At 70.0% G+C, this 57,671-nt stretch carries 52 protein-coding genes and 2 pseudogenes (1 of these 54 only partly in view); 30 read left to right on the forward strand and 24 right to left on the reverse strand.

From position 1 onward, the window contains the following. The first annotated feature begins 285 nt into the window (after positions 1–285). Positions 286–804, forward strand: coding sequence for a flavodoxin domain-containing protein (locus QRX60_RS44545; protein ID WP_285997496.1), 519 nt, complete (start codon positions 286–288; stop codon positions 802–804). 96 nt (positions 805–900) lie between these two features. Next, a pseudogene (locus QRX60_RS44550) lies at positions 901–1,321 on the forward strand (integrase core domain-containing protein); the annotation flags it as partial. Between the two features lie 304 nt (positions 1,322–1,625). On the opposite strand, the gene QRX60_RS44555 reads toward QRX60_RS44550, so the two are convergent. The 9 genes from QRX60_RS44555 to QRX60_RS44595 all read right to left on the reverse strand — a co-directional run bounded on the left by QRX60_RS44555 (position 1,626) and on the right by QRX60_RS44595 (position 12,447). Then, on the reverse strand, positions 1,626–3,575 hold the full coding sequence (locus tag QRX60_RS44555; protein ID WP_285997497.1) for a right-handed parallel beta-helix repeat-containing protein: 1,950 nt from the start codon (positions 3,573–3,575) through the stop codon (positions 1,626–1,628). Positions 3,576–3,621: 46 nt separating this feature from the next. After that, complete coding sequence (locus QRX60_RS44560; protein WP_285997498.1) at positions 3,622–4,392, reverse strand: SDR family oxidoreductase; 771 nt, start codon at positions 4,390–4,392, stop codon at positions 3,622–3,624. Then, positions 4,389–5,450, reverse strand: a complete 1,062-nt coding sequence (locus QRX60_RS44565; RefSeq protein ID WP_285997499.1) for a zinc-dependent alcohol dehydrogenase — start codon at positions 5,448–5,450, stop codon at positions 4,389–4,391. The genes QRX60_RS44560 and QRX60_RS44565 overlap by 4 nt, the downstream gene beginning before the upstream one ends. Further along, entirely contained in the window at positions 5,447–6,286 is an 840-nt protein-coding gene (locus tag QRX60_RS44570) for an amidohydrolase family protein (RefSeq protein ID WP_285997500.1), read from the reverse strand. Before QRX60_RS44570 ends, QRX60_RS44565 begins: the two co-directional genes overlap by 4 nt. Further along, entirely contained in the window at positions 6,283–7,227 is a 945-nt protein-coding gene (locus QRX60_RS44575; protein WP_285997501.1) for an aldo/keto reductase, read from the reverse strand. Before QRX60_RS44575 ends, QRX60_RS44570 begins: the two co-directional genes overlap by 4 nt. Then, complete coding sequence (locus tag QRX60_RS44580) at positions 7,224–9,143, reverse strand: hypothetical protein (RefSeq protein WP_285997502.1); 1,920 nt, start codon at positions 9,141–9,143, stop codon at positions 7,224–7,226. The genes QRX60_RS44575 and QRX60_RS44580 overlap by 4 nt, the downstream gene beginning before the upstream one ends. A 97-nt stretch (positions 9,144–9,240) precedes the next feature. After that, positions 9,241–10,176, reverse strand: coding sequence for a carbohydrate ABC transporter permease (locus QRX60_RS44585; RefSeq protein ID WP_285997503.1), 936 nt, complete (start codon positions 10,174–10,176; stop codon positions 9,241–9,243). After that, positions 10,166–11,083 (reverse strand): carbohydrate ABC transporter permease, encoded by a 918-nt coding sequence (locus QRX60_RS44590; protein ID WP_285997504.1) that lies wholly within the window; start codon positions 11,081–11,083, stop codon positions 10,166–10,168. Before QRX60_RS44590 ends, QRX60_RS44585 begins: the two co-directional genes overlap by 11 nt. Next, positions 11,080–12,447 carry an ABC transporter substrate-binding protein gene (locus QRX60_RS44595; protein ID WP_285997505.1) on the reverse strand — a complete coding sequence of 456 codons (1,368 nt, stop codon included), beginning with the start codon at positions 12,445–12,447 and terminating at the stop codon, positions 11,080–11,082. The genes QRX60_RS44590 and QRX60_RS44595 overlap by 4 nt, the downstream gene beginning before the upstream one ends. Before the next feature lie 230 nt (positions 12,448–12,677). Between QRX60_RS44595 and QRX60_RS44600 the strand changes: the two genes are divergently transcribed. Next, entirely contained in the window at positions 12,678–13,433 is a 756-nt protein-coding gene (locus tag QRX60_RS44600; RefSeq protein ID WP_285997506.1) for a FadR/GntR family transcriptional regulator, read from the forward strand. A 41-nt stretch (positions 13,434–13,474) separates the two neighbouring features. Here the strand turns inward: QRX60_RS44600 and QRX60_RS44605 are convergent, their stop codons facing one another. Further along, on the reverse strand, positions 13,475–14,128 hold the full coding sequence (locus tag QRX60_RS44605; RefSeq protein WP_285997507.1) for a 7-carboxy-7-deazaguanine synthase QueE: 654 nt from the start codon (positions 14,126–14,128) through the stop codon (positions 13,475–13,477). A gap of 167 nt (positions 14,129–14,295) precedes the next feature. On the opposite strand from QRX60_RS44605, the gene QRX60_RS44610 reads away from it, so the two are divergent. After that, positions 14,296–14,625 carry a hypothetical protein gene (locus QRX60_RS44610; protein ID WP_285997508.1) on the forward strand — a complete coding sequence of 110 codons (330 nt, stop codon included), beginning with the start codon at positions 14,296–14,298 and terminating at the stop codon, positions 14,623–14,625. A gap of 117 nt (positions 14,626–14,742) precedes the next feature. Here the strand turns inward: QRX60_RS44610 and QRX60_RS44615 are convergent, their stop codons facing one another. Next, positions 14,743–16,278, reverse strand: coding sequence for a hypothetical protein (locus QRX60_RS44615; RefSeq protein WP_285997509.1), 1,536 nt, complete (start codon positions 16,276–16,278; stop codon positions 14,743–14,745). Here QRX60_RS44615 and QRX60_RS51720 point away from each other — a divergent pair. From QRX60_RS51720 to QRX60_RS44665, 12 genes and pseudogenes are all read left to right on the forward strand, one after another. After that, positions 16,235–16,771, forward strand: coding sequence for a zinc ribbon domain-containing protein (locus tag QRX60_RS51720; protein ID WP_408630180.1), 537 nt, complete (start codon positions 16,235–16,237; stop codon positions 16,769–16,771). The two genes, QRX60_RS44615 and QRX60_RS51720, sit on opposite strands and share 44 nt — an antisense overlap. Positions 16,772–16,842: 71 nt before the next feature. After that, a complete protein-coding gene (locus QRX60_RS44620) occupies positions 16,843–17,163 on the forward strand; it encodes a hypothetical protein (protein ID WP_285997510.1) in 321 nt (106 codons plus the stop codon). Positions 17,164–17,201: 38 nt separating this feature from the next. Then, positions 17,202–18,776, forward strand: a complete 1,575-nt coding sequence (locus QRX60_RS44625) for an alpha/beta hydrolase (RefSeq protein ID WP_332845806.1) — start codon at positions 17,202–17,204, stop codon at positions 18,774–18,776. Then, positions 18,773–19,411 (forward strand): hypothetical protein, encoded by a 639-nt coding sequence (locus QRX60_RS44630; RefSeq protein ID WP_285997512.1) that lies wholly within the window; start codon positions 18,773–18,775, stop codon positions 19,409–19,411. Before QRX60_RS44625 ends, QRX60_RS44630 begins: the two co-directional genes overlap by 4 nt. 131 nt (positions 19,412–19,542) lie before the next feature. Next, positions 19,543–19,829, forward strand: a pseudogene (locus QRX60_RS44635) (IS481 family transposase); the annotation flags it as partial. Positions 19,830–19,851: 22 nt separating this feature from the next. Continuing rightward, positions 19,852–20,001: a recombinase family protein gene (locus tag QRX60_RS51725; RefSeq protein WP_408630294.1), complete on the forward strand. Its 150-nt coding sequence runs from the start codon at positions 19,852–19,854 to the stop codon at positions 19,999–20,001. A gap of 113 nt (positions 20,002–20,114) precedes the next feature. After that, the gene (locus tag QRX60_RS44640) at positions 20,115–20,540 is read left to right on the forward strand and encodes a hypothetical protein (RefSeq protein WP_286003889.1); all 426 of its coding nucleotides are present in this window, start codon (positions 20,115–20,117) and stop codon (positions 20,538–20,540) included. Between the two features lie 965 nt (positions 20,541–21,505). Next, a complete protein-coding gene (locus QRX60_RS44645; RefSeq protein WP_285997513.1) occupies positions 21,506–22,081 on the forward strand; it encodes an Ltp family lipoprotein in 576 nt (191 codons plus the stop codon). 412 nt (positions 22,082–22,493) lie between these two features. After that, positions 22,494–24,641, forward strand: coding sequence for an FUSC family protein (locus QRX60_RS44650; protein WP_285997514.1), 2,148 nt, complete (start codon positions 22,494–22,496; stop codon positions 24,639–24,641). Positions 24,642–24,812: 171 nt separating this feature from the next. Continuing rightward, positions 24,813–25,517 carry a nitrilase-related carbon-nitrogen hydrolase gene (locus QRX60_RS44655; protein WP_285997515.1) on the forward strand — a complete coding sequence of 235 codons (705 nt, stop codon included), beginning with the start codon at positions 24,813–24,815 and terminating at the stop codon, positions 25,515–25,517. An 86-nt stretch (positions 25,518–25,603) separates the two neighbouring features. Continuing rightward, positions 25,604–25,888 carry a hypothetical protein gene (locus tag QRX60_RS44660; protein WP_285997516.1) on the forward strand — a complete coding sequence of 95 codons (285 nt, stop codon included), beginning with the start codon at positions 25,604–25,606 and terminating at the stop codon, positions 25,886–25,888. Positions 25,889–26,200: 312 nt separating this feature from the next. Beyond that, positions 26,201–26,344 carry a hypothetical protein gene (locus QRX60_RS44665; RefSeq protein ID WP_285997517.1) on the forward strand — a complete coding sequence of 48 codons (144 nt, stop codon included), beginning with the start codon at positions 26,201–26,203 and terminating at the stop codon, positions 26,342–26,344. A 158-nt stretch (positions 26,345–26,502) separates the two neighbouring features. Here the strand turns inward: QRX60_RS44665 and QRX60_RS44670 are convergent, their stop codons facing one another. After that, positions 26,503–27,117: a hypothetical protein gene (locus QRX60_RS44670; protein ID WP_285997518.1), complete on the reverse strand. Its 615-nt coding sequence runs from the start codon at positions 27,115–27,117 to the stop codon at positions 26,503–26,505. Positions 27,118–27,189: 72 nt separating this feature from the next. Here QRX60_RS44670 and QRX60_RS44675 point away from each other — a divergent pair, with 72 nt between their 5' ends. Continuing rightward, positions 27,190–28,011: a terpene synthase family protein gene (locus QRX60_RS44675; RefSeq protein WP_285997519.1), complete on the forward strand. Its 822-nt coding sequence runs from the start codon at positions 27,190–27,192 to the stop codon at positions 28,009–28,011. Positions 28,012–28,159: 148 nt separating this feature from the next. On the opposite strand, the gene QRX60_RS44680 is transcribed toward QRX60_RS44675, so the two are convergent. Both QRX60_RS44680 and QRX60_RS51730 read right to left on the reverse strand, forming a co-directional pair. After that, entirely contained in the window at positions 28,160–33,574 is a 5,415-nt protein-coding gene (locus QRX60_RS44680) for a DUF6531 domain-containing protein (protein ID WP_285997520.1), read from the reverse strand. A 9-nt stretch (positions 33,575–33,583) separates the two neighbouring features. Then, complete coding sequence (locus tag QRX60_RS51730; RefSeq protein WP_408630181.1) at positions 33,584–33,940, reverse strand: hypothetical protein; 357 nt, start codon at positions 33,938–33,940, stop codon at positions 33,584–33,586. Between the two features lie 202 nt (positions 33,941–34,142). Between QRX60_RS51730 and QRX60_RS44690 the strand changes: the two genes are divergently transcribed. After that, a complete protein-coding gene (locus tag QRX60_RS44690; RefSeq protein ID WP_285997521.1) occupies positions 34,143–35,330 on the forward strand; it encodes a recombinase family protein in 1,188 nt (395 codons plus the stop codon). Positions 35,331–36,139: 809 nt separating this feature from the next. Here the strand turns inward: QRX60_RS44690 and QRX60_RS44695 are convergent. Both QRX60_RS44695 and QRX60_RS44700 read right to left on the reverse strand, forming a co-directional pair. Beyond that, positions 36,140–36,460, reverse strand: a complete 321-nt coding sequence (locus tag QRX60_RS44695; protein ID WP_285997522.1) for a hypothetical protein — start codon at positions 36,458–36,460, stop codon at positions 36,140–36,142. A 302-nt stretch (positions 36,461–36,762) separates the two neighbouring features. Beyond that, on the reverse strand, positions 36,763–37,878 hold the full coding sequence (locus QRX60_RS44700; protein ID WP_285997523.1) for an oxidoreductase: 1,116 nt from the start codon (positions 37,876–37,878) through the stop codon (positions 36,763–36,765). A 101-nt stretch (positions 37,879–37,979) separates the two neighbouring features. Here QRX60_RS44700 and QRX60_RS44705 point away from each other — a divergent pair, with 101 nt between their 5' ends. After that, complete coding sequence (locus tag QRX60_RS44705) at positions 37,980–38,807, forward strand: alpha/beta fold hydrolase (RefSeq protein WP_285997524.1); 828 nt, start codon at positions 37,980–37,982, stop codon at positions 38,805–38,807. Here the strand turns inward: QRX60_RS44705 and QRX60_RS44710 are convergent. Beyond that, positions 38,782–39,585: an IclR family transcriptional regulator gene (locus QRX60_RS44710; RefSeq protein ID WP_285997525.1), complete on the reverse strand. Its 804-nt coding sequence runs from the start codon at positions 39,583–39,585 to the stop codon at positions 38,782–38,784. The genes QRX60_RS44705 and QRX60_RS44710 overlap by 26 nt on opposite strands. A 124-nt stretch (positions 39,586–39,709) precedes the next feature. Between QRX60_RS44710 and QRX60_RS44715 the strand changes: the two genes are divergently transcribed. Genes QRX60_RS44715 through QRX60_RS44730 form a run of 4 tightly spaced genes read left to right on the forward strand, consistent with a single transcriptional unit; the run spans position 39,710 to position 44,519 of the window. After that, positions 39,710–40,840: a CapA family protein gene (locus tag QRX60_RS44715; protein ID WP_285997526.1), complete on the forward strand. Its 1,131-nt coding sequence runs from the start codon at positions 39,710–39,712 to the stop codon at positions 40,838–40,840. A gap of 29 nt (positions 40,841–40,869) precedes the next feature. Beyond that, entirely contained in the window at positions 40,870–42,078 is a 1,209-nt protein-coding gene (locus QRX60_RS44720) for a dipeptidase (RefSeq protein ID WP_285997527.1), read from the forward strand. Beyond that, positions 42,075–43,217 (forward strand): M20 family metallopeptidase, encoded by a 1,143-nt coding sequence (locus tag QRX60_RS44725; protein ID WP_285997528.1) that lies wholly within the window; start codon positions 42,075–42,077, stop codon positions 43,215–43,217. The genes QRX60_RS44720 and QRX60_RS44725 overlap by 4 nt, the downstream gene beginning before the upstream one ends. Positions 43,218–43,229: 12 nt before the next feature. Continuing rightward, on the forward strand, positions 43,230–44,519 hold the full coding sequence (locus tag QRX60_RS44730) for an MFS transporter (RefSeq protein WP_285997529.1): 1,290 nt from the start codon (positions 43,230–43,232) through the stop codon (positions 44,517–44,519). 13 nt (positions 44,520–44,532) lie between these two features. Here the strand turns inward: QRX60_RS44730 and QRX60_RS44735 are convergent, their stop codons facing one another. Genes QRX60_RS44735 through QRX60_RS44755 form a run of 5 tightly spaced genes read right to left on the reverse strand, consistent with a single transcriptional unit; the run spans position 44,533 to position 49,500 of the window. Further along, a complete protein-coding gene (locus QRX60_RS44735) occupies positions 44,533–45,558 on the reverse strand; it encodes an alcohol dehydrogenase catalytic domain-containing protein (RefSeq protein WP_285997530.1) in 1,026 nt (341 codons plus the stop codon). Next, entirely contained in the window at positions 45,555–46,373 is an 819-nt protein-coding gene (locus tag QRX60_RS44740; RefSeq protein WP_285997531.1) for an FAS1-like dehydratase domain-containing protein, read from the reverse strand. The genes QRX60_RS44735 and QRX60_RS44740 overlap by 4 nt, the downstream gene beginning before the upstream one ends. Then, positions 46,370–47,527 carry a CaiB/BaiF CoA transferase family protein gene (locus QRX60_RS44745; protein WP_285997532.1) on the reverse strand — a complete coding sequence of 386 codons (1,158 nt, stop codon included), beginning with the start codon at positions 47,525–47,527 and terminating at the stop codon, positions 46,370–46,372. Before QRX60_RS44745 ends, QRX60_RS44740 begins: the two co-directional genes overlap by 4 nt. 24 nt (positions 47,528–47,551) lie before the next feature. After that, positions 47,552–48,349 carry an HpcH/HpaI aldolase/citrate lyase family protein gene (locus tag QRX60_RS44750; RefSeq protein WP_285997533.1) on the reverse strand — a complete coding sequence of 266 codons (798 nt, stop codon included), beginning with the start codon at positions 48,347–48,349 and terminating at the stop codon, positions 47,552–47,554. Then, positions 48,346–49,500, reverse strand: a complete 1,155-nt coding sequence (locus QRX60_RS44755; protein WP_285997534.1) for an acyl-CoA dehydrogenase family protein — start codon at positions 49,498–49,500, stop codon at positions 48,346–48,348. Before QRX60_RS44755 ends, QRX60_RS44750 begins: the two co-directional genes overlap by 4 nt. Before the next feature lie 90 nt (positions 49,501–49,590). Between QRX60_RS44755 and QRX60_RS44760 the strand changes: the two genes are divergently transcribed. From QRX60_RS44760 to QRX60_RS44770, 3 genes are all read left to right on the forward strand, one after another. Continuing rightward, positions 49,591–50,523, forward strand: coding sequence for a LysR family transcriptional regulator (locus QRX60_RS44760; protein ID WP_285997535.1), 933 nt, complete (start codon positions 49,591–49,593; stop codon positions 50,521–50,523). Between the two features lie 329 nt (positions 50,524–50,852). After that, complete coding sequence (locus tag QRX60_RS44765; protein WP_285997536.1) at positions 50,853–50,978, forward strand: hypothetical protein; 126 nt, start codon at positions 50,853–50,855, stop codon at positions 50,976–50,978. Positions 50,979–51,263: 285 nt separating this feature from the next. Further along, a complete protein-coding gene (locus QRX60_RS44770) occupies positions 51,264–52,745 on the forward strand; it encodes an ROK family transcriptional regulator (RefSeq protein WP_285997537.1) in 1,482 nt (493 codons plus the stop codon). Positions 52,746–52,970: 225 nt separating this feature from the next. On the opposite strand, the gene QRX60_RS44775 is transcribed toward QRX60_RS44770, so the two are convergent. Further along, positions 52,971–53,773 (reverse strand): IS5 family transposase gene (locus QRX60_RS44775; protein WP_285997057.1). Its coding sequence is split into 2 segments (ribosomal slippage): positions 52,971–53,437 and positions 53,437–53,773, totalling 804 coding nucleotides; the frame shifts between segments, so codons are not numbered across the junction. 357 nt (positions 53,774–54,130) lie between these two features. Between QRX60_RS44775 and QRX60_RS44780 the strand changes: the two genes are divergently transcribed. After that, positions 54,131–54,307 (forward strand): hypothetical protein, encoded by a 177-nt coding sequence (locus tag QRX60_RS44780; protein ID WP_285997538.1) that lies wholly within the window; start codon positions 54,131–54,133, stop codon positions 54,305–54,307. 27 nt (positions 54,308–54,334) lie between these two features. Beyond that, positions 54,335–54,766, forward strand: a complete 432-nt coding sequence (locus tag QRX60_RS44785) for a hypothetical protein (RefSeq protein WP_285997539.1) — start codon at positions 54,335–54,337, stop codon at positions 54,764–54,766. A gap of 529 nt (positions 54,767–55,295) precedes the next feature. Here the strand turns inward: QRX60_RS44785 and QRX60_RS44790 are convergent. Then, positions 55,296–56,570 carry an SDR family NAD(P)-dependent oxidoreductase gene (locus tag QRX60_RS44790; protein WP_285997540.1) on the reverse strand — a complete coding sequence of 425 codons (1,275 nt, stop codon included), beginning with the start codon at positions 56,568–56,570 and terminating at the stop codon, positions 55,296–55,298. Positions 56,571–56,684: 114 nt separating this feature from the next. Between QRX60_RS44790 and QRX60_RS44795 the strand changes: the two genes are divergently transcribed. Continuing rightward, positions 56,685–56,882, forward strand: coding sequence for a ferredoxin (locus QRX60_RS44795; protein WP_285997541.1), 198 nt, complete (start codon positions 56,685–56,687; stop codon positions 56,880–56,882). 3 nt (positions 56,883–56,885) lie between these two features. After that, positions 56,886–57,671, forward strand: partial view of an NAD(P)/FAD-dependent oxidoreductase gene (locus QRX60_RS44800; protein WP_285997542.1) — the 5' portion only. It continues 450 nt past the right edge of the window; 786 of the gene's 1,236 nt are visible here — the first part of the coding sequence; it begins with the start codon at positions 56,886–56,888; its stop codon lies beyond the right edge, outside the window.

Here is a 57,671-nt window from a genome sequence, read left to right on the forward strand (position 1 = left end):
TGATCACATTGCCGGGGAGGGGTGTGCGCTGGCGGTGCCAGATCCTGGCTTGGTGTTGGCGTCGCCCCGGGTGAACCGGTCGACGACGTCGACGACGGTGCGAACGAGCTGGATCACGAGCGTGGCAGCAGCGGGCGCATCCACCGGGGGGGTGCATGCAGCGGCATGCCGACCGGGCGGCAACCACCTTCGAAGCTGCACCTGAGACCCACAACGAGATGACGGACCTTGGACCCTTACCGCAGCGACTACCTCCCAGCGAAGATGAGCGACAGGAGGTGTGTCATGGACATCTTGGTGGCCTACGCGACCAAGAACGGCTCGACACAACAGGTCGCCGAGGCGATCGCTGCGGCACTGCGCGAGCACGCCGGCGACACCGAACTGCACGCGGCAAGGCAGGTCCGCGAATCGCTGGCCGGCCGCGACCTCGTCGTGCTGGGCGGTGCGCTGTACTCCGGACGCTGGCACCGCGACGCTCACCGGTTTCTCAAGCAGCACCGCCCGGAACTCACCGCCGGCGTACCGATCGCGGTGTTCGGCATGGGACCGCGCTCCGACGACAAAGACGCCTGGCGACACGCTCGCGCGCAACTCGACCGGGCGCTGGCCAAACGGAATTGGCTGACCCCGGTCGCCGTCACCGTGTTCGGCGGCGTCGACCCGCCGGGGCGGAGGAAGCGGCACCGACGGGACATGCGCGACTGGGATGCGATCCGGAACTGGGCTCAACTGGTGCTGAATCAAGCACATGGACGACCGGAGCCGAACAGCCTCCAGCGTGCGCAGCCCACGGATGGGTAGCCGGCAGCATGACGACGGTCGGTCCGCCGAAGCCCCACCGACTCACCCTGGACCACCGGGCGCGCTCAAGACCGACGCCGAGGCCTACCCACGTTCGCCGTCGACGACCACTCCCGCCCGGCCTACACCGAGATCCTCCCGGATGAGACCAAGGAGACCCGCGGCCGCGTTCTGGACCCGCGCGCAGGCGTTCTTCGCCGATGCCGGGATCACCGTCGCACGGGTGCTGACCGACAACGGCTCCTGCTACCGCTCCCGGCTCTGGCGCGACACGCTGCGCGACGCGGGCATCGCCCACAAACGCACCCGGCCTTACCGGCCACAAACCAACGGCAAAGTGGAGCGGTTCAACCGCACCCTGCTCGACGAATGGGCCTACGCCCGGCCCTACCGCACCGAGACCCAGCGCCGCGAAGCGTTACCGGGCTGGTTGCACACTTACGATCACCATCGCGGCCACACCGCACTCGCCGGCAAACCACCCGCCGGCCGCGTCCCCAACCTCACGGGGCGATACAACCAGCGGAGTCACGCCATGCCCGGAAACACGGGAAGGCACCGCATCTTTCGACGCAACAAGATAGCGACCGGCGCCCTCGCACTCGTTGACCGACACCCCGATGCAGCCCGCCGCGGACCGGTCCGTCGGCGAGCACGAACTGCTGGTCGACAAGATGACCAACAAGGTGCACGCCGGGGCTCGCCTGTACCCGGTGACAGCCTGTACCCGGCTCTCGCGGCGAAGTAGGCAGGCCGCCGCCCGGGCGCGGCCGCCCCGGGACGCGGGATTCGTTCCCGCGTCCCGGAGCCTCGGCCGGAGGCTAGTGCCCCGTCGGCGAGATGCCCGCGTCGCGCATCACGTCCTGCGCGGCCGGTGGCCAGCTGCCGTCGGTGATCTTGACGTTGCCGTCGAGGACGTTGTTGTGCGGGGCGCCGGTCGCGACCTGGGTGGCGCCCGTGTTGTACCAGTTGCTGGTGAGCGTGTTGTCGTTGGTGTTGTTGGTGCTGCTCGCGTTCGTGAACGCCCAGACCCCGGCGTCCTGGATCACGTTGTCCGACAAGCTCACGTACCGCGATCCCTCATCCAGGTACAGGCCCACCGTGTTGTGGTTGTCGTAGATGTAGTTGCGGTCGATGACCGCACCGGGGTTGGCGGAGAGGTTGTAGATGCTGCCCCCGTCGTGGAAGACCTTCTTCGTGCCGTGCACCAGGTTGTAGCGGACCACGGTGTCCTTCAGCGTGGTCGGCGTCGTGTACACGGGCTGGTAGGCGTACAAGCCGCGGTTGCGGTAGTCCTGGCTGCCACCGGGGTCGTTGGCGCCCCAGCCCCAGCCGACGTCGATGCCGTCGTAGGCGAGGTCGGACACCTCGTTGTGCTCGATGACCGCGTGGGTGACGTAGGTGCTCAGGATCCCGGCCATGTCCTTGTAGTCCCGCGCCACGTTCGTGACGAGGTTGTCGGTGATGGTGACGTTCTTGGTGGTCATCGCCGAGTTGCTCGGGTGGTGCGCGTCGGGCTGCACGCCGCCGACCACGATGCCGGAGCCGGCGTCGTCGGTGAAGGTGTTGCGCCGCACGGTGATGCCGGACGCGCCGAGGCCGACCCCGCTGGCGTGGGCGTTGGCGTCGTTGCCGATGCCGAGGCCGACCTGGCCCAGGTGGGCGAACGTGTTGCCCTCGAACGAGATGGTGTCCGCGGCCGAAACCTGGACGGCGGCGGGGACCTGGTGCCAGCTGTTGCGGGCCGCTTCGAACTGCGGGCAGCCGATCTGGCAGGACGTCAGGAAGTCGGCGGGCTGGGGGAACGCCGAAGCGAGGAACGCACCGCTTTGCTGGTCGGCGTAACCGATCGACGTGCCGGGCTCGAGCCAGGTCGTGTGCTCGAAGCTCAGGCCGCGGAACGCGAGGTTGCGGACCGGACGGTCGTAGGTTCCGCTCACCTGGAGCAACGAAGTCAGGCGGGGCAGCTCCACGTCCTTACCCGCCGGGGACTGTCCCGGCGCGGCTTTGTAGTACAGCTTCCCCGCGGCCGGGTCGAGGTACCACTGCCCGGTCTGCAGGAAGGCGTACGAGTTCTCCAGCAGCAGCGTCCCGCCCGCGAAGGGCCGGGCGAGGGTGTCGTAGCCCCAGTTGTTGTTGTTCCAGGCCGGTTGCTGCATGGTGATGGTGGTGCCGGAGATGCTCTGCACCGGCGCGTACCGGTCGGTGAAGGAGTTCTGGCTCTCCACCTCGATCCGGTTCTGGGCGGGCAGGGAGGCCAGGTAGTTCAACGCCGGGTTGACGATCGTCAGGCCGGTGCCGGTGACCTGGACATCGGTGCGCGCGATGGTGATCGCGGCCCGGGGAGCCGACGCGCCGTCGATGTAGAGCTGGCGCGAATCGGCTCCCTTCGGCACGTCCGCGACGAAGATGTTCGCCGACGGGTCGTGCAGCTGCCAGCCCGTCACCGCCTGGCCCCCGGACAGGACCGGCTGCTGGCCGGCGCGGGCCTCCCAGGTGATGGTGTGGCCATTGCGGCCGGAGTCCTCGCCGTCGAACTTCAGCGGGGCGCTCAGCCGGTACGTGCCGCCCGCGAGTTCGACGTGGACGTCCGCGCGCGCGGACAGCGTGCGAGCGAGCTTCTGGGCGTGCTGCAAGGTATCGCCGCCGTGGGGAGCCACGACGATCGTGAAGCCGGGGATCCCGGCTGCCTGTGCCGGGACGGCGGTCAGTGCCGCGGCGGCGGTGGTGACGGCCAGCGCCGCCAGCACCTTCTTGACGGGGTGACGCATGATCATCCTCCTTGAGGATCCTGCGGTGGGAAAACTTGGAGCGGCCTCAGCGGCCCAGCCAGCCGCCGTCGACGGGGACCAGCGCGCCGTGCACGTAGTCCGACGCCGCCGACGCCAGGAAGACGGCGATGCCGCCGAAGTCCTCGGGCCGCGCCCAGCGGCCGGCCGGGATGCGGTCGAGGATCGCGGCGAAGCGGCCGGGGTCGGCTCGCAGCGCTTGGGTGTTGTCGGTTTCGACGTAGCCGGGGACGATCGCGTTGACGTTCACGCCGCGCCCGGCCCATTCGTTGGCCAGGGCCCGGGTGAGCCCGGCGATGCCCGATTTCGCCGCGGCGTACCCGGGGACGTTGATGCCGCCTTGAAAACTCAACAGCGAAGCGGTGAACACGATCTTGCCCCGGCCGCGCTCGAGCATGCGCCGGCCGACCTCGCGGGTGAGGGTGAACTGGCTGGTGAGGTCGACGGTGATGACGCGGTCCCAGTCGGCGTCGGGGTGTTCGGCGGCCGGGGCCCGGGCGATGGTGCCCGCGTTGTTGACGAGGATGTCCACCGGGCGCCCGAGACCGGCGAGGGCGTCCGCCAGCTCCGCGACGGCGGCCCGGTCGGCGAAGTCGGCGCTCAGCGCGGTGCAGGTGCGGCCGAGCGCGGTGACGCGCTTTTCGACCTCGCTGCCCGAAGCCTCCTGCTGAGCACTGACGGCCACGATGTCCGCGCCGGCCGCGGCCAGCGCTTCGGCGATGCCGAGGCCGATCCCCCGGCGGGCGCCGGTGACCACCGCCAACCGGCCGGTGAGGTCGAACGGGGAAGGCGGGGTCATCGTGCCTCCCCGGAAGCGCGGCAGTCGATGAGGACCTTCATCACGCCCGCGCCGGATTCGAGTGCCGCGAAGGCCTCGCCGGCCCGGTCGAGGGGTTCGGTCCGTGAAATCAGGGCGTCGGCCGGGATCGCGCCCTCGCCGAGGAGCCCGACCGCAGCGGTGAAGTCGTCGCGGTCGTACAGGCGGGCGCCGACCAGCGTCAGTTCACGCCAGAAGAACCGGTGGAGGTCCACTTGCCGGGGCGCCGGGTGGATGGCGACCTGGACCAGCCGGCCTCGCGTGGCCAGTGCGCCGATCGCCGTCGCCACGCCCGCTTCGGCGCCGGACACCTCGAAAGCCACCGCGGCGCCGGCCCCGCCGGCCCACCGGTCGACGGTTTCGGAGAAGTGTTCGGCACGCGGGTCGAGCGCGGTCAGGCCCAGACCTTCCGCGACCGACCGTCGGAACGAGTCCGGCTCGGCCAGCAGGACGACCGCGCCGGACCGGCGTGCGACGAGGGCGATGAGCAGTCCGATCGGCCCGCCGCCGACCACCAAGGCCCGCTCGCCCGACTGCAGGCCAGCGCGCCGGACGTCGTGCACGGCCACCGCGACGGGCTCGACCAGCGCGGCGTGGTCGAGCCGGAGGTCGTACGGCAGCCGCACCAGGGTTTCGGCGGGTACGGTCCAGCTGCTCTGCATCGCCCCCGGCGCGTCGATGCCGAGGAACACCAGGCGGTGGCAGATGTGGGTGTGGCCGGCCTGGCAGGCCGGGCACTCGCCGCACCACCGCAACGGCATGACCGTCACGGGATCGCCGGGTCGCCAGCCTTCGACCCCGGCGCCGACCTCCGCGACCCGCCCGGACATTTCGTGGCCGAGCACACCGGGCGGGTGGACGCGGCTGTCCATGTCTCCGTGGTAGATGTGCAGGTCGGTGCCGCAGATCCCGGTGTAGGCCACGTCGATCCGGACGTGGCCGGGTGGCGGGGCCACGGGATCCGCCGCCTCGACGACCAGGCTCCGGCGGCCGGAGTAGGCGACCCGCCGGGTGGGCGGGCTCTGCGGTGGGGCACTCATTCCGGGTCCTTTCGTCCTGCTTGCCCGAGGGCAGCGCGTGCGAGGTAGGTCTTCTCGGCGTTGTGGCGGAGAACGGCTTCGGCGGGGTGACCGTCGAGTGCGGTGTGGACGGCGTCCAGCCACGCCTCGTGGTCGGTGGCCAGGGTCATCACGGGCCAGTCGCTGCCGTACAGGCATCGGCCGGGCCCGAACGCGTCGAGGGCTTCCTTCAGGGCGTCGACCACCTGCGAGCGGGCGGTGCCCGGAACGGTCTCCGTGGCCAGGCCGGACAGCTTGCACCGCACGTTGCCGTGCCGGGCGAGCCGCCGCAGGTCCTGGCACCACCGGCTGTACCCGGGGCCGCCGGGCGAGGGTTTGCCGAGGTGATCCAAGACGATCGTGGTCCGCGGGCAGGCTTCGGCCAGTGCGGTCAGTTCGGGCAGCTGGTGCGCGCGGACGCAGGCGTCGAACGGAAGCCCCGTCTCCCCCAGCAGCCGGACGCCCGCGCGGAAATCCTTGCCCTCGAGGAAGCCGGGAGCTTCGTCCTGCACGTTGCGCCGGACGCCGACCACGAACGGGTCACCGGCGAACCGGCTCGCCTCCTCGGGGTGCTCCAGGTCGGCGTGCGCGACGATTCCGCGGATCCACGGGTGCCGCTGCGCTTCGCGCCGGATCCACGCGATCTCGGCGGCAGCATCCCCGGGGACCCGCCCCGCCTCGACCACGATGACGTCGTGCCGGGCGGGAAAGTCGTCCGGGGTGAACGGCCGGTTCAGCCGGTCGACGTCGTCGAGCCACGGGTAGCGCAGCTGCCGCGGGTCCCAGAAGTGCACGTGGGAGTCGAGGACCGCGGTCACGCCGTTCCTCCCGGCTCCTGGTTTTCCGGGCGGCCGCTGGGCCACGAGCGGTCGCGGACCGGCTCGAGGCACTCCTCGACGGCGCGCAGCAGGTCGTCGTCGACCGGCTCGGTGATCCAGCGGACGTCCCGGCGCACCTCCTCCGGGTCGGCGGCACCGACCAGCGTCGAGGCGAAACCACCGGTGTTCACCGCGAACTGGAGAGCGACCCGCGCGAGTTCTTCGCCTCGGTCCCGGCACAACGCGGCCGCCTCCGCGCACCGCCGGAGGATGTCCTCCGGCGCGGGGTGCCAGGACGGCGCCCCGCGGTTGGTGAGGGCCCCCATCGACAGCGGGGACGCGGTGATCACGGCGGTGCCGTGGCGCGCGAACCGGTCCCGCCACGCGGCGAGCCGCCGGTTCTGCAGCGTGTACTGGCAATAGGAGATGATCGTGTCGACCTGGGTGCGTTCGACGACGTAAGCGAGAGCGGGCAAGGGAAAGCCGGTCACGCCGACGGCGCCGATCAGGCCCGTCTCCTGCAAGGCACGCAGGGCGGGAATCGTTTCGTGCACGACCTGGCCGAGGTCGCCGAACTCGACGTCGTGGCACTGGACGAGGTCGAGGTGGTCGGTGCCCAGCCGGTCGAGGCTTTCCCGCACGCTGCGGGTCACCCGGCCGGCACTGAAGTCGAAGTCGGCCTCGCCGTACCGGCCGACTTTGGTGGCGAGCACGTATTCCGAGCGCTCGACACCGCGCAACGCCTTGCCGAGGACGGTTTCCGCGACGGTGCCGCCGTAGAACGGGGAGACGTCGAAGAAGGTGATGCCGAGTTCGAGTGCGGTGTGGACGGCGTCGATGCCGCGTCGTTCGCCGCCGCGCGGCAACCGGCCCAGCGGGGCGGCGCCGAAGCCGAGTTCGGAGACCTCCAGCCCGGTGTCGCCGAGTGGTCCTCGTTTCATGCGTCACGCTCGTCGAACGGGGTCGCGTAGGACGGCGTGCGGGCCCGCAGAGCGAGCCGCAGGGTCAGGCGGATCCGGCTGGACCGGGGCAGGTCCACCCGCAGCCACGGCCCGTCGAGGTCGATCGACGCGGTCGTCACGGCCGGTTCGCGGTGGCCGTAGTCGTAGAGGCCGCCGATCCAGGAGGGGTCGTCGCAGACGGTGTAGGTCACGCCGCGGATGTGGTGCTCGGCGAACGCCCCGGCCTGGACGATCACCGACCGCGGTGCCTCCGGGTCGAGGTTGACCAGCTCGACCACGGTCGCCTCGGGGTCGATGCCGGAAACCAGCGCCGCCACCGACGGGGGGAGGCCGGGGCGCCGCGCGTCCGCGTCGTGGTACCGGACGCGGGCCTGCTGCAGCCCGCCGTTGTAGACCACCTGCGGACCACCCCAGGTGAGCTGGACCAGCGCCTCGGTGACCACGGGGTTGGACTGCTGCCACAGGTGGATGTCGGCTTCGGGCACGGCCCGGCCGCGGTAGCGCTCCATCCGGGTCAGCCGGTGCCGCACCTGGGCCTGGGCGGCGGCCAGGATGCGCTCGGGGTAGTCCGGGTTGTCGCCCGCGAGGTAGGCGAGCCACGGCTCTTCGTGCCCGGCTTCCTCCTTGCTGCGGAACGGCCGCACGGTTCGCCAGTCGTGGCCACCGGCCGCGCGCAGCCGTTCGAGGCGTTCGCGGTCTTCCGGCGCGGCCGTGTGGTGCCACAGCGCGGCCGGGACGCCCATCAGCATCGGGTTGTAGTCGAACCAGCCCCGGTCGTCGTAGCGGAAGGGGACGTGCAGCGTCGGGGTGTCGACGTCTTCTCGCAGCTGCACCGACCACTTGGACTCGAGGCTGGAGTCCGCCTCGGTGAAGGCCATCACCTTGCCGTGGCTGATGATTTCGTCCAGCGCCGGACGCACCAGGTCGGTGAAGCTCTCGTCCCCGGTGGCGAGCGCGGCCGACAACGCGGCGACGACGGCGGCGTGCCCGACGCTGTACCAGCCGTGCGGCCACGACCAGCCGTAGTGCCCGCCGTACCAGCGGCCCTCCAGCAGGCCGCCCACGGTGCCGTCGGGAGCGACGTTGTCGGGGAGGATGCCGTCGTTGGCCGCGGCGCGGTCCCGCCAGGCACCCACGTACTCGGCGAGCCAGTCTCGGTAGCGCGGGTCGCCGGACAGCAGCAAGGCGTTGAAGACGAGCCCGGAGGCGGCCAGGTTGACCGCGGTGTCGCCGGTTCCCGTCCGGCGCCGCATCTGCTCGCCGAGCCGGGGGTCGCGCTCCCGCGGGGGTTCCTCGGCGTCCGGGGGCAGCAGCCACTCCAGCGGGAAGCCGTACGTCACGGCTTCTCGGGGCAGCCAGGGGTACGAACCGCCGTCGAAGAGCCCCTCGCGCGCCGGATCGCTGCCGTTGTGCGGCCGGCGGATGATGCGGTGCGCGGGGTCGTAGTTGCCGTGGGCCGGGTCGACGTAGAGCTCCGCGAACCGCAGCGCGCGCTCCCGCCACCGCTCGGGCGCCGCCATGCACAGGAAGTACAGCAGCAGCAGGCTTTCGCCCTGGTGGAACCAGTCGTAGCCGCGTTCGTACTCGTCGTGCAGCATGCCCAGCTCGGTCAGTTGCCGGGTGACGCCCTCCCAGTGCCGCTCGGACTCGGCGAGCAGGTCGTCGGCGCCGCCGAGCAGGTAGAGCTGCGGCCAGTTGAAGAAGGTCTCGTAGAAGTCGTCGACGCCGTCGCGGGTGGTGAGCTCGCCGTCGTAGGCCAGCCGTCCGTCCGGGCCGGTGAAGTCGCGGACGAACCGGCGCCACGCCCGGTCGAGCAGGGCGAACAGCTCGCGCTCGGCGATGGCCCAGCCCGGTGGTTCGAGCAGGGGTACCGAGGCCGTGATGACGGGATACATCAGAAGGTGCTCCATTCCAGGGCAGCGGTCACCGGCAGCGGCACCCGGGGTGCCGCTGCGCAACGACCGGTGACAGCGCCGCGTCGGGCTGCCGCGGTTACTCCTTGGTCGCGCCGGCCAGCATCCCGGCGACCAGGAAACGCTGGGAGAACAGGAAGACGACGAGGACCGGCGTGATCGCCAGCAAGGTGGCCAGTGCCAGTTCCGGCCGCTCCACGGCCGTCGTGCCGACCGTCGGGTTGAACTGGGGCACCGAGTTCAGCAGCGTGCCCAGGCCGACCTGGACCGGGAACTGGTCGCTTTCCGGCAGGAGGACGTAGGGCAGGAAGTAGTTGGTCCAGTTGGCCACGAAGCTGAAGAAGCCGACGAGCGCGACGATCGGCGTGGCCAGCGGCAGGGCGACGTGGCGGAACACGCCGAACGACGAGCAGCCGTCGAGCTTCGCCGCCGCGATGAGGTCCCGGGGTACCGCGGTGCTGAAGTAGATGTAGGTCAGGTACACGCCGAACGGGTAGAACGAGTACGGCAGGATGATCGACCACATCGAGCCGATCAGGTGCACGGCGTTCACCTCGAGGAACAACGGCACGACGAGGGTCGCGTTCGGCATCAGCATCACGACCAGCGTCGCGACGAGCAGCGTGCGCCGGCCGCGGAACTCGGTCATCGCGAGGGCGTAGCCGGCCGGGATCGCCACGCACAGCGTGATCGCCAGCGCGACGAACGAATACAGCGCGGAGTTGCCCAGCCACCGGAAGATCGCGTTGTCCTGGAAGGAGGTGAGCGCGGTCCAGTTGTCCGCCAGCGCGTGCCACGAGCCGAAGGACAGCGGGTTGCCGTGCACGAGCTGGTCGTCGGTCTTCGTGGCCGCCAGCAGGAGCCACCCCACCGGGAGCACGAAGAACACCAGGAACAGCGCGAGCACCAGGGCCGCGAGCGGGTTCGGCAGCTTCCGGGTTGCGCGCCGCCGCGGCGAGGCCGGGCGGCGCAGCGACTCGCTCGCCTGCGCGGGAAGGCGGGTGTCAGTCGGCATCGAAGAACCCCGATCGCGCGACGAACACGCCGGCGACGACGAGCCCGACCACCAGCAGCTCCACCGAGATCGCCGCGGCGGTGTTCACATTGTTGTTCTGGAAGGCGAAGTCGTAGGAAAGCTGGTTCAGCGAGTAGTCGCGTCCCGCCACGCCGACACTCGCCTGCGACAGCAGCTGCGGTTCGACGAACAGCTGGGTCCCGCCGGCGAACGCCAGGATGACCATGTAGACGATCCACTTGCGCAGCAACGGGATCTGGATGCGCCACGCCGTCTGCCACACCCCCGCGCCGTCGATCCGGGCCGCCTCCAGCAGATCGGGCGAGATGTTGTTCAGGGCGCCGTACATCACCACGATCCAGCCGCCCGCCCCGGTCCAGAACGCGATCAGCGTGAACAGGACCGGGAGGTGATCCGGCGCGACGACCTCGCCGAAGGTGTCGAACCCGGCCGCGCGCAGCAGCGCGCTCACCGGGCTCACCGACGGGTCCAGCATGAACAACCACACCATCACGCTCGCGGCGCCGGCCAGCGCGCCCGGGATGTAGTACAGGAAGCGCAACGCCTTGCTCGTCCCGCTCGAGGTCAGGCGGTGCAGCAGCAGCGCGAGCCCGACCACGAACACGACCAGGGAAACCAGCCAGAACACCAGGTAGAGCGCCACGTGCCCGACCGCGGAGAAGTACCGGAAGTCGTTGGCGGCTTCGGCGAAGTTCGAGAAGCCGGCGAAGTTGTCCCCCGCGTCGGTGAAGGCGAAGTACACCGCGTACACCGTGGGAACGACCCCGAACGCGATCAGCAGGACGACGTAGGCGGCGACGAACAGGTGACCGGCCCGGCCCGGCCAGAACACCCGCCGTCGCGACGGGGTCCTGGCCGGCCGGGTGGCCGGGGTGGCGGTGGTCACTGGCTGACCTCGTACCCGTTGGACCGCGCGTAGTTCGTGATCGCGGTCTGCCATTCGGGCAGCATCGAGACGATCGTCTTGCCCGCGGTCAGCCCCGGTGTCACGGTCGACGCCCAGATCGCCTCCTGGCTGAACTGGCCGTAGCCCCACCCCGGCCACACCTGCGGGGCGGCCGCTTGCAGCGGGGCCGCGATGTCGTTGGCGTAGTACTTGCTCGAGGACTGCTTCGCCAGCCAGGTCTTCGCCGCCGCCGCGTAGGCGGGGTACCCCGGCGAGACCTTGCCCTGGTACTCGTCCGAAGTGGTGACCCAGGTGAGGAAGTCGGTGGCGTCCTTGAGGTTGGCGCTGTGGGCGGACAGCAGCCAGGTGCCGCCGCCGACGTTGCCGACCGACGGGGACGGGTCCCCGGCCCACTGCGGCAGCGGGGCCGCGGCGACCTGCCCGGCCGGGGTCTTGAACGACTCCTGGAACACCGACCCGCCGAACCACGACGGCCCGGGCATCATGAGGATCTTGTCCGCGGCGTTCTTGGCGAAGTCGGAGCTGAACACGCTGCTGGTGGACATCGTGCGGTTCTTGACGAGGGTGTCGAGCAGCGACGCCATCCGGGTGCAGTTCGGGCTGGTCGTGGTGACCTTGACCGACTTCGGGCCGGTGATCTCGTTGGCTCCGCACTTGGAGGCCCAGAGGTAGATCTCCGGGGTGAAGTTGTCGCCGGCCGTGCCCACGAGGTAGCCGGGGTGCTCGGTGGCGACGCGCTGGCCCAGCGCCTGGTACTCCTCCCAGGTCTTGGGCACCTGGTAACCCCACGACTGCATCAGCGGCGCGTTGTACCAGAGGACGGTCTGGGCGAGGTCGTTGCGCAGGCAGTACAGCGTGCCCTCGACCGTGCACGGGTCGTTGGCCCCGGCGGTCCAGCCGCTCAGAGTGGCCTCGGGGATCTGGCCCTTGTTCAGCGGCGCCGTGAACCCGGCCTGCACCGCCCAGGTGGCCTCGTTGTTCTGCGAGCTGAACACCACGTCCGGCCAGCCGCTGCGCGTGCGGTTGAACAGGCTCACCTTGGTCTGCAGGTAGTTCGAGCCGTTGGCGTCCCCGTCGTAGGTGACGATGTCCATCTGCACGGACGGGTGCTGCTTCTGGTAGAGCTGGGCCGCGGGCAGCCGCGTCGAATCGACCCAGACGGTGATCTTCCCGCCCGTCTGCTGCACCGGCTGGAACCCGCCCTGGGCTCCGCTGCCACTCCCGCCGTTGCCGCAGGCCGTGACCGCGGCGAGGACGGCCGCGACGCCTACGACCAGGCCCGCATACCGCCGGCGGCGCCCGGACGATCCTCTGGCTCCGGGGGCGCGCACCTGAACTGTCATGAAGTACTCCACTTCATCGTGGGACCCGCAGGTCACACCTGACGCGGTAGCAAACACGTCATATGTGTCGTACACATTGCTGCGGGCGGTCTCTACAGCGACCTATCACAGCTGTTGAAAGCAGCTTCGTCAAGGCCTCAAGCGGGAGAAAATAAGTCATACACATTGCTGCGAGCGTCGGGCAGATGTAGGGTTCATGGCACTGAGCCGCCGATGAAGGAGACAACTGGGTGGACGAGTCGCGCGCAGCAGGCGAGCCCGGGCCGCCCCCGGAGGCCGCCTACCGGCCCGGGTACGAACGCGTCGCCGAGCAGATCCTCCAGCTCATCGCCGAGTCGCAGCTGCAGGCCGGTGACCGGATGCCGACGGAGAACGAACTCGCCACCCGGCTGGGTGCCTCCCGAACCGTGGTGCGCGAGGCGATCAAGATCCTCTCCGCCATCGGGCGGGTGCGCGCGCAGAAGGGGCGCGGCCTCTACGTGGCCGACGACGAGGGGATGCTCGGGTCGGCCCGCTGGTCGGGCCTCTTCCTGCCGACCGACCTGGACCACGTGTACATGCTGTTCGAGTTCCGCCGGGTCCAGGAGATGACCGCCAGCAGGCTGGCTGCCACCCGGGCCACCCCGGTCGAACTCCGGTCGATCGAAGCGGCCGCGGAGACCTGCCGCCAGGGACATTTGACCGGCGAAGCGGCGCTGTTCGACCGCGGAGACGAAGACTTCCACCTCGGGATCGCGGCCGCGTCCCACAACCAGTTCCTCCTGGCCGCCGTCCGCGAAGTCCGGCGGCTGCAGCACCAGTCCAGCACCATTGGCCTCCACGGCACGGTGGGCGGGCACGCCGCGGAGGCGGTCGAAGAGCACGCGGCGATCTACGAAGCCATCCGGGACGGCGACCCGGAGGCGGCCGCCCAAGCCGCCGCGGTGCACCTCGACAACACGTTGGAGGACTACCGTCGCGAGATCCAGCGACGCGTCTTCGGTTGAGGCCCTGCTCCCCTGCCCTCACCCCGCGCTGCTGATCACCGTCACCGTCGACGCGTGGGGTTTCCGGTCAGGGCTTTCGGGCGACCGCCCCGGCGATGAGGCGCACCTCGTTGGAGATGTACGACTTCTCCATCTACGGAACGGCTGCGGCGCTCGTGTTCGGCCAGGTCTTCTTCAAGACCGGCAACGCCTGGTTCGGGACCTTCATGAGCTTCGCGACCTTCGCCATCGGTTTCCTGACGGCTCCACTGGGCGCGGCCGTCTTCGGCTGGATCGGTGATCGGCGTGGCCGGCGCACCGCTCTGTTCGCAGCGTTCGCGCTGATGGGCGTCGCAACCTTGGGCATGGGCATCCTGCCCTCCTACGCCGTGCTCGGGATAGCGGCACCCCTGCTGCTCGTCGGACTGCGGTCTCGATCTCGACCCGGCCGCGCACAGCATCACCAGCAGTGCCGTCCACGCGGGCCGGGCCTGGTGCAGCAGCGGTTCACCGCCGGAGATCACCACCAGCTCGGGGTCCCCGGCGAGCGCGCGGTCCGCCAGCTGCTGCACCGGTGTGCGTGCCAGCTCGGCACGCAGGTTGAACCGGCGCCCCTCCCAGCTGTAGGGGGTGTCGCACCAGCCGCAGGACAGGTTGCAGCCGCCAAGGCAGACGAAGCTGGCGCAGCGGCCGGCGGAAGGGCCTTCGTCCTGCACTGTCGGGCCGAACACCTCACTTGCAACCAGGCTCCCAACCGTCGGATTCACCGCTCTGGTCGGCCACTGCTCCGTTCGCGCGAACCCCACAGATCCTCCCGGTCGCTGTCCTCCGGGGCTGGCTGGTCACCGCCCTCACCCCACCGCCACCGCCGCATCGCCCCGCGGTGATCCCAGAACTGCCGGCGACCAGCCGCCGGGTCACCGCCCACGTCCAAGCCGCCGTCGCCGCCGAGTGCCGCAACGTCGCCACCGCCACCGCCACCGAGGGCCACCGTCACATCGCCGTCTACGCCGCCGCAGCAGCGCTCGGCGAGCTGCTGGGCAACGGCTGGATCAGCGCCGCCGCGATCACCCACCACCTCACCGACGCTGCCCGCCGCCACCTCGGCGTCGCCGGCTTCGACTCGCACGAACTGGCCACGACCATCCGCGACGGCATCGCTGCCGGCCGCGAACATCCCCGCGTCCTCACCGACCGACCCGGCCATCGATAAGCGCCCTCGCTCTCCGTGCAACCGGAGTCCACGCGGAGAGTTTTTGAGCGTGCGATCACGCCAGCTGGCACTACTTCATCGCCGTGCCGATCCCGGTTTTCTGAAGAAATCGAAGTTTCAAGATGTTCGACGTTCGATGGACTTTCCCAGGCCTTGCACTGCTTCTCGAGCCGAGCGCTCGTCAGCGAACCCGCCGCGTTCCCACCGATTCTCGTCGCCGAGGTGCCTGACGTTGCTGTTGACAACCTTGCGTGGTTTTTCGCCGACCTTGGGCAGGACGACGCGGGCGGCTCCTTCGCCGACCTTGCCGGCCTCGCGAATGATCTTGGCACCGCGTCCGGCGGCGCCGGCGGCCATGGCGGTGCAGGCTTTCGCGTCAAGCAGTGCACAGGCCTTGATGTCGGACAGGAAGACGTCGTAGATGAAGCCGGCGGAACCGCCGAGTGGCCCGTCCGGGCGACACTGGTCGGCGGTGCCGCCGAGGGCGTAGCACACTTCGGCCTGGGGCCAGGGGCCGCGGGAGGCGAAATCGAGCGCTTCTTGCCAGGTGAAGTGGCGGGATCCGGTGTAGCCGATACCGCGCAGAGCTTCGTAGCGTTCGTCGGACAGGTCGTGGCCGAGTGCGGGCTGACCGAGGTCCTCCGCCGTACTGCCGCCGGTCTCGGTGCTGGTGCGTTCCTCGGGATTGGCCCGGTTGAGGCGGGCTTCGGCTGCGAGTTTGGCGTAGTGGATGCCGTAGGCGGCATCGCGGGCGTCACGGGCTGCCGCGGCGTCGCCGGCGGCGTTTGCAGCGGCGGTGGCCGCGCGGGCAGCAGAACCGGCAGCCTGCTGCGCCGATATGCGAGCTGTAGCTGCCCATCGGTACGCACGCTGAGCCGCGATGGTGGCGGTGTTCTGGGAGTTGCCGGCCTGGTCGTCGGCGGCGCGGGCTTTCTGCGATGAGGCGGCCGCGCGGGCTGCGGAGTCTGCGGCGCGTTGGGCGGCGTCACGAGCTTGGACGGTATAACCGGCCGCTTGATTGGCATAGCCGCGCGCCCGTGCCGCCTGCTCCGCGGCCTTGTTCGCGGCGGCCAACGCAACCGGGACGGCGTCCCAGGCGTCGGCGGCGTCGCGAGCGGCGAGCGCGGCGGCTTCGCGAGCGAGGGTGAGGAAGTGCTCGACGCTCGAGATGTGCGCAGCGGTCACCTGATCCTTGGCGACGACGAGGTACTGGCCGCGGTCGAGGAAGTCACGGATTCCGGTGGCGGGTCCGGCGAGGGCTTCTTCGGCGGCGTTGGCCAAGTTCTGCTGCTTGTTCGTGCGGGCGTCGTTTTGGACACGGGCGATGGCCAGCACGTCGTCACGCTGCTGGCGGAAGGCTTGGGTTCGGGCCAGCAAGGATCGGATGTCGGCAGCGGTTCCGGCCAGCGCGGTGGTTGCGGTGGCGACGAGGGTCTCTTGCCCGGCAGTGCGGGCGGTGTCCAGCACCGTCTGGGCGGCGCCGCGGTCGTCGATGTCGCGACCGGGATAGGTGGGGTCGGAGAGGAATCCGCGGAGCTGATCGAGCGTCCCGGCTGCTGCGGCCGCGGCCGCGGCTCGGAGTTTCGCGGGGTCACCGGAGTCGGGGACGATGGTGCCCGGGTCGGCCAGCGCGACGATCCGGTCCCGGTTCACCCAGGTACAGCTGCTCCGGCGCGCGAAGACCCTCGCCGGCCGCAGCAGAGCCGAACGTCACGGGCGCCGCACCCGCCACAAGTACCTGTTCCAGGGACTCATCCGATGCGCCACCTGCGACCGCAAGATGGAAGGCTCAACGACTGGCCCGCCCCACTACTACCGCTGCGTACCGCGCAACCCGTCCAAACCAGCGACGCATCTCCACTCGATCTCAGTCAGGGAAGATCACGTGTACCGAACAGTCAGCACCTGGCTCGCAGAACTCGACGCCGCGAGGTCACCGCACGACGCGGAATCTGACCATATCGCCGGCGCACCGTCGCCCGGGCTGGCAGGGACTTGCCGCGACCTGCAGCTTGTAGTTGCAGTACGATCACTGCAACGCGACCTTGGCGATGTCCCTCCAGCCGCCCGGCGCCGGCCCACGGCTGCACAACATCGGCCCCTCGCAGATGGCCGCGGCTGCGTAGAACTACTCAATTCGCGGTGATCTGGGAGCGGCATCGGCCCGGTTGGCGTCATAGTGTGGTCTGGTGGTGACGCTACGGGGAGGAGCACGGGTTGAGCAGCGGTTTTGAGATCACGCTCGAGGCATTGCGAACGGCGTCCGGTGCAGCTCGTCGTGCGTCGAACGCAGTCGCCCAGGTGGATCTGGGCGACGCCCTGGCCCAAGTCGGTCCTGGCTTACCAGGTGGTGTCTCGGGCGAGGCCGCGCGACTGCTGGCCGACAAGTGGGGGCGGGTCGTTCCCGGCTGGGTTCACAACACGACCGGCTACGCCGATCAGCTGGATGCCTCCGTTCGCCTCTACCAGGCTGATGACGCAGCGGCCGGCCAAGATCTGCGGGCCACGGCCCGGCACGGCGGGCGGAAGCCGGTCTGATGGTGTCCTGGGCGGACGTGCGTCGGTGGAACCCCGGCATGATCGGGCTGGTCGCCGACGCGCTCAACAGCCGCTGCACCCAGCTGGTCGCAGCAAACGACGACGTCGAGGCGATGGCCAAGCTCGACGGCTGGACCGGGGACGCCTCAATCGCCGCGACCTCGCGGGGCAATTCGCTGATCTCGACGCTGGAGCAGACCGTGGCCGAGGTGTCGGCGGTACGGCGAGCCGCCGACGAGGTACAGATCGCCGCCGAACGCCTGACCGCCTTCACCTTCGAGACCGACGCGCTGGCCCGCGCCCATGGTCTGGCCGTGAGTGACGACGGTGCGGTGTCGCCGCTGCCGGCGATGGGGCCGCCACCGCCGCCGGACGTGGCCGCGATCCGGGCTCGGGTGCAGGTCGAGGTCGCCGACCGGGTGGGGCAGATCCTGCGCCGGGCCGGCGACGTCGATGCCGACTTCGCCGCGGTGATGACCCGAGCGCTGCGCGGGGAGATCACCGAGCAGGGCGTCGGCACACTGGCGCAGGCCGCGCAGGTGGGGGCGGCGCAGAGCGGGTTGTCGATCATCGGGCCACCAGAGGGCGGTACTCCGGATCAGGCGAAGGCGTGGTGGGACAGCCTGTCCGACACCGCCAAGGGCGCGATCCTGCGGGACAACCCAGACCTGGTCCGCAACCTCGACGGTATCCCGGTGGCCGATCGTGATGCCGCGAACCGGACGGTGTTGGCGCACGAGATCGCCCGGCTGCGCGGCGACACTTCCGAGCAGGGCCGGCTGGAGTTGCAGGGACTGCTCGACATCGACAAGCGTCTCAACCACGCCGAGCCGGGGCAGCCGCAGGCGTTCCTGGTCGGTCTGGACACCAGCGGGCAGGGCAAGGCGATCGTCGCCTCCGGCAACCCCGACACCGCGGCGAACGTCGCCACCTACGTGCCCGGCACCGGCAGTGAGCTCGGCAAAATCGGAGGCGACATCGACAGGTCGGACAAGATGTGGCACGCCGCCGACCGTTCTGGGTCGCCATCGACGGCCGTGGTGACCTGGGTCGGGTACGACGCGCCCGACGACATCGCCGCAGCCGGCAGCGAAAGCTACGCCGACAACGGCAAAGACGCGCTCGGCGGATTCCAAGACGGCCTGCGCGCCACCCACCAGGGCGATGCGCTGTCGCATAACACCGTCCTGGGTCACAGCTACGGCACCACCGTCGTCGGTCACGCGGCGCGCGACGGCGGGCTCAACGCCGACGAGCTGGTGTTCGTCGCCAGCCCCGGCGTCGGCGTCGACACCGCCGACCAGCTGCACCTCGACGGGGTGAACCCGGGCGACATCGGGCACCATGTCCACTCCACCGTGGCTGACCACGACATGATCAAAGTCACCAACCTCGAGGTCGGTGACGACTCCGGCGCCTCCCACGACATCGCGCTGGGCCCGGACCCCACGGCACCGCAATTCGGCGGGCAAACCTTCACTTCCGCACCCGGCACAGCCGGACCGTGGTACACCGGCGGCCTCAGCTCCGACGCGCACAGTCAGTACTGGGAGGATCGAAGCCCGTCGTTGCGCAACTTCGGCCTGATCATCGCTGGGAAGCCGACATCATGAAACACCTGAAGACGGCGACCGCCGCAGCCATGTTGACCGTGATCGCAGCGTGTTCCGCCAAAGGAGGAAGCGACGTGAAGCCGACCTTGACCGAGCAGCAGGCCGCGGAGCGGGTCGAGTCCTACATCCAGTCGGTCCTCACCGTGTTTCCGCCGGCGACCGAGCGGAAGCCGGACTCTCACAGCCGTTCCGAGTGCACCGACCCCACTGACAATGGTCCACGCGGCCGGTTCGAAATATCGTCCGGATATCAACTCCTCGGCCTTGACCCCGCGACTTTCGACGACCATTTTGACGCGGTTGTCGGCTGGTGGAAAGCTCACGGATTCGACATTGTCACAGACCACAGGCCGAAAGATCAGTACGTCTTCGCTCGCAACAAAACCGACTCCTTCGACATGTCAATTGAGGCCAACGACCTCGGCAAGGTCTACATCGGAGCCACGTCACCGTGCGTGTGGCCCAACGGCACGCCACCTGCACAAGCAGCCGCCGGCAGCGAACGCGACATCCCCGCAGCGGTACCGACGACGCCACCACCGGCCAAGTCGACTCGCGCACCACGCCGGCCCCGACCGGACGTCGAAGAGGAAGACTACGACCACATCGATTGGACCGACGCCGGTCCCATGTGAACGATCACCCACTAGCTGTTGCGGGTCATGACATTGGTGTCGGCTGACGGGGCCTGAGACTGAGGGACGGGTATTTCGGCAGCAGGATGGGAAGTGCGACCGACACATCCGCCGACCAGAAAGACCCGTCCGTGTCCCACCGTAATGCCCCGTTGTCCATCGAAGGCCGCCGCCGGCTCGTGACCCGTTGCCAAACGAGCGTCCCACACCACCAGCCCACCGCCACCCCGCCGAGGTCGTGGCCCGGATCGAGCAACTCCGCCGGGTTCGGAAGTACTCCGCCCGCCGCATCGCCACCGAACTCGCCGCCGACGGCATCACGATCTCCGCCCGCACCGTCAGCCGCCATCTGCTCCACCTCGGCCTGAACCGGCGCCGCTTCATCGACCCCACAGGCGCCACCAACCGACAACCGAGAACAACGAGCCACCGGACGCAGTGTGGCCGGGATCGCGCGGGAGCTGAACGACCGCGGCGTCCCGTGCCCGTCAGGCGTCGACCGGGACCGCAACCGACACCGGACGAGGCACGAGTGGATCGTCCGGACGGTGGTCGGGATCCTCGAGAACCCGCGCTACACCGGACGGTAGGCGTGGAGCCGGCACGGTGCCAGAACAACGGCTTCCGCCCATCACCGAGTTTCCACTCGACCGCCGGCGGCACGAGGTTGGGCCGAGTCGGAGAAGTGACACATCCGGCGCTCGTGGACGAAGCGACCTTCCTGGCGATCCAGGGCATGCGCGCGGCCCGGCCCACCAAATACGGCGGCACCAGGACGTACGTGCTGGCGGGACTCGTGCAATATCAGCTGTGCGGACGCCGACTGGACTCGCACGGGGTGAACGGCCGCCCCGGCTACCGCTGCCGGCACGGCCACACCAGCGCCCGCAACCGCCCACCAGAACTCGCCAAGAACGTCTACGTCCGCGAAGACCACCTACTCGACGATCTCCGCACCCGGTTCCCCGAGACGACCGATGAGGATGGTTCCACGATCGCGGAGTATCTGAGAACGAACTGTCTGACGATCAGCTGCGGCGGTCCCACGCAAGAAGTCAAACCCTACGATCCGCAACTCATACGAACCGCTGCAGCCGAAGCCACCGGAGGGCAGCTGTTGCTACTCTGACCTGGCCGCGACGCGCGGCTCTATGGGGTAATTGAGTGTCCGATATAACCCCACCCTGAAGTTCGCCACCGACCTGCAGCTTGAGTGAGCCGCCTCGGCACGGGAAATCTCCCACGTCTGCGTGTTCAAAGGGGGACTTGAACCCCCACGCGTGGGATATCTCCCGTGTATGGGGAGATCATGCGTTAATGGTAACGCAGAGTCACAACTCTCGCACCTACCCACCGGACGAGGGCCGACTCGCCGACAGCGCCCTCATACGCCGGGTGCCGCATGCCCGGAACCGAAATCAAGCGATCCTCGTGACCCGCGCGCGGGGATGATCGACCGCTGCGCCCTCGGCACAGGCGCCGACTTTGACTCCCCGTGCAGTGGCACCCAACCGGCACCACCCCGAAATCCCGGGTCGCCGCGGCATCTGCGGACGGCTAGCCTGGCGCCATACACGCCCGGTCCTCGTAGGCCGGGTTACTTTCCCGAACCTGCTACGCCTGGTCGTCGGCGACGCGGACGAGGTGCCCCTCGTCGATCATCCGGGCCAGCCGGCTCTGGACGTTGTGCGTCGGATGCATGTGGGCCTCGCGGGCGGCGAACATGCTGGACCGCCCTCACAGCGAGCCACTCCGGGCACCTGGCACGCCTGACCTCCATCCGAAGGCTTGGCTGTGTAGCCGGGGCGCCGTCGGGAAGACCAGGCCATAAATGGGCGCGAACTCAGACGTCGGACCAAGGTATCAAGCTCGACCCTGGCGACCCTCGACACCGGCCGTGGCTCCGTCATCAGGCGAAAGCTGAACCGAACAAACTGGACGATGGGCTGTAACCGAACTGCTGTCATGAACGACTTCTTCTTAGCTGAGCCGAAACGTTCCGCGCCGGGAGGCGTAGGCGTCTCCGGCAATTGTGACCAGGCTGAGGAAGGCTTCCTCGTCGGAACACCCTCTTTTGCGTGAAGGAAGATCCACATGGCCATGCCCGTTTACCCCCAGCCGCAGCCGCCGAAGCGCCGCTGGCGCGGCCGGACGGTCGTCTTGGCTCTACTCGGCGTGTTCGCGGTGCTGGTGATCGCCGCGATCGTGGCGGCGCCGAAGAAGGCTGACACCCCGACCGGCAGTGTCGCCCCGTTCAGCGCGAACACGGAGGCGGCGGCCGTCGCGCCGACGACCACCGCCACGGAGCCGCCTGCGTCGGTATCGGTCGCCTCGCCGACCACGACGGAGCAGAAGTTCCCACCGCAGGTCACGCTGGCCCGCACCTCCGCCCAGAACTATCTCAGCTTCGCCGCGTTCTCGCGCAACGGCCTGATCCGGCAGCTGTCCTCGTCGGCCGGTGACGGATACCCGAAGGACGTCGCAACTCAAGCGGTGGACAGCTTGGGCGTCGACTGGAACGAGCAGGCGGTCAAGTCGGCGGAAAACTACCTGTCCTTCACGTCGTTCTCGTGCTCGGGGTTGAAGCAGCAGCTGTCGTCGAGTGCCGGCGAAGGCTTCACGAAGGCGGAGGCCGCGTACGGGGCGAGCCGGACCGACGCCTGCAAGTGACCGACTGGCCGCGTTCTGCCCACCTCCTACGACCTATCGGCCTGCTGCCGACGCGAAGATCAACACTCTTCCAGCGGAGCTGAAACTACTTCGTAGGAGCTTGGGCGTCCAGGCGAAGAACCTGCTTGCAGCAGGAGATCCTGAGATTGCGGATCACCGTCGGTTTCTCGGCCAGCGAGACTGCAGAACCGTGGGGATCTCTCCCGGCAGCGTCCGGATCACCCGCTAACGCCGGTGGGCCGCGCCTCGGCCGATGACCGGCCCGCCGCCGCGCTCCTCTACGAAGCGCATGCGCCGATGAACAACCGAGGTGCCGGCCCCACCGCAGCCGGCACCCCACCACCAACGTCCGGATCTCCGACCTGCAGAGAACGAGCAGCTCCGCGGTACCGGCCCGGTCTATGCTCTGCCGGTGGCGATCGACTCCCCCGCGCTGAAGACCCGCCTGGCACGGCCCAGGGACTGGGTTCCACAGTGGTCCACGCCCGCCGCTCTGCGCGCAGTCCGCGCCACCCTCGTGGTGCCCGCGCTGTTCGCGTTCAGCATCAAGGTGCTCGGCGACCTGCAGGTGGCCACGTTCGCCGCGTTCGGCGGGTTTGCCACGCTGGTCCTGGCATCGTTCGGCGGCGACCGGGCGGATAAGCTGCGAGCCCACTTCGGGCTCGCCGTCACCGGCAGCGTCCTGCTCGTCGTCGGTACCGCCGCCAGCGCGTCGCTGCCACTGGCGGCCGTGGTGACGCTGATCGTCACCTTCCTGGTGCTCTTCGGCGGCGTCGCGGGACCGAACGCGGCCTCGGGCGGCACCGCCGCCCTGCTCGCCTACGTTCTCCCGGCCGCCTCACCCGGCACCATGAGCATGGTGCCCGCCCGCCTCGGCGGCTGGTGGCTGGCGTCGGTGGTGGGCACGGCCGCCGTCCTGCTGCTGTCGCCGCGGTCCCCCGCGACGGCCCTGCGCGACGCGACGGCCCGCGCCGCCGGCACCATGGCCGATTACCTCGACGCTGCCCTGCGCGGCGACCCCGGTGTGAGCACCGCGCGTGAGGCGGCCATCGAAGCCAAACACCGCCTGATCGACGAGTTCACCGCGACGCCGTACCGCCCCACCGGCCTGGCCGCCGCCGACCAGGCCCTCAACAGCCTGGTCGGGTTGCTCGAGTGGTGCGGTTCGGTCATCGCCGACGCCTTGCACGAGTACCCGGACCTCAGCGGGGCACCCGAGGTCGAGCGCAAGCTGCTCGCCGACGCCACCGCCGGCCTGCGAACGATCGACCGGTTGCTCTCCGGTGAACCGGCCACGCCCGATCCGGAGGAACTCGAACGGAGCGTCCAGCGGAGCGTGGAATGGCTCCGCGACCTGAGCTCCGACGACCCGCGCTACGCCGACGCGGTGCACCTGTCCTTTCACGCCCGCACGACGGCCTTCGCCGTCGGCACTGCGATCGTGGAGGCGCTCGCCGCGACTCCCGGCCGGGCGCGCCTCATCCGGCCCGGCGGCCTCTCCTTGGCCGCACTGACCCGGGTCGCGTCCCCCCAGGCCAGCATCCGGTCCGTCTGGTTCGTCAACAGCCTCCGCGGCGCCGCGGCGCTGACCGCGGCCGTGGTCGTCGCCGGGGTGAGCGGCGTCGAGCACGGGTTCTGGGTCGTGCTCGGGACGTTGTCGGTACTGCGCGGCAACGCGGCGGCGACCGGGTCGACCGCCCTGCGCGCCTTGGCGGGGACCGCACTGGGTGTCGTCATCGGCGCACTGCTGTTGCTGGTCATCGGCACCAGCGCACCCGCGCTGTGGATCGCTCTCCCGGTCGCGGTGCTGGTCGCCGCCTACGCACCGGGTGCCCTGCCCTTCACAGCCGGCCAGGCAGCCTTCACCTTGACGGTGTCGGTGCTGTTCAACCTGCTCGCCCCGGCCGGGTGGCAGATCGGGGTCGTGCGGATCGAAGACGTCGCGATCGGCTGTGCGGTGAGCCTCGTAGTAGGCGCGCTGTTCTGGCCCCGCGGCGCCGGAGCCGTGGTCGCCGACGACCTCGCCGACGCGTTCCGCACAGGTGGCGCGTACCTGGCCGCAGCCGCGAACTGGGCGCTGGGCCTGCGCCACGAACCGCCCGCGCCGGCTGCGGCGAGCGCGGCCGGCGCCCGGCTCGACGACGCCCTGCGCGGATTCCTCAGCGAACAGGGCACCAAGCACGTGCCCAAGCCCGACCTGTGGCGGCTGGTCATGGGGACGATCCGGGCCCGGCTGACCGCGCACTCCCTGGCCGGCCTGCCCAACCCCCACGCCGACCCGGACCCGTTCCGCCGGATGCTCGGCGAACAGGCGGGCCAGCTCGCCGCCTGGTACGACCACCTGGCCTCCCGCCTGGACCGCACCGACCACGGCGACGTGCCCATGCTCGCCCCACCCGAGTTCGCCGACCCCCTCCAGACCCACGGCACCTCGGTCCGCGACCTCGCCTGCGCACTCTGGGTCCACGAGCACATCAAGCACATCACGCCCCGGCTCGCCGAACTCGTCGAGCCGGCCGGCGTGGTGGCGGCCCAACGCCACCGGCCCTGGTGGCGATAGCTCACCGCGATCGGGATCAGTCGCGGGCAGCCTCGTCGAGTGCGCCGTGCAACCCGCCGCCCGGGCGCACGCCAGGAGACCCTCCGCCGTGCCGCGTCGGCTCGGCCAAGGGCCGGGTGGCCGAGCTGCGGACTACACGACTGCTCTCCAGCACTTCCGGCAGGAAACCTCATGGCGGAGCCGGAACAGCTGCGACTGGCCGTGGCACAGACCGTTCTGCGCGAAGATCCCCGCGACAGCGCAGGGCTGCGGGACAGTGGGCGCGACATACGCCGGCTGATGCGCAAGGCCCACGAGGCGGGCGCCGCACTCGTGCACTTTCCCGAAGGCGTGACCTGTTCTCCCCACAAGCGGGTCATGTCCGTCGAGGGCCCCGACAAGGTCGGGCCGGCGGACTGGAACCGGTTCGAGTGGAATGTGCTGCGACAGGAGTTGGCCGCGATTGCAGAAGCGGCCCGAGCGCTCAGGCTCTGGACTGTTCTGGGGTCGGTGCATCGCCTGACACCGCCGCACCGCCCGCACAACAGCTTGTACGTGATCTCCGACCGGGGCGAGGTGGTCACGCGTTACGTCAGGCACTGCTGTGCGGTGGAATCCACTCGTCGGCCTGGATCGTGTAGTCCCCGGCGGCGATCGTCCCCGGTCTGGGAACAGGTCGTCGTGGCCGCCTCGGCGACCGGCGCGGCGATCCCGAGGGCCGTCGTGACGGCGGCGACCGCCAGTGCCGCCACGAATCCGCGAAAGTTTCGGGACATTCGAGTGCCGTCCTTGGGGAAGTCCACCGGGCCGACCCGGCCTGAAAGTTACATCCGGAAAGCACAGCCCGGCGACCGGGCGGAGCCGAAACCCTTGCCTCGAAACGGGATCGGCTGCTAACGATGGTAATCGACCAGGCCGGGGATTTCGCCGAAACCCAGCGGGCACCAAGGTGATCCCCACCGACACTCTGTGACGGAGATCCGATGTCCTTGCTCCTCCCCGGCCGGCGAAGGGCACGGCTCACCGCCGTTTCCCTGCTCGCCGCCACCATGACCGCAGCCACGTTCGTCCCGTCCGCGTGGGCCGGCCCGCAGCCGGCCGCGGCCGCGCTGCCGGTCTACCGCGACACCCACTACAGCTTCGCCGAACGGGCCGCCGACCTCGTCTCCCGGATGACGCTGCCCGAGAAGGTGCTGCAGCTGCAGGCTGAGGTTCACCCCGAACGGTGGATAGGGGCTTACGAGGGATCAGGCAGCCGTGCGAAGTGACTGCTGGCCCGACTTCGCTTAGCCAGAAATATCGGACGTGAGCGCCGCTGCCGCCGAATCAAAGCAACGGGACACCTAACGCCAAAGCGGACATACGTGGCCGAATCCCTACGAACTGGCGCTGTTCACCAACGGTCCTACCTCCGGTATACCGTGCAACGCTCCATCGTTCGGAGCGACGACGAACGATTACAACTCAATGGAGTAGAAGGCCGGCACGCGGGAGCTCGTCTCCAGGACATATCTGTCCGCGCGGAAGACCCCTGGTTCGCGACGACGATCTGCACAGGCCATCGGCGCGGAGGCAGACGCATGGTGTCAGCAGTTGGGTTCGCCTCGATGCCACGACGTACGCCGTCATCCACCTTCGTCATGGTGAATTCCCTGCACGACACCGAGGCGGCCAAGCACACGCTGCTGCCGGCCACCGCGGCCCTGCGCACCGCCTTCGCCTGAACCATCTGACCGACCTCACCGTCGTCACCTACCCGGACGCCCGCCACGAGATCCTCAACGAAACCACCCGCGCCGAGATCACCACCGCCATGCTCGACTGGCTCCGCACCCACCACCTCACCACCACCTGATCCCGGGCCCGTCCCGGTCGTGCGGGATTACGCCGGGTTCTCCGCGACGGCGAGGTAGTCCGTGTAGATCTGCGGTGAGCCAGAGAACGAGGCCAGCTGCTTCCACTCCTCGTACATCTGCTTGGTGTCGCGGTGGGCGGACGCGAACTCCGCGGCCTCGCCGGTGGCGATGTCGGGCTCGGGGTAGAAGACGTCCAACGCGTCCAGGCTCGCGATCTCCATCATCATCACGTACTGGTCGAGGCGGTTGCCCCGCTCGCCCTTGAGCACGTGGAACCGCCAGTCCGGGTAGTCGTCGATCCGGTGGTGGTTCTCGGCGATGAAGCGATCGAACACCTCCTCGGTCACACCGGCGCGCAACGCCAGGTTGTGGATCCCGACGACCCGGGCGACGGGCTCCTCCCCCGGGCGGTCACGGTAGCGGGGGCCGGGCGTGACCGTGCTCCGCGGGTTGTCGGCCAGCAGCCGGTAGTCGGTGAACAACGTCGGCAGCTCACCGAACGTGCCCAGCCGCCGCCACCGCGCCAGCACCACCTCCGCCTCCGGGTGCCGCGCCCAGAACAGCCGGGCCAGCTCGGTCTGCTCACCCCGGGCCGTGACGTAGCGGTCGCGCTGCTCGGCGCTCTCGATCTCGTACAACATCAGGTACTGCCCGGTCCGCTCTCCGCGCAACCCGCGCAGCAGAGTCCACCGCCACCCCGGGTACAAGGGCAGGTGAACGCCTTCACCACGCACGAAGGTCTCGAACTCTTCCGGCGTAACACCAGCCTCCGTGTCGATAGCGATGTACTGGAAGGTGAACACCGACGAGCGTCCCATTGCGCGTCCAATCCTCGGGCCGGGAAAGGGATCGCGCGTCCGACAAGCACGACTCCCCGCACCACATCCTGCCCGCTCCAAAGCAACGGTGCCCGCGAACCCTCCCCGCTGAACGCGATCCGACGTGCCCCACCGTCTGCGAAGATCACCTTCGCCGCCACCGTCACCGAGCGTCTGTTCGACGCGGCGAAGCGACCGCCGTCTGCGGAGGCCCATGCCGGCGTGCGGGAGCAGGCGTCCGGCATAGCGGCGCTGTCGGCCGTGGTCGAGTTCGCGACGGGCATGGACATTCCCGAGCACGAGTACCACAGCGCCTCTGCCCGGTCGTTCTTCCAAGCCGCGCACCTGGCGATCGCATGGATCAACGACATCGGCGCCTTCGCGAAGGACGCGAAGGACGCGAAGGAGGGTCACCACAATCTGGTGGCCGTCCACTACGCGATGAGCGAGTTGGCGTGCCTGCTGCTGCGCGAGGGAAGCTCTGCACTGCGTGCATCCATGGAATCCATGATCCGGTTGCACGGTGCTTTCGTTCCCTGGCTGCTGCGCTCTCCGCGCTACTCGGACCTGCTGGCCGATGAGCCGCTGATCACTACCGGCAACGCACCCGACGGTGTCGAGGCGGCCCCGGACATCGCGGCGATCGCCTGGTGGTGGAAGCATCTGGCCCGCGCGGACCGTGGCCTGAGCGCACCGACGGACGGTCGGCGTCGATGACCGGGAGGCGGCGCGCCGCGCGATGGTGCTCGGTGCCGTCGAGGCGCTGCGCCGATCCCTCGGGGGCGACCGGGGATTGCCGAAGACCAGCGGGCCCTGCATGCCTGGCTCGCGCAACCGCCGTACGCCACTCTCGTCCGCACGCCGGTCAGCCGTCCACCTCCATGGCGTCCGGGTCGGCGGCCCAGCCCGGTTCGCGGCCGGCGCGCTGCTGGCCGACCATCTGCTGCATGCGTTCCTGCTGCGCCTGGATCCGGTCCCGCACCGCCTGGTCCGACATGTCGACGTCCTTGACGTCGTCGTCCCAGTACTTCTGCTTGTCCGCGTCGGTCGGCTGCCCGAGGCGGTGGCCCATCTCCTTGTCGTGGATGAACATCGGCATGTCCTCTTTGGACACGTTGGCGCCGTCCCGCACGACGTCGCGCGCCGTGTGCATCTCGATGACGTCGTCGTGCGAGACCGGCGGGGTGTGGGTGGTGCCGCCCGGCACACCGACACCGCCGGTGCCGTCGCTGTACTCGATCGACTTGCCCTCCATCTTGTCCACCATGTGGTGGTAGGAGTCGTCGGCGACCTTGCCCTGCACCGTCCCGGCGGTGGGACGGAAGGAGTCCCGTGCGGGGGCGGGTTGCTCCGCGTGGGTCATCTTCGGCTCGTTGGGAGTCTCGATGTCGTTCTTGTAGTGCGGGTTCGGCTCCCAGTTCTGGATTCGCTCGGGCACACCGGGGGTCTTCTTGTCGCTGATGTAGGCGGGGTTGTCGATCATGCCCCCGTCCTTGTGCTGGTGGGCGTAGGTGAGCTGGTTGAGCTGGACACCGTCGCTCGGCCGGCCTTCCCGCAACGTGTTGCCGAGGGATTCGCGGTAGGTGTCGGCGTTGAACCCCGAGCCGTCCTTCTCGCCGCGCACGCCGGTGCCGATGTTGTCGCGGTGCGCCTGCGCCGACTCCTGGTAAGCGGGCGCGTCGTCTTCCATGCGCCGGGCGTCCTTGATGTTGGCGGCCTCGTCCGCGGTTTTCGGCCCGCGACCGCCGGCGTTGACACCGTCACGGATCTGCTTCTCGTGGGCGTTCGCCCGCTGGAACTCGTCGCCGCCGATGGCCTTGTACCCGATCGGGTGTTCGGACTCGTGCGTCTTGCCGCTGACGAGCTTGTTCGGGTCCTTCCAGGTCGAGTCGTTCTTGATCTCGTTCTGGTACTTCTCCCAGGTGCGCGCCTGCTCGTGTTTCGTCGTGCCGTACGAGCCGTCGGACTTCGCGGGGTTGCCGTCCGGCTTGGTCTTCACCTTGGGGGCCTTCTTGCTCGGCCCCGCGCCGCCGCTACCGACCAACTGCTGCTTCGCCTTGCTCACCTTGGACTTCGAGGAACCGGAGGCCGCCGCCTGCTGCTTCTTCTTCGCCGCGCACGGGGTGACGGTCGGAGCGAGGCCGAGCGGGTCGGCCAGCGCGGTCGGGTTGTGGACGTAGGCCTGCGAGTCCGGGCCCGGGTCGAGGCCCAGCGGGTCGTGGCTCAGGTAACGCCCGACCTCGGGGTCGTAGTAGCGGTTGAGGTTGTAGTGCAGCCCGGTTTCGGCGTCGTGGTACTGACCGGGGAACCGCAACGGCGTGGTGGTGCGGCCCGGTCCGTCGAGGACCTTGCCCCAGAGCGTGGCCTGGCGGTGCCACGCGACCTCACCGGATTCCTCCAGCAGCTCGCTCGGCGTGCCGGCGAGGTCGGTGACGATCGTGTGGAACCGCTGGTCCGGCGCGCCGAGGACGCGTTCGGTCTGGGTGAGGGCGCGGCCGGTACCCGGTTCCCACTCCCACACGGTGGCGACCGGGGGCTGACCGGGTCCGGTGCGCACCTGTTCGGCGAGGACGTCCCCGTCCCAGGCGAACTGGACCTGCTCGGCCACCCGGCCGTCCGGCGTGAGGCGCTGCTTGGCGACACGGCGGCCCAAGGCGTCGTAGCGGTAGCGCCAGTGCTCGCGCTGGGGCGTGAGCACCGAGGTCAGGCGGCTCTCGGCGTTCCACCGGAACTGCCACTGCGGGCCCGCCGGCCCGGCACCGCGCACGGTGGTGCGGCCTTCGGGGTCGTGGGCGTAGCGGACCGCGCCCGCGGCGGTGAGCAGGGTGCCGCGGTACTCGCGTGGCCCGGCCGTCGGCGCTCCCGGCGTCTGCGCCCGGGCGATGACACCGGTCTGGTGGTAGACGTAGCTCTCCTGCCAGCCGCGGCCCACGACGGCCTGGACGCGGCCCGAGCGGTCCACCTCGAGGGTGCGGGGGCCGGTGATCGCGTCGGTCACCGAAGCCAGGTAACCGTCGGCGAGGTAGCCGTACTCGCGGTGCTGGGTCGTGCGCGTGCCCGCGACGACCGTCTGGGCCACCAGCCGGTCGCCCGGGGCCCAGCTCTGGCGCAATTCCGCGGCACCGAAGCGGCGGACCCGCTCGTGGCCGGCGAGGTCGTGCTCGAAGCGCAGCGAGCGGTTCCCGACGTGCAGCGCGGCGAGCGTGCCGGCCGGTCCGTACTCGAAGCGCGACACCGCGCCCGACGGCGTGTGGCGCGCGCGGCGCCGGCCGAGCTCGTCGTACTCCGAGCGCACCACGCGCCCGTCCACCGTGTCGGCGACCACGCGGCCCAGCGCGTCGTAGGCGAAGGTGACCTCGGCGTCGGCGTTGCGCGCGGAGACCATGCGGCCGGCCCCGTCGTAGGCGAAGGTCGCGACGTCTTCACCGGTGACGCGGCGGACCACCTGGCCCATCACGTCGCGCTCCAGCGTCGTGGTCTCCCCCGCACCGTTCGTACGGCCGATCAGCTGCCCGGCGGCGTCGTAGCGGTAGTGCAGGGTGCGGCCGTTGAAATCGGTCTCGCTGATGAGGTTCCCGGCGGGGTCGTAGCGGTAGCGCCAGACCAGGCCTTGCTCGTTGGTCACCGACACCAGCCGCAGCTCGGTATCGTACGCGTAGGCGAGCCGCGCGCCGTCCGGGCCGGTTTCGGCCACCGGCAGGTCGAACTGCGCGTACTCGGTGCGGGTGGTGTTGCCGCGCGCGTCGGTGCTCTCGTCGGTGTTTCCGACGGCGGAGTCCTTCCACCGCCACGTCGCGCCGTCCGGCTCGATCCGTTCGGCGAGCTGGTCGCCCGCCGCCCATGCGAACCGGGTGACGGCGCCCAGCTCGTCGGTCACCGACGTGGTGCGGCCGAGCAGGTCGTAGGTGTAGCGGGTGACGGCGCCGTCCTCGTCCTCGACGGTCAGCGCCCGGCCCGCCGCGTCGGACTGGATCCGGGTGGTGCCACCGAGCGCGTCGGTGACCACGGCGACGTTGCCGCGCTCGTCGTAGGCGTAGGAGGTCCGGGCACCGAGCGGGTCGACGACACCGGTGACCTTGCCGCGCGCGTCGTACTCGTAGCGCCACGTGGCGCCGTCGGGGCCGATCGCGGCGACCGGGCGGCCCTGCTCGTTGTACTCGGTCAGCGACCGCGTGCCGTCCGGCGCGGTGATCGCGACGACCCGGCCGGCCCGGTCCCGCTCGTAGCGGACCTGGCGGCCCAGCGGATCGGTCCGGGTGAGCAGCCTGCCGTGCTCGTCGTAGGCGAGGCTGGTGGTGTGGCCCAGCGCGTCGGTCTCGGCGATCACGCTGAGCCGGTCGTCGAGGTGGAAGCGGCGCACCGCGCCGAGCGAGTCGGTGACGCTGGTGACGAGGTTCTCGCGGTCGTAGTCGATCGTGCAGTCGAGGTAGCCGTCGGTGCCGCGGGCCCGCACGACCCGGCCCGCGGCGTCGAAGCCGTAGCCGTACCAGCGGCCGTTGACGTCTTCCCAGCGCACGATCCGGCCGTCGGCGTCGTAGGTGAAACGGGTGGGTGTGCCGGCGGCGTCGACGACCTCGGCCAGCCGGCCGCGCGCGTCGTAGGAGTAGCTCGCGACGACCGTGCCGTCGGCAGCCCGCAGCGCGGTGATCCGGCCGCCCGCGCTGTCGAACAGCACCCGGTCGCCGGAGGAGTGGACCAGCTCCGCCGGCACCCCGTTCGCACCGGGCACCACGTCGATGCGGTTGCCGTCGCCGTCGAAGATCGTCCGCAGCGGGAACACGCCGTCGGCGGACTCCTCGAAGAGCAGCGTGTGCTGCTGCTGCGGATCCTCGACCAGGTAGCCGCCCTCGACACGTCGTAGCGGCCGTGCCGGGCCCGCCACCGGCAGCACCGGGGAGTTCACCGGCACGGGGTAGCTCTGGAGGCTTCCGTCGGCGAGCGCGACGTGCACGCCGTCGTCCTCGACCTCGAGCCGCTGGTCCACGGTGGAGCCCCACGACGGGCCGAACCAGCGGCCCGCGCGGTAGGACGAGATGTGCGTGCGCGACACCTCCAGCGGCAACGCCCCGGGGATCTCCAAGTCCGTCTGCGTCAGCAGCATCCACCCGGTCGCCACGTCGATCGGGTCGCCGCACACCGACCGGTCCGGCGGTGGGGTGCCGTTCTCGTGCGGGTTCGCGTTGCTGTCCTTGATGCTCTTGCCGCCGCCGGAGCCGCCGGAACCACCGGAGCTCGAGGTGACTGTCTTGTCGTCCCCCGGCCCCTTCGGGGTCTGCGCCGGAGGCGGTTCGGGGTCGGTCTTGAGCGGCGCCTCGTCGGTCTTCGGCGGTGGCGGGGCGCTGCCACCGCCGGTGGAGCCGCCGTCGCCGGTGCTGGAGGTGTGGGTGGTGTCGTCGCCGCCCTTGGACGCCGGTGGCGGTGTGTGGTCCTTGGGGGTGCCTCCGCCATCGCCGCCGGGGGTCTTCACTGGTGGCGCCTTCGGGGTTCCGCTGATGTCGCCGACCTTGGGCGGCGGGGTGGCCTTGCCGACCTTGAGGTTCTTGAGCGCCTTGCCCGCGTCCTCGAAGAGCGTTCCTGCCCTCTTCAGCAGCGGCACCAGGGCCTTCAGCGCCTTGACGAGCTTGGTGACCAGATCGGTGATCTTCGAGGCGGTTTTCGCGACGGCGGTGACGACCTGGGGGACGACCCAGGTGAGGCCGATGCCGAGGGTGAAGATGACCTGCAGCGCCCAGCTGATCAGGTGGCCGACGAGTTCGGAGATGATGTCGCGCACCAGCGTGCGGACCGCGGCCACGACCTCGCCGGCGGTCTTGACGCCGCTGGAGGCACCTTCGCAGCCCTTCTGCGCCGCTTGCAGGGTCGTGGACACGTCCTGTCCGCGCTGCCGGTAGGCGTCCGAGGCTGGTCCGGACCACGACTGCAGATCGGCTTTGACGGCGTCGGTCAGGTCCGAGGAGACGCTGCCGAGTTCCTTGGCGACGTTGGCCCAGGTCTCGGACTGGGCCTGGATCTCGTCGGCGTTGCCGGTGAGCGCGTTGAGGGCGTCCTTGAGCGGGCCTACGTGCTCCATCAACCAGCTGACACCGGCGGCGAGGATCGCGCCGAACGGGTCCATGGCCATCGACAGGGCGTCGAGCGCCGTGCCGACCGCGCCCATCGCCACCGAGGCCCAGTCGCCGCTCTCGATGGCGGTCGAGAGGTCGTTGGCGGATTCCAGGAGCGAGATGCCGGAGTACGCCTTCGTCGAGTCCTGGGTCTGCGCGATCAACGGGTTGCTCACACCAGCACGCTAGCAGCGGAGGGAGCACAGCGATCTTGGCCGCCGCGCTCCCCCCGCGCCCGGCAACTCGGCTCCGGACAAGTCGGGCGGCTGATCGCCGACTACCGATCCGGCCCGACGGTGCACGAGCTCGGTGACCGGTTCGGCGTCAAACAGCGAACGGTCAGCCGCATCCTCCACCGGCACGGCATACCGATGCGGCGCCGCGGCCTCTCGCCCGCGCAGGTCGACGACGCCGCGTCGTTCATGCGCTGATCGCGTCAGCCCCGTCGTATAGATCGTTATACGGCCTGCGAGCACCCGATCCGCTGCGCCGAACGGGCGAACGAACTCGAACACGTCGTCATAAGTCGCCAGCCTCGCCATCGGTCCAACGTGCATCCGCGCCAACCACACCCGGCCCAGTTCCCTCCTGCGAACGACGCTGCGGACCTACTCGCGCAGAAAGAACCAGACCAGCCCAGCATCCACAAACGTTCAGGTCAACGGCCTGCGATTCGCCTTCTACGGCCACACCTCGACCACCCGCCATCAAGACCGCGTGTCCTCACAGGGCTGGCAACGCGACATGGCCGACGAGTTGGTCGCGGGCCACGGCCAGGTCGTCGCCGCCTACTTCGACGCCGGCACCTCACGCCGCGTCCCATGGCGGCAACGCACCCAGACCGCCCGGCTCATGACCGCGGCCTCGAGTTCAGAATCCGCGATCGATGCGATTGTGATCGGCGAATACGAACGCGCCTTCACCGGCATCCAGTTCGCCACCCTCTACACCTGGCGCACTCGGCACGGCCTCCAGCTGTGGCTGCCCGAGACAGGAGGCCCGGTCGACCTCGCCAATCGCGACCACCGGGCACTGTTGGCGCTGCTGGCCACCCAATCGCAGCGCGAAGTGCTCCGCGCCCGCCACCGCGTCCTGGCCGCAATGCACAACCAGGCCACCCAGCAAGGCCGCTACCTCGGCGGCCGGCCGCCCTACGGCTATCAGCTCGTCGACGCCGGCCCCCACCCCAACCCCGCCGACGCCCGCTGGGGCCGGCGGCTGCAACGCCTTGCTCCCGACCCGCGAACGGCGCCGCACGTGAGCTGGATGTTCCGGCAACGCCTGGCCGGGCACAGCGTCGCCAGCATCGCCCGGCACCTCAACGAGCGCGGTGTCCCGTGCCCGTCCAGCGCCGACCCGGACCGTAATCGCCACCGAACTCGAGGCGCTTGGACCTTGCGCACGGTCGCCGTGATCCTGGCGAACCCGCGCTACACCGGCCGCCAGACCTGGAACCGCCGCGCCACCGACACCAGCGGCCCAGCGTCCATACCTGCACTGTCTGTGAAGGCCGCACATCCGGCACTCGTCACCGAACAGGACTTCCTCGCCGCGCAGCAGATCCGGGCGGCCCGACCAGCTCGCGACGGCCGGACCCGCCGGTTCGCGCTCGCCGGTTTGATCCGCTGCGGCGTGTGCGACCGGCGGCTGGACTCGCACTGGAACCACGGACGCCCGACCTACCGCTGCCGTCACGGCTACACCAGCACCCAGCTGGCGAGCCAAGAGCGAGCGAAGACGCTCTACATCCGCGAAGACCAGCTCGTCGACCAGATCAACATGAGACTTGAAGACCAGGTCAACGACGGCTGCACCAGGCTCGAGCCTGACCGAACGCGAAGCAGTCACGTCGCCACGATGTTACGAGGCTCGAGACAGTTCATCATCTGCGACAACGCCGGATGGCGACTACAGGAGATCGATTCAAGCTGAGCTACGATCGAACCAGTTCCAAGATCGCGTTTCGCGATCCGTGGGGTAATACTGTGTCCGAGACTTGAACCCCCATACGTGGGATATCTCCCGTGTTCGGGGAGATCATGCGACCATAGTAGCGCAGAGTAGCGACTCTCGCACGGACCATCTCCCCATCCTGGTGTGCGTCTTCACGACGCTGCCCGCCCTCGGCCAAGCCGCGCCCAGCGCTCATGCCGCGGCTCAGGGGGCACCTGCTCGTCCCTCCCCCGGTCCGTCCCCGGACCCCGCCCTTCCCGTTCACACCCTCGCGCGCGCTGGCTCCCCGCTGGACAATCCCCTCAAGGATTCGCTCGCTTCGAACAACCCGGGAACAACCAGAACACCGGCTACCCGCATTCGCTGACCTGGAGCTACTTCGGTCTATCCGAGGTGATGAAAGACGCTTCGGACTGCGGGCACTACGACTGGTCCATCCTGGACAACGCGCTCAACGAAACCGCGTCTTACGGCAACCAGGCCGCGATCCGGTTCTACATGGAGTACGCCGGTGGCAGCGGCACGCACCCCGCCAATGCCATCCCACCCTGTTTCGACGGACACGTCACGATCGGTAATCCATCGGACTGGGCGCCTGACATCGACAGCATCACTTGCGCCTCGCCGACTCCGCTACCCCTGGGAATCCTGCCTTCCTTCACGAAGCTGCAGGCGACGGTGGGGCGGAGGACGACCAGATCGAACCCGTCGATCAACGCCGAGAGCACCGCGGCGACCTCGATTCCGAGGCCGGGGATAGGGGCGAGCCGCTCCGGCCCGACGCCAGTTCAGCGGCAGTTGTCACACCGATGTCGGGTATGCCGGTGATCATTGCCCACGATCCTTCCCGAGTCGCCTCGGCGAGCCAACGCCAGCGCCAGCGCGGTCGAATCGGAGACCGGCACCGCTGTGCTATGCCGCAAGCCGTCTGACACCAGCTTGGCGAGCGCCGACGTCAACGGCAGGAAGCCTGCGAAAGATAAGGGGTCCGGCTCGCCGAGCCAAGTGGCTTCCCGGACGCCGAGGAGCGCCGCGAGCCCGGCCACCGCTGCCGGCACCGCCGCCAGGCTGCCGAAACCCGCGGCTTCGCCCTCCGGGTCAGTTCTCACAGGTCACGGTCTGAGACGGGCTTGGCAAGCGGAATGAGCGCACCTCAAGGTCGACGGCCACCGCGCCTGCATGCAGATCGCCCCGGCCAGCACCACCGTGCTCACCAGCCGCAACGACATCGACTTCACCCACGAGTTCGCCGAACTCGCCAGCGCACCTTCGCGAACCGGATCGCTGTCGCAGACAAGGGATGCTTGCCCGTGGCGCAGCCGGAGTTGCCGACCGCGGGCGAGCCGCGGGTGCGCTGTTTTGCGGTCGAGCAGGCTCAGCGCCGTCCGGCTGTTCGACGACCGAGGGCAGCTCACCCCCCGGTGGACGGCACGAATCCCGGGAAGCTCTGCTCCCGTTTGCCGAGCCAGTGCGAAATGCGCGCCGGGGCGCGGACGTAGGGATCGGGCACGCCCAGTTTGCGCGCGGCGTCCAGCGGCCAGTTCGGGTTGTAGAGCAGCTCTCGGCCGAGCGCGACCAGGTCCGCCCGGCCGTCCTCGATGACGGATTGCGCTTGTACCGCGTGGACTATGTGCCCGACGGCCATCGTCCTGCTCCCCGTCCGATCGCGGATCTGATGCGCGTAGGGCACCTGGTAGCCGTAGCCGGTTTTCAGGCCGGGGAACGGCAGCCCGGTGATCCCTCCGGCGCTGCAGTCGATGACGTCGACGCCGTGGGCCCGCAACTCCCCGACCAGCTCGACGGTCTGGTCGATCGTCCACTCGACGTCGACGCACGAAAGGCGGACGAACAGCGCCTTGGCGTCCGGCCAGACCGTCCGGATGCGGTCGACGATCTCCACGAGGAACCGGAACCGGTTCTCCGCCGACCCGCCGTAGCGGTCGGTTCGCCGGTTCGCCAGCGGCGAGAGGAAGCTGTGGATCAGGTAGCCGTGGGCCGCCTGCAGTTCGAGCACCTCGTACCCGGCTTCATCCGCCCGTCGAGCGGCGTCCGCGAAAGCCGCCACGGTGTCTTCGATGTCGCGCAGCGTCATTTCGACCGGGGTCTCGGCCCCCTCGAGTCCCATGGGGACCGCGCTGGGCGCGAGTAGCGGCCAGTCCGCGGACGGCGGTGGTGTGCCGGGGAGCCACGGCGGGTTGCGGCGCCCTTTGCGGCCGGCGTGGATGAGCTGGATGCCCGGCACGGCGCCGCCGGCTTTGACGACCTCCACTAGCTGCGCGTAGAGCGGGACCACGCGGTCCTCCCAAAGACCGAGGTCCCCCACGGTGCCCCGGCCACGCCGGTCCACCGTCGTGCCTTCCTGGATGACCAGCCCCGCGCCGCCTTCGGCCAGCCGTCCGTAGTGGACGGTGTGCGTCGGCGTCGGCCGGCCGCCCACTCCGGAGTACTGCCACATCGGGGACACGACCACGCGGTTCGGCAGGCGCACCCCGCGGATCTCGATCGGGCTGAAGAGGGTCGGCGGCATCCCGCTGCTCCTTCACTCGGCGATTGACATGCCCCCACGGCGGACTTACCGTCATGCTACTCATCGATACGTCGTATCGCATAGTGGCACGAGGAGCAGGCATGGCGACGACCCGGATGACGGACAGCCGCGAAGTCCACCGACCGGACGAGACGTCCATCCGGTATTCGATCAGCGGACCGGTTGAGGGACCCACGGTCGTCCTCGTCCACGGCTGGGCGTGCAACCGGACGGACTTCGACGCGCTGACCGGGTTCCTGCCGGACGAATACCGCGTGCTCGCGGTGGACCTCGCCGAGCACGGCGAATCGCGGTCGGCGCGCGACGCCTGGACGATCGAGGAGTTCGCGCGCGACGTCGCCGCGGTCCTCGACGCCGAGGAGGTGACCGAGTGCGTCGTCGTCGGGCATTCCCTCGGCGGGGCGGTGGCGGTCGAGACCGGCCGGCTGCGTCCCGGGCGGGTCCGGCACATCATCGCGCTCGACGCCCTGCACTACCTCTTCCTCTTCGGCGCCATGGGCGAAGAGGAAGCCCGGGGATTGCTGCAACCGCTGCGGGACGACTTCGCCGGGCTGGTCCGCGCGATGGTCGAGGCCGGCTCGCCCCCGGGCACCGACCCGGCGCTCAAGGACGCGCACTTCGCCAAGATGGCCGCGGTGCGGCAGCCGGCCGGGACCCGGGCGTTCGAGGGTCTCGTCGCCTGGGACATGGACGAGGCGCTCGCCGGAGTGGAGCAGCCGATCACTGTGTTCGGCGTGCGCGAACTGGTCACCCGGGAAGCCCTCGACCGGCTGGCGGGCCGGGTCGACGTGGTGCTCGTCGACCTCGGCAGTCACCACTTCCCGGTGGAGTCACCGGAGGGGACGGCCGAGCTCATCGCCGGCGTCGTGAGCGCGCAGGCTGTCAGGGGGACGAGAGCAGGCGGCTGATCTCGTCCGCGGCCGCGACGACCTTCTTGGCCAGCTGCTCTTCCTGCGCGGACTGGTACCGCATCTCCGGGATGCTCAAGGTGACCGCCGCGATGGGTCGTCCGGCCGCGTTGGTGATCGCCGCGCCGAGGGAAGCGACGTGCGGGCGGTACCACGAGGACATGTTCATGGCGTAGCCACGCTCGGTGGTCCGGGCGATCTCCTTCCGCAGGTCGTCGGGAGCGAGCAGCGGCGCGCCTTCGAACTCCCGGGGCTCGGCCCGCAGGAGCTCGTCGACCTCCTGGGGTTCGAGGCGGGCGAGAATCGCGACGCCCCCCGAACTCCCCCCGAGCGGCACCCGCGTGCCGATCTCCATGAAAACGCGGACGAGCTGTGAGCTGTCCTCGCGCGCGACGATCAGGTAGTCGTCGCCGTCGCGCAGGCCGAGGAGCACCGTTTCGCCGGTTTCGGCGGCCAGTCCCTTGATGACCGGCGTCGCCACTTCGCGCAGGTCCTGCTCGCCCGCGCTGCGCAGGCCCAGCACGAGCGCCTTCATCGTGACGCCCCACCGCGCGTGCTCGCGGTCCACGATCCGGAGCCAGCGGGCCTGTTCGAGGGTGACCAGGCAGCGCTGGACGGAGCTCTTCGGGATGCCCGTCACGCGGGCCAGTTCCGAGACGCCGATCGGCTGGCGCACCGCGACTTCTTCGAAGACGCGAAGCGTGCTCAGCACGCTGTTCATCGACCGGATGCTGCTGTTCGGCTTGTCCGGTTCGCCGCCGTCGCCTGCTGTGCCCATGAGGCCACGACCGTACCACTGGACGCACTGCCGTACCTCATCCCGGCACAGCGGCTTCTTTACAACGTCGACCGCGTCGGTCTACTCTGCGGCACAGCGTGCCGCATTATGGAACGGAGTTGCCGTGGATCTGACTGTTGTGGGCGATGTCGTCGTCTCGGGGTGGCCGCGCCGTCGCGGCGGCTCCGACCCCGGCGCTTCGGCGTTCGGGCTCCTGCGCGGCGGCGACCTGACCATCGGCAACCTCGAAGTCCCGCTCACCGGACGGGGGCAGCGCGCGGAAAAGCTGGTCGCCATGCGGGCCCCGACGTCGGGCGCCGCGGAGCTGGCCGCCCTCGGGTTCGACCTGGTGTCCCTGGCGATGAACCACGCGCTGGACTACGGCGCCGACGGAATGCGCGACACCGTCCGCGCGCTCGACGCCGCCGGAGTCGGCCACGCCGGCTTCGGGGAAACGCGCGCCGAAGCGACGCGCGCCCGAGTCGTCTCGGCCGGCGGGGAAAGCCTGGCGTTCTTCAGCTTCTGCTGCGCGCTACCGCGGGGCTTCGACGCGACCGCGGACCGCGCGGGCATCGGCGCCATCCGGGTGCGTCAGTCCTTCGAGTACGACAGCGGCTTCCTGGACGAGACGCCGGGCACGCCGCCGTTCGTCCATTCCGGCGCCCACGAGCCCGACGTGCGGGCGGTCGAAGCCCTGGTCCGGGAGGCGAAGCGGCACAACGGCTTCGTCGTCGTCGCACTGCACTGGGGCGTTCCGCACTGCTACCTGCCCGCGGCGCAGGGGCCGCTGGCCCAGTACCAACAGCCCTTGGCCCGGCGGCTGATCGACGCGGGCGTCGACCTCGTCATCGGGCACCACCCCCACTGCCTGCACCCCGTGGAGTTCTACCGGAACGGGATGATCCTGTACTCGACCGGCAACTTCGTCTTCGACTGGTGCGACGGCTGGAACGCCGAAGCGATGGTGCCGAAGGAAGACGCCCACCCGGCGGCCCCCTACCAGCCCGCCCTGGTGCGCGGCCCCTGGTTCGAAAGCGCCGTGTTCCGCGTCGGGCTGGGCGGCGCCGACGGCCCCACCCTGCGCCTCGACCCGATCGAACTCGACCCGGACAGCCAGCCGGTCCTCCCGAGGCCGGACGTCGCCGCCTCGATCCTGGCGCAGTTCGCCGAGGCGTCCCGGGCGCTGGACCCGGCCATCGTCGTGGACGGCGACGGCACCGTGCGGCGCACCGCCGCCGAAGTCACGACCGCCTAGCCGCCACCGACCGCAGAGGAGCGTTCCCGATGTACAGCCCCGCCGCCAAGCCCGACGACTACGAATCGTTCCCCTACCTCCGGCGTGGAGCCGACTTCCCCGCCGTGGAACTGGCCGATCCGAGTGCCCGCCGAAGCCGCTTCACCGCCGGTTCGGACGACGACCGGCGGGCGCGGATCGACCGCCTGCTGGCGGACAACGTGACCATCAGCTTCCACGACCACCCGCAGCTGCTGCCGGCCGACTTCGCGGACACGCGCGACTTCCTGCGCGCCAAGCACGAGTTCACCGCGTTCGCCGAGCTGCGTCGGGCCGGCCTGACCGCGGTCTTCGACAACTGGTTCGGCGTCATCGGCAGCACGCGCCGGGCGGGCTGGAAGTGGGACGACCTCATCACGACGCTGGGCCTGCGGCTCGCCGACCTCGCCCACCAGGACGGCGTCGTCGTCGCCCGCACCGTCGGAGACATCCTCGGCGCCCAGCGCGACGGGCACGTCGCCTTCGTCATGGGCACCGAGTCCGCCGGCATGATCGAGAACGAGCTCGATCGCATCGACGTCCTCTACGGACTGGGCATCCGGCAGATGGGCCTGGTCTACGCGGAGGCCAACACGCTCGGCAGCGGCCAGAAGGAGCGGCGCGACGGCGGCCTGACCGCCTTCGGCCGGCGCGCGGTCGAGCGCATGAACGCCGTGGGCATGCTCATCGACGTCTCCCACGCGAGCGACCGGACGAGCCTGGACGCGATCGAGGCGTCGGCCAAGCCCATCGCGATCACGCACGCCGGCGCGCGGGCGGTCTGGCCCATCGCCCGGATGAAACCGGACGAAGTCCTCAAGGCCTGCGCGGAGCGCGGCGGCGTGCTGGGGATCGAGGCGGCGCCGCACACCACCCTGTCTTACGACCACCGGGCACAGTCCATCGAGTCGGTGATGGACCACTTCACCCACGCCGTCGAGGTGATGGGCATCGAGCACGTCGCGTTCGGCCCGGACACGCTCTACGGCGACCACGCCGCCTTCCAGAAGGCCATCAGCGACGTGATCGGCTCGTCGACCGTGTTCGACGCGGGTGACCTCGAGTGGGAGCGGGTCAGTCACGTCGACGGGCTCGAGAACCCGACCGAGAACTTCCGCAACATCGCCGGCTGGCTCGTCGAGCACGGGTACCGCGACGACGAGATCACCGCCGTGCTCGGCGGCAACATCCTGCGGCTGCTGGGCGAGGTGTGGCGATGACCGGCATCGAAAGCGCTTTCGCCCGGCACCTCGACGACGTCTTGGCGCTGTCGCACGCCATCAACGCCGATCCCGAGCTCGCCTTCGAGGAGCACCGGACCTCGGCCGCCATCACCGACGTCCTGGCTCGGCACGGATTCGCCGTCGAGAAGCCGGTGGCGGACCTGCCCACCGCGTTCGTGGCCTCGGTGGGTTCGGGTGAGCTGGTGTTCGGCATCTGCGCCGAGATGGACGCACTCCCCGGGATCGGGCACGGCTGCGGGCACAACACGATCGCCGCGGCGGCCGTGGGCGCGGCGTTGGCGCTGGCGCCGTTCGCCGACGAGCTGGGGCTGACGCTCAAGGTGTTCGGCACGCCGGCGGAGGAACGCGGCACCGGCAAGGAAATCATGGTCAACCGCGGCGTCTTCACCGGGACGCACGCGGCCATGATGGTGCACCCGTCTCTGAAGGACGTCGTCAGTCCCCAGTTCCGGGCCTCGCGATCCTGGCGGATCGAGTACACCGGCCGGGGCGGTCACGCGTCGCGCCCGTGGAACGCGCTGAACGCCGCCGACGCGGCGGTCGTCGCGCAGACCGCCATCGGGCTGCTGCGGCAGCAGTTACGCGACGGCGTCCGGGTCCACTGCGTGGTGCAGGAGGCCGGTTCGGCCGTCAACGTCATCCCCGATCGGGCGGTGGCCGAGTGCATGATCCGCTGCGACACCATCGCCGAAGTCGACGAGGTCTGGGCCCGGGTCCGCCGGTGCTTCGAAGCCGGCGCGCTCGCGGCCGGAACCACCGTGGACTTCACCACCCAGCCGTCGCTGTACCGCGAGTTCCGGCACGACCCGGGCCTGGCCGCGCTGTTCGAGACCCACGCGAAGACCTTGGGCCGCACGTTCCCGGACTACCCGGACAAGCTGTTCGGCTCGACGGACATGGGCAACGTCTCGCAGGTGATCCCCGCGCTGCACCCCATGCTGTCGTTCGACCTCCCGGCGGAGGACGGGAACCACACGGCCGCCTTCGCGGCCGCGGCCGGCAGCGCGGAAGGCGACCGGTTCGTGCACGACGGCGGCCTGGCGATGGCGCTGACGATCGCGGACGTCGCTCGGTCCGCACCGATCCGGGCCCGGCTGACGGCCTCCGGGAACTGAAGGAGAACGACCATGGAACCCACGCGGATCGGCACGGCCCCGGCGGCAAAGGCCGGACGGGGCAACCGCCGGGCGCTCGTCGCCGGCAGCATCGGCAACGCCGTCGAGTTCATCGACTGGGCGGTGTACACGACGTTCTCGTCCGTCTTCGCGCACCACTTCTTCCCGCCGGGCAACGACAGCGCGGCCCTGCTGTCCACTTTGGCCATCTTCGCCGTCGGCTTCGTCGTGCGGCCGATCGGCGCCGCGGTCATGGGTGCCTACGCGGACCGGCACGGCCGCAAGAAGGGCCTCGTGCTCACGATCGGCCTGATGGCCGCGGCGACGTTCGTCATCGGCGTCTCGCCGTCCTACGCCCAGGTTGGCCTCGCGGCGCCGATCATCCTGGTGATCGCGCGCATGGCGCAGGGCTTCGCCGCCGGCGGCGAATTCGGTTCGGCGTCGGCCTTCCTCGTGGAGTCCGCCGGGCCCGGCCGCCGGGCGTTCGCGGGCTCGTGGCAACAGGTCTCGGTCGGTGTCGGCATCCTCATCGCTTCGGGCATGGGCGCGATCGTCACCTCGGCGCTGCCCCGGCAGGCGGTGGACAGCTGGGGCTGGCGCCTGGCGTTCGTGGTCGCTTCGCTGTTCGGGCTCATCGGGCTCTGGCTGCGCCGCTCGGTGGAGGAAACGGCTTCGTTCCGCCACGTTCGCGGCGACCGGCGCAACGTCCTCGTGACGATGCTCCGGCAGCACCCGAAGGCGGCGTTGCGCGTGTTCGGCCTGAACATCGCCGGCGTCGTGCTCTACAACATGTGGCTGACCTACCTGCCCACCTATGCGACCGTGTCCACGCACATCCCGCTCAACCAGGCTTTGCTGGCCAACGTCATCGGGCTCGTCACGTTCGTGGTCCTCCTGCCGTTCGCCGGGATGCTGTCCGACCGGATCGGCCGCAAGCCCACCCTGGTGGCGTTCGCCGGCGGGTTCCTGCTGCTCGCGTGGCCCGCGTTCCGGCTGCTGGACGGTGATTTCCGGCTGCTGCTGCTCGTCCAGGTCGCCGGGCTGGTCCTGCTGCTCGGCTATTCGGCCAACGTCGCGGCCGTGATGGCGGAGCAGTTCCCGCCGGAGGTCCGGGCGACCGGCATCGGCCTCCCCTACGCGTTGTCGGTCGCGGTGTTCGGCGGCACCGTCCCGTACCTCACGACGTGGCTGACCACCCACGGGCTCGGGACGTGGGTGTGGCTGTACTGCGCGATCGCCGCCGCGATCGGCCTGGTCGTCTACCTGACGATGCCCGAAACGAAGGACAAGGTCATCGACTGACCAGGACGGCGGATCAGTCGATCGTCAGCACGACCTTGCCGAAGCGGTCCGGGCTCACCAGCCGTTCGTGCGCCCGGACCAGGTCGGCCAGGGCGAACACCGAGTCGACCACGGGCCGCACCTTCCCCGCGGCGAGCAGGGCGAGGACGTCGGGGACTTCGCGGAGGTCCCCGGCGTGCGCCCCGCGGAAGTCGATCTCGTGGCGGTAGACGCTGTACAGGTCGATGTCGGCGTGCGGACCGGAGTGCGAGCCCATGCCGATAAGCCGGCCACCGGGGCGCAGCGCCCGGATGGACTCCTGGATCGTCGCGCCGCCCGCCGAGTTGTGGACGAGGTCGACGCCCCGCCCGTCCGTCAGCGAGCGGACCGCCGCGCCGAATCCGGGCACCTGCCGGTAGTTCACGACTTCGTCGGCGCCGATCCCCCGCAGCAAGTCCCGCTTGTCGTCGGTGCCGGTGGTGGCGACGACCCGCGCGCCGAGAGCGGCGGCGAGCTGCACCGCGGCCGTACCGACGCCGCTCCCGGCGCCGACGACCAGCACGGTTTCACCGGCTTGCAGGCCGCCGCGCGTCACCAGCATGTGCCAGGCCGTCAGGTACGCGAGCAGACTCGCCGCCAGCTCGACGTAGGTCAGGGAATCCGGCGCCGGGACGGCGTTGCGGGCCGGGACGGCGAGGTACTCGGCGTAGGTGCCGTCGGTGTGCTCGCCGAGGAACTTCAGCCCGCGGCAGCGACTGTCCACATCGGACCGGCAGGCGTCGCAGACGCCGCAGCCCAGCATGGGCAGCAGGACCACGCGTTGCCCGACCTCGACGTTCGTGACCGCGCCGCCGACCGCCGCGACGTCTCCGGCACCTTCGACACCGAGGATGATCGGGAACGGCGGTTGTTCGGCGAACCGCCCGTCCCGGACGAGCACGTCGGCGCGGTTGAGCCCGGCGGCCCGGAGCCGGACCAGGACCTCCCCCTCGCCGATCGGGGGACGCGGCACGTCGTCGATTTCGACGACACCGGCTTGCCGGACGATTGCGGCCTTCATCGTGTTTTCCTTTCTTCAGCGGGTGTTTCGACCAGTCCGTTCGCGGTGATCCGGCCGCCGTGGTCGCGGACGGAGACCCGCCGGGACGAGCCGGTTCCGGGGGCACGCACCACCAGACCCTGGTGGTCGAACAGCGGCGCGACGACCCGATACTCGATCGCGGTGGCCGTCGCCCCGGTTTCGCGGACGGCTTCCGCCATGGCCAGCGCCTGCAGCGGGCCGTGGACGACCAGCCCCGGGTAGCCCTCGACATTTCGGGCGTAGTCGCGGTCGTAGTGGATGCGGTGGGCGTTGTAGGTCAACGCCGAGAAGCGGAACAGGACGGTGGGATCAACCGGGAACGCCCGCTCGTCCGCTTCGGGCGGCACCGGGGTGGCCGTCGTCGCCGAGACGGCGGCGGCCGCGGCGTCGCGGTAGACGATGTCCTGCTCCTCGACGACCTTCACCTCGCCGTCCTGGCTGATGGTGTGCCGGACGACGACGAAGGTCAGTGGGCCCGAACGGCCCGTCTTGTCCGTCGTCGAAACGACTTCGGTGCGCCGGGTCGCGGCCCGGCCGACGACCAGCGGCCCGGTCCGGGTGACGCGGCCGCCGGCCGCCATGCGCCGGCGTCCGGGCGCGGGCGGGGCCGGGACGACCCCGCGCACGGGATGGCCGTCCGGCCCGAGATCGGCCTGGTGCGGCCGATCGAGCAGGTAGACCCAATGCCACAGCAGCGGCAGCCCGTCGTCCTCCAGGTCCGGCGGATCGACGCCGAGCAGCCGGGCCAGCGCCACGGCGGGCTCCGGTTGCAGCACTTCGGTGCGCTCGATCACGGGGTGACCTCCTCGCGGCAAAACCCGAATTCGGCGCGGAGGGCGTCGTTGTGCTCGCCGAGCCGGGGCACCGGGCCCAGCACCGGCTCCACTTCGTCGATGTCGACCGGAGGCAGCAACGCCCGGACGACACCACCAGGGGCCTGGATCTGCTGCCGGCGAGCACGCCCGGCGAGCTGCGGATGGTCGAGGAGCTCACCCGGCCTGCGCAAGCGGGCACACGCGATCCCGGCCTCGCCGAGCAGTTCGACGACCTGGTCGGCGTCGAACGCGGCGAGCGCCGACTCGATCAGCGGCCCGATCAGGTGGTCGTGGGCGACGCGTTCGGGGTTGTGGGCGAACCGCGGGTCGCCGGCCAGCTCCGGGCGCCGGAGCACCTCCCGGCACAACCGAACCCATTCGCGGTCGCTTTGGACGGCCAGGAAAACCTGGTTGCCGTCGCCGGCCCGGTAAGGCCCGTAGGGGGCGATCGACGCGTGCTTCGCCCCGGTCCTGCGAGTCTCCGAACCCCCGTAGACCGCGTGGTACGCCGGTTGGATCATCCACTCCCCCAGCGCGTCGAGCATGGCGACCTCGACGGTCGCGCCGACACCCGTGGCGGCTCGCCGCAGCAGCGCGGTGAGGATGCCCGAGTAGGCGTACATGCCCGTCGCGATGTCCGCGATGGAAATCCCGGCCTTGCTCGGCTGTTCCGGCGTGCCGGTGGCGGCGACGAGCCCGGCCTCGCACTGGATCAGCAGGTCGTAGGCCTTCTTCGCCTGGTACGGGCCGCCGGGGCCGTAGCCCGAGATCGAGCAGTGGACGAGGTCGGGACGGGCCGCCCGCAGGGTCGCGGCGTCGAGGCCGAGGCGGCCCACCGCACCCGGTGCGAGGTTCTGGACCACCACGTCGGCGGCCGCGATCATCGCGTCGAGCACGCGGCGGTCGGCCGGGTCCTTGATGTCCAGCTCGATCGACTCCTTGCCGCGGTTGAGCCAGACGAAGTAGCTGGAGTCGCCGTGGACCGTCCGGTCGTAGCCACGGGAGAAGTCCCCGGCGCCGGGGCGTTCGACCTTGATGACGCGGGCGCCGAGGTCGGCGAGCTGCCGGGTCGCGAAGGGAGCGGCGACCGCCTGTTCCAGCGCGACGACGGTCGTGCCTTCGAGAGGAAGCATGGAGAGCCTTTCGTAGCCGGCGCTTCAGGGCCGGAGGAGGGCGCGGGCGCGGTCGAGCACCGGCTTGTCGATCATTCGCCCGTCGGGACCGGTGACCGCGCCTGCCGATCCCTCGGCCGCCTGGAGCACTGCACGGGCCCACGCGATTTCGTCCGCGCTGGAAGCCAGACCTCGTGCCGTGGGCGCGATCTGGGCCGGGTGGACGCAGAGTTTGCCGCGGAAGCCGAGGCTTCGGGCGTGGCGAGCCGCCGCGGTCACGGCGTCGGCGTCGTCGATGACCGTCGTGACGCCGTCGATCGGCGCCGACAGGCCGGCCACCCGGGAGGCGAGCACGATCGTGCTTCGCGCGAACAGCATCGCCTCGGCGGTGTCGTCGGCTCCGAGGTCGGCGGCCAGGTCGAGCGAGCCGAAGGCGAGCCGGGTCACCCCGGGCGCGGTGGCGACGTCGTGCACGCGGTGCAGCCCGGCCGCGGTCTCGACCAGCGCCACCACCGCGGTGCCCGTGCCCAGCCGCGCCGACAACGCGGCCAAGGCCGCCGGGTCCTCGGCCTTGGGCACGAGCACGCCGAGCAGCCCGGAGGCGCCGGCGACGGCGTCGACGTCCTCGTCGAACCACGGCGTGCCGGCGGCGTTGAGGCGAACCCAGGCCTGGCTGCCGTCGGACAGCCAGCGGAGCGTGTCGGCTCGGGCGGTGTCCTTGTCCTCGGGCCGCACCGCGTCTTCGAGGTCGATGACGACGGCGTCCGCGCCCGCGGCCGCCGCCTTCGCGAAGCGCCGGGGGACGTTGCCGGGCACGAAGAGCCAGGTGGCCTCGGGTCTCATCGGACCGGGTTCCGTTTGATGAGCTGACGCGCGATGACGGTCCGCTGGATCTCGTTGGTGCCCTCGCCGACGATCATCAGCGGCGCGTCGCGGAAGTACCGCTCGACGTCGAACTCCGTCGAGTAGCCGTAGCCGCCGTGGATCCGCACCGCGTCGAGCGCGATCTTCATGGCCGTCTCGGAAGCGAACAGCTTCGCCATCCCCGCTTCCAGGTCCGCGCGCTCGCCGGAGTCGTACCGGCGGGCGGCGTACTGGACGAGCTGCCGGGCCGCGGTCAACCCGGTCGCCATGTCGGCGAGGTAGTTGCCGATCGACTGGTGCTGCCAGATCGGCTGCCCGAAGCTTTCGCGTTCCTGGCTGTAGCGGATCGCGCGCGAGAGCGCGGCGGCGCCGACGCCGAGCGCTCGCGCCGCCACCTGGATGCGGCCGATTTCGAGCCCGCGCATCATCTGCGCGAACCCCTCGCCTTCGACGGTGCCCAGCAACGAGCTGCGGGGCACGCGGAAGTCGGTGAAGGACAGCTCGCAGCTTTCGACGCCCTTGTAGCCGAGCTTCGGCAGGTCGCGGGACACCTCGAAACCGGGCCCCTTTTCGACCAGCAGGATGCTGATGCCGCGGTGCTTCGGCTCGGCGGTCCGGTCGGTGAGGCACAGCAGCGCGATCAGCTGGGCGCGGCGGGCGTTGGTGATCCAGGTCTTGGACCCGGTGATGACGTAGTCGTTCCCGTCCTTCCGGGCCACGGTGCGCATGGCCTGCAGGTCGGATCCGCCGCCGGGTTCGGTGAGCGCCATGGTCGCCCGGATCTCCCCGGTGGCCAGCTTCGGCAGGTAGTGGTCCTGCTGCGCCTGGGTTCCGTAGTGGAGCAGGAGCTTGGCGACGACGCTGTGCCCGCCCATGGCGCCGGCGAGGCTCATCCACCCGCGGGCGAGCTCTTCGGTCACCGCGGCGTAGCACGGGGTGGACACCCCGGCGTCGTTCCACGGCTCCGGAACGGCGAGCCCGAAGACGCCCATGCGCTTCATCTGCTCGATCAGCGCTTCGGGGTAGGTGTCGGCGTGTTCCAGTTCTCGCACCACGGGCTCGACCTCGCGGTCGACCCACTCGCGGACGACGTCGACGATCGCTGTCTCGTCTGCGCTGAGTTCGTACATGGCTGTCATCCTGACTCGTGATGACGAGTCGAGAGAAATACCGATTCGTGATATCCCTAGACGCGTCCGGCATACCGGCAGGAGGACCGCGTGGAACTCAAGCAGCTCTTGGCCTTGGTGACCGTCGGCGACACCGGGAGCGTCACCAAGGCCGCCCGTCTGCTCCACGTCGTGCAGCCCGCGGTCAGCCGGTACATCCGCGCTCTGGAGGACGAGGTGGGAGTCCCGCTCTTCGAGCGCAGCCGCCAGGGGATGACCCTCACCCCGGCGGGCGAAGTCCTCGCCGAGCGCGCGAGACGCGCGCTGCTCGAACTGGACCGGGCCCGCGCCGAGATCCGCCCGGACCGCGAGCACGTGCGAGGCATCGTGACGATCGGGCTGCTGGAAAGCACCGTCGAACTCGTGGCCGCGCCGTTGGTGGAGGCGCTCGGGCGCCGGCACCCGGGCATCGACGTGCGGATCCTGAGCGCGTTTTCCGGTCACCTGCGGCAGTGGCTCGACGACGGCGCGGTGGACATGAGCCTGCTTTACAACGTGAACTCGACGCCGTCGATCGCCGTCACCCCGTTGCTGCGCGAAGCGTTGTGGGCGATCGCTCCCCCCGACACGGAACTCGGCCGCGAAGCGCTCACCTGGGACAGGGTGTGCGAGAACCGGCTGATCCTGCCGGTCGCGGGCCACGGCCTGCGCACCCTCGTGGACGAAGCGCTCGGCGCCGCGGCAGCGGCGCCCACGATCGTGTGCCAGACCAACTCGATGCCGGTGCAGAAGAGGCTGGTGGCCGTCGGCACCGGGTGGAGTGTCCTTCCCGCGGCGGGCGTCGCCGAAGACGTGGCAGCCGGGCGGCTGCGGGGCGGCCCGATCGTCGATCCCGCGATCTCCCGCACGATCGTCCTGGCGTTGCCGCGAGCCGGCCGCATCCCGCCCGCTGCCGAGGTCTCCGCCACCGAGATCGTCCGGGTGACCCACCGCCTGGTCGAGGACGGCACCTGGCCGACCGCCAGCGTGGCTCAGGCCGGGTGACCGCACAACGGCCGCTGCCGTTGACGGTCGCGACGACCCGGTCGCGGCCGACGCATGCTCGATGCCGTCGGTCACATCCACCCGTCAGCAGGCCGGACAGAGGAAAGGCTCAGCCGCGTCCGCAGAGCCGGACAGTGAAGTGCTGCGCTACCCCGGGATCTGCGTCGTGCGTGTGGAGGATGGGCAGCCAGTGGAGTAGACCCGGATGCCGCTTGGCGCCGCGCCCAGCTTCGCCGACGACGAGACTTTGATCGAAATTTGGCGGGCTGCTCTGCAGTGGCGCCAGACCTGTGCCCAACCGTTCGTGCTGTGCTGACATCCGAGGTTGCTTGGGTCATCAGGTGCTGGTGCGCGTCCCCTGCCACTGGCTACTGATCGTCGGCGTCGAGCCGGCTCAGTGCGGTGCCGAGGAAAGCGTCCCGGCGTTGTCCGAGAAGGTCAGCGTCAAGCTCTGACGGCCACCCGCCGTTCCCGGGTGACGGCCACGCCCTGCAGGACCAGCGCCATCATCGACCGGGGCCACAGCCACTGCATCCTCACAACAGGTCGACCCCGGCCAAACGGGTTCCCGGTCACAACCGCACGCTTCTGGTCCTGCGCCGCCAGCAGCGACAGCGTCAATGTCGACGAGGCGGCCATGGCTGTCGCGACCCGGGCCGGCAAGGCTTCCAGCTTGCCTTCGTAGGCTGACCGGTCTGGCGGCCCGTCGCCGCCGGGCCGGAACAGGCTCTCTGGATTCCATGGCCGATGACGACCGTGGCGCCTCCCAAGGCGGCCGCTCACCGATCCGCCGTGTACCGGTGAACCCATTGGAAAGCGGCGCCGGTTACACACGTCGTCTGGATGCTGCACAACCCAGCGGAGCGTCCGGCCTGACGAAGGCCGCCACGCTGCCGGCGGCGAGACGCGGCCGCGTCACCGGGATTGCGCGAAGCGCGCGATGGTGCCAGTCTGGCCAGCACACTCTACGCATCGGACACGACATGGAATTGACACCCTGGGACGGCTCGAGAATCGGGTTGGATCAGGAGGAGATGCGTCGGCACAATCGCGGTACTTTTCTTCGCCTCGTGCATCTGAGCGGCGGAATCTCGCGGGCTGAACTCGCGAGACGGATGAACCTCAACCGAAGCACGATCAAGACGTTGACGGCGGAACTGAGCGCAGCGGGCCTGGTCCGGGAAGTGTCGCAGACGGACAATCGTCACCAGGGCCGCCCGTCGCCCATTGTGCGGCCGGAGACTCAGCGTTTCCACGTATTGGCGTTCGACGTCGCGGTGGACCGGTTGGTCGCCGCCCGGATCGGCCTCGGCGGTGTCGTCCTGGACCGCAAGGTCGCCGCCCGGCGCCGGTCCGGAGTCGATCTCGACTACGTGGTCACGACGCTCGCGAACCTCGGCCGCCAGTTGACCGAGGCGGCGCCGTCGACGTCGACTTGCGTGGGGCTCGGGGCCTCGTACTGCGGAATGATCCGTCCCGACGACGGGACCGTCCGTTTCGGCCCCGACCTCGGATGGGTCGACCAGGCGTTCGGCGCTGAACTGGCACGCCGGCTGGGGCTGGGACCGCCAGTGCCGGTGGGAAACGAGGCCCATCTCGGCGCGCTCGCGGAGCACCTTCGTGGGGCCGGGACAGGAGTGCAGAACCTTGTCTACCTGCACGGCGACGTCGGCGTCGGTGGCGGGATCATCGTCGGCGGCACGGTGCTGGACGGCGACGCGGGCTACGGGTGCGAGCTGGGCCACATGGTCGTCAACCCGCACGGCGGGCGACCTTGTGGCTGCGGCTCCAGCGGGTGCCTGGAGGCGGAAGCCGGTGAACGGGCCTTGCTGGACGCCGCACACCGACCGCCGGAGGTCTTCGGCCGTGACGCCGTGCGGGCGGTGGCCGACGACGCTGCCGCAGGCGATGCCGACGCTCGCGACGCGCTCGATTACGTCGGGGATTGGCTGGGCATCGGCGTGGCCAATCTCATCAATCTCTTCAATCCGGCGGTGGTCGTCTTCGGTGGAATGTTGCGGGATGTGTACGCCGGTGTACTGCCGCGAGTACGTAGTCGCGTCGCACGCAATGTGCTGCCGGTGGCGAAGGAAAAGGTGCGCTTGAGTGTGTCGGCTCTCGGGGACGACGCCACCCTGATCGGCGCCGGCGAGCTCGGATTCGAGCGGCTGCTGCACGATCCATTGGGGGAAACGCCGCGGCTTTCGCCGACCGCTTCGTGATCCGGCCGTGGCGTGTCACTCGGAGCGAGCGACATGCGCGACGCACCGTCGCGGACGTCGGCGTCGGGGTGGATGCAAGAGATCCCGTGCTCGAGCACTCGCCGGCGGAGTACGTCCGGCGCCCGCTGGTGCGCAACGAGTCACCGACCCTCGACCTGTCCCACCTGCAGATCGAGGCCCTGCTGACCGCCGCGCGAGAATCAACCAACCCGTGCGACTTAGGGGTCAGTTCAGAATGAGTTTGCGGAGGCAGATCACGGAGCAGGCCAGGCTGAGGACGGCTTGGTGCACGTCGGCTCGTCGTTCGGTCCGGATGCGCAGGCGGCGGAAGCCTTTGAGCCACGCGAAGGTGCGTTCCACTGGCCAGCGGATGGTGCCCAGGCCAGAGCCGTGCTCGACGCCGCGGCGGGCGATGACCGGGGTGATGCCGCGGGCGCGGACCAGGCGCCGGTACTTGTCGTGATCGTAGCCGCGGTCGGCGTAGAGCCGACGCGGCCGACGACGCGGCTTGCCGACCACGCCACGGATCGGAGGGATGGCATCGAGCAGCGGGATCAGCTGGGTGACGTCATTGCGATGGCCGCCGGTCAGCGTGACCGCGAGCGGGGTGCCGTGGGCGTCGGTGATCAGGTGGTGCTTGGAGCCGGGTTTGCGCCGGTCGACCGGGCTGGGCCCGGTGTGGTCCCCCCTTTGAGAGCACGCAAGTGGGTGGAGTCGACCAGCGCAGCGGACAGGTCCAGCAGCCCAGCGGCACGCAGCTCGGCGAGCAGGCGTTCATGGAGTTGCTGCCAGACTCCGGCCTCGTGCCATTCGGTCAACCGTCGCCAGCAGGTGGCCCCGGAGGCGCCGAACAACGCCGTCGGCAGACGGTTCCAGCCGATACCGGTGCGGATGACGTACAGGATGCCTTCGAGTGCGGCGCGGTCGTCGGCACGCTTGCGGCCGGGATAGCGGAACCGCCGCGGATGCACCGGAAGGAGTGGTTCCAGCCGCTCCCACAGCTGGTCGGTCAGGACCTCCTCACGCATACCAAGATTCTCGAAAGCCCCGCAGCCCCGGCAAAGACGACACGCCGACTCATTCTGAACTGACCTCTTAGCCGGCCAGGACCGAACATCTTCGACCGTTCCAGCTGCTCAAGCCGCTTCTCCCGACCAAAAATCTCCGCGGATCGGTAGCGGATAGGCACAGTCGGAAGTCTCGCTGGAACGACCCGACCCAGCCAATCGTTGACGGCCGTCAGATCGTCGAATAGGGCGGCGGACAATGTCGGCAAGGACGACACCCAGCCCAGTTCGCGGCGCCACGGAAACGTCACCCACGGCCGTCCACTGTCGACACGCCGGGCTGCCGGCACCAACACATGGCGGGGCAGCGCGGGGACGGTGGATGCGTCCCATGCCTGCTTCGGCAGTTCGATCACGGAGGAGTTCGACAGCTGCAGCAACGCCTCGTGGCTGAGAATCCTGGCGCCCGCCCGGCTCGTTCGAGTCTTCACCCTCACCGAGGCGGACGAGGTACTGGCGGTCTACCCGTCCCCGCCGGACGCGACCGGCCGTTGAACAGAACAGCGTAGGCGCGGATGACCTATGCGCACCCGCGACTTCCAAGGCGTGTGGTCCGTGTCGACGTCGTGTAGGAAGTGGTTGGTGACCGGACTTTCTGTCGACTACGCAGGGTTGATGCGGAACCTACAGGTGCCGCTGATCCATGCTGACCTTGGTCGGGTGCTCCTCGACGCCGCGGCAGAACACTACGAACGCCAGTGGCCGATTTGCTCGTTGGTCCAGTTGTCTGTGGGCGAGTTTGCTGCCAGAACCCACCACCATCGCACCGCCCGCAGCGATCCCCGCGGCGGAGACCACGTTGAGCGGCACTCCGGCCACGGTGCCGATACCGGTGGCATCCAGGACCAGGCCGCCGCCCTCGCCTACCGCGCTGAGCGCAGTGAGTGCGACCCCGTGACCCGGATCACCCGGCAGGTCGATCTCGGAATGCCCGCAGTGACCTCGCTGCGCTGACCGGCCTGCGAGGACGGCGCCCGCTCACCGCAAAGACGGCGAGCGGGCGCCGGTCCAGCCAGCTGGCCTGGTTCGAGCGGACAGCGCGGTGCCCGGCGGCGTGACGGAGCGGCCGTAGCCGGTCGAGTCCGACGACGGTGGGCCCTGACCTTCATGGCCAACCCCGTCGAGCGGCAAGGGAAGAGTGTCGACGAGGGCCCAGAGCACGAGGCCAATGATGACGTAGCAGCGGTGACCAGGTTGGCGGGCCGGAGTGGACGTTCGCGACGAGACTTGCCGTGTCCCGAGAATGATTAGTGACGACCAAGGCGGCTGCGTGGACGCTGCCTGGTTGGACCGCCCCCGGACAGTCACGCGCGATACTGGTTCATTAAACAGCCCTGTCATCTGGCGGGCCGTTGCCGGGCGACGAGTTCGCCGGTCTGCTCCAGGATTAGTGTGCCGCGGTTGGTCAGCGTCGAGTGGGCGCCACTAGGTCGTGACCGTCGGACCGCAGTTCCATGCCGCTATCCGTGCATGCTGGCGTGATTCATTCGGCCTGATACGCGACCACACGTGTCAGGCGTCCTTCGTTGTCGACGGTGAAGAAGTCGGCAAACCGCAGGTCCTGTCCTTGGTAGCGCACCTCGATCTGCACGGCCACGCGGTCGCCGTCGACCAGCAGCGGGCCGGGCGCGGGCTTCGGGCCGCCGGTGGTGAACAGCTTCCGGTAGAACGCGGTGATCGCCGCGTTCCCGGCCAGCTTGGTCCCAGGGACGTCGAGCACGGCATCTTCGGCGAACAGTGCCTGAATCGCGTCGGCGTCCTCGCCCAGCAGCGCGTCGAAGTACCCGCGTGCCGCTTCGGCGGGGGAACGCGCCGGCTGCGGGGCGCTGAGGGCCGCCGGCATGCTGACCGCGATGTCGGCGCCGAGGGAGTCCGGGACGTAATGGCCGCTGCGCGACCGGATCTGCTCCAGGTGTGCGCCGATCTCGTCCGGTGTGGGCACCTGGTCGCCGGTGTGGCGCCAGCCGGGGGTGGTGCCGACGAAGGCGCTGTAGTAGCGGCCGCCGGCGCTGGCGAGAACCTCGTGGGTGAGGGTGCTTTCCTGGCTGACCAGGTAGGCGACCAGGGCGCTCACCAGTGCGGTGTCGGCGCCGGACCCAGGCTCGGGCTGGACTCCGGCGGCGGCGTTGGCCTGAGCGGTCATGCCGGCGGTGGCGCGCGGGGTGCCTGCCATCGGCAGCAGGACGTTGGCCAGGATGCCGTGCGGCTTGCCTTCGATGGCCAGCGCTTGTGCGAGGCCGAACACGCCCGCTTTGGCGGCGGCGTAGGAGGCTTGCCCGGCGTTGCCGAACAGCCCGGCCGACGAGCTGGTGAACAGTAGCCGCCCATACCCCTGCTCCTTCATCACGGCGAACGCAGGCTGGCTGACGTGCAGGGCGCCCTTGAGGTGCACGGCCAGGATCGCTTCGAAGTCCTGTGGGGTCACCTCGTCGATGGGCGCGTTGCGCCGGTTCCCGGCGTTGTTGACCACGATGTCGAGGCGGCCGAACTCCTTGACTGCCGCTTCGACGATGGCGCGGCCGCCGTCGGGGTCGGCGACGCTGTCGGTGTTCGCGATCGCGCGGCCGCCGGCGGCGGTGATCTGCTCGACGACCTGCTCGGCGGGGCGGGTGCCGTCCGGGGTTCCGTCGGGGCTGCTGCCGATGTCGTTGACGACCACGGCCGCGCCCAGCCGGGCGAGCGTGCGGGCGTACTCGGCGCCCAGACCGTTGCCGGCGCCGGTGATGACGGCGACCCGGCCGGTGAAGTCGATTCCCACTTACTGCCTCCAAAGTGTGATCACGACAACTTAGCTAACACCTGTCAGCGTATCAGCTAACAAGTGTTAGTGTCAGGGTGGACGTGATCGTCCCGGAACCCGGAGGGAAGCTCGATGAAGATCACCGTGGAAGAGGACAAGTGCTGCGCCGGTGGGCAATGCGTGCTCGCCGCGCCTGAGGTGTTCGACCAGCGCGACGAGGACGGCATCGTCGTCTTGCTGACCGACACCCCCGACAGCAGCAAGTACGAGGCGGTCCGTGAGGCGGCGCAGATCTGCCCCGCGGCCTGCATCCACGTCGCGGACAACTGACCGATGACACCGGATGCGGGCCGTGAGCCCGCGCGGGTCGTGGTGGTCGGTGCCTCGGCCGCCGGGCTGGCCGTGGTCGAAGCGGCCCGCAGTCAGGGCTACCGGGGCGAGCTGACGTTGATCGGCGACGAACCCCACCTGCCCTACGATCGGCCGCCCCTGTCCAAGCAGCTGCTCACCGGCGACTGGCCGCCCGAGCGGCTGCTCCTGCGCGAGCAGGCTCACCTGGACGGGTTGGCGGTGACCATGAAACTCGGGCAACCGGCATCCACTGTGGACGCCGACGCACGCGAGGTGGTGCTCGCCGACGGTGACCGCGTTCCCTATGACGCGCTGGTCGTGACCACCGGCGTGCGTGCCCGCTGCCTGCCCGGCAGCGACGGGATCAGCGGAGTCCACGTGCTGCGCACCCTGCAGGATGCGCTGGCGCTGCGCGCCGAACTGGTACCCGGTCGCCGTCTCGTGGTGCTGGGCGCCGGGGTCCTGGGCGCCGAGGCCGCTGCCGTCGCGCGTGGCCTGGGTGCCGAGGTGACGGTGCTCGATCCGCTGGCCTGGCCGCTGGCCCGGATCGTCAACCGCGAGATCGGCGGCTGGCTGGCCGAGGTGCACCGCGAGCACGGCGTGGACCTGCGCTGCTCGTGTGCGCCCGTCACCGGACTGCACGCAGCCGAAGGCCACGTCGCTGCGGTGGAACTCGCCGACGGCACCGTGCTGCCCGCCGACACGGTCCTGGTCGCCATCGGCGCCACACCGGCGGTGGAATGGCTGGCCGGCAGCCCGGTCACGATC

Origin of the sequence: Amycolatopsis mongoliensis (assembly GCF_030285665.1) — a bacterium.
In the GTDB taxonomy this organism is placed as follows: domain Bacteria; phylum Actinomycetota; class Actinomycetes; order Mycobacteriales; family Pseudonocardiaceae; genus Amycolatopsis; species Amycolatopsis mongoliensis.

Coding starts and splice junctions, on each gene's coding strand:
- QRX60_RS51730 (WP_408630181.1), bottom strand. CDS start 33,940: ATGGCGAGGCTGGCGACTTATGACGACGTGTTCGAGTTCGTTCGCCCG.
- QRX60_RS44725 (WP_285997528.1), top strand. CDS start 42,075: ATGACCGGCATCGAAAGCGCTTTCGCCCGGCACCTCGACGACGTCTTG.
- QRX60_RS44545 (WP_285997496.1), top strand. CDS start 286: ATGGACATCTTGGTGGCCTACGCGACCAAGAACGGCTCGACACAACAG.
- QRX60_RS44745 (WP_285997532.1), bottom strand. CDS start 47,527: ATGCTTCCTCTCGAAGGCACGACCGTCGTCGCGCTGGAACAGGCGGTC.
- QRX60_RS44770 (WP_285997537.1), top strand. CDS start 51,264: ATGGCCGATGACGACCGTGGCGCCTCCCAAGGCGGCCGCTCACCGATC.
- QRX60_RS44710 (WP_285997525.1), bottom strand. CDS start 39,585: ATGGGCACAGCAGGCGACGGCGGCGAACCGGACAAGCCGAACAGCAGC.
- QRX60_RS44755 (WP_285997534.1), bottom strand. CDS start 49,500: ATGTACGAACTCAGCGCAGACGAGACAGCGATCGTCGACGTCGTCCGC.
- QRX60_RS44795 (WP_285997541.1), top strand. CDS start 56,685: ATGAAGATCACCGTGGAAGAGGACAAGTGCTGCGCCGGTGGGCAATGC.
- QRX60_RS44730 (WP_285997529.1), top strand. CDS start 43,230: ATGGAACCCACGCGGATCGGCACGGCCCCGGCGGCAAAGGCCGGACGG.
- QRX60_RS44555 (WP_285997497.1), bottom strand. CDS start 3,575: ATGCGTCACCCCGTCAAGAAGGTGCTGGCGGCGCTGGCCGTCACCACC.
- QRX60_RS51720 (WP_408630180.1), top strand. CDS start 16,235: ATGGTGCCCGGGTCGGCCAGCGCGACGATCCGGTCCCGGTTCACCCAG.
- QRX60_RS44630 (WP_285997512.1), top strand. CDS start 18,773: ATGAAACACCTGAAGACGGCGACCGCCGCAGCCATGTTGACCGTGATC.
- QRX60_RS44670 (WP_285997518.1), bottom strand. CDS start 27,117: ATGTTGTACGAGATCGAGAGCGCCGAGCAGCGCGACCGCTACGTCACG.
- QRX60_RS44705 (WP_285997524.1), top strand. CDS start 37,980: ATGGCGACGACCCGGATGACGGACAGCCGCGAAGTCCACCGACCGGAC.
- QRX60_RS44565 (WP_285997499.1), bottom strand. CDS start 5,450: ATGAGTGCCCCACCGCAGAGCCCGCCCACCCGGCGGGTCGCCTACTCC.
- QRX60_RS44665 (WP_285997517.1), top strand. CDS start 26,201: ATGGTGTCAGCAGTTGGGTTCGCCTCGATGCCACGACGTACGCCGTCA.
- QRX60_RS44735 (WP_285997530.1), bottom strand. CDS start 45,558: ATGAAGGCCGCAATCGTCCGGCAAGCCGGTGTCGTCGAAATCGACGAC.
- QRX60_RS44595 (WP_285997505.1), bottom strand. CDS start 12,447: ATGACAGTTCAGGTGCGCGCCCCCGGAGCCAGAGGATCGTCCGGGCGC.
- QRX60_RS44655 (WP_285997515.1), top strand. CDS start 24,813: ATGGCGGAGCCGGAACAGCTGCGACTGGCCGTGGCACAGACCGTTCTG.
- QRX60_RS44720 (WP_285997527.1), top strand. CDS start 40,870: ATGTACAGCCCCGCCGCCAAGCCCGACGACTACGAATCGTTCCCCTAC.
- QRX60_RS44785 (WP_285997539.1), top strand. CDS start 54,335: ATGCGCACCCGCGACTTCCAAGGCGTGTGGTCCGTGTCGACGTCGTGT.
- QRX60_RS44585 (WP_285997503.1), bottom strand. CDS start 10,176: ATGCCGACTGACACCCGCCTTCCCGCGCAGGCGAGCGAGTCGCTGCGC.
- QRX60_RS44580 (WP_285997502.1), bottom strand. CDS start 9,143: ATGTATCCCGTCATCACGGCCTCGGTACCCCTGCTCGAACCACCGGGC.
- QRX60_RS44690 (WP_285997521.1), top strand. CDS start 34,143: ATGGCCGACGAGTTGGTCGCGGGCCACGGCCAGGTCGTCGCCGCCTAC.
- QRX60_RS44750 (WP_285997533.1), bottom strand. CDS start 48,349: ATGAGACCCGAGGCCACCTGGCTCTTCGTGCCCGGCAACGTCCCCCGG.
- QRX60_RS44660 (WP_285997516.1), top strand. CDS start 25,604: ATGTCCTTGCTCCTCCCCGGCCGGCGAAGGGCACGGCTCACCGCCGTT.
- QRX60_RS44625 (WP_332845806.1), top strand. CDS start 17,202: ATGATCGGGCTGGTCGCCGACGCGCTCAACAGCCGCTGCACCCAGCTG.
- QRX60_RS44700 (WP_285997523.1), bottom strand. CDS start 37,878: ATGCCGCCGACCCTCTTCAGCCCGATCGAGATCCGCGGGGTGCGCCTG.
- QRX60_RS44560 (WP_285997498.1), bottom strand. CDS start 4,392: ATGACCCCGCCTTCCCCGTTCGACCTCACCGGCCGGTTGGCGGTGGTC.
- QRX60_RS44645 (WP_285997513.1), top strand. CDS start 21,506: ATGGCCATGCCCGTTTACCCCCAGCCGCAGCCGCCGAAGCGCCGCTGG.
- QRX60_RS44575 (WP_285997501.1), bottom strand. CDS start 7,227: ATGAAACGAGGACCACTCGGCGACACCGGGCTGGAGGTCTCCGAACTC.